At 31.7% G+C, this 57,671-nt stretch carries 56 protein-coding genes, 1 other RNA gene, 4 pseudogenes and 1 riboswitch (1 of these 62 only partly in view); of the genes and pseudogenes, 41 read left to right on the top strand and 20 right to left on the bottom strand.

Annotation, left to right across the window (positions count from 1 at the left end; all coding sequences use genetic code 11):
- The first annotated feature begins 31 nt into the window (after positions 1–31).
- From LHL71_RS03340 to topA, 7 genes are all read left to right on the top strand, one after another.
- Entirely contained in the window at positions 32–916 is an 885-nt protein-coding gene (locus LHL71_RS03340; protein ID WP_227360407.1) for a GDSL-type esterase/lipase family protein, read from the top strand.
- 3 nt (positions 917–919) lie between these two features.
- A complete protein-coding gene (locus LHL71_RS03335; protein ID WP_227360406.1) occupies positions 920–1,519 on the top strand; it encodes a YpmS family protein in 600 nt (199 codons plus the stop codon).
- A gap of 5 nt (positions 1,520–1,524) precedes the next feature.
- The gene (locus LHL71_RS03330) at positions 1,525–1,743 is read left to right on the top strand and encodes a YozE family protein (RefSeq protein ID WP_227360405.1); all 219 of its coding nucleotides are present in this window, start codon (positions 1,525–1,527) and stop codon (positions 1,741–1,743) included.
- Positions 1,744–1,752: 9 nt separating this feature from the next.
- A complete protein-coding gene (ylqF, locus tag LHL71_RS03325) occupies positions 1,753–2,625 on the top strand; it encodes a ribosome biogenesis GTPase YlqF (RefSeq protein ID WP_227360404.1) in 873 nt (290 codons plus the stop codon).
- On the top strand, positions 2,609–3,382 hold the full coding sequence (rnhB, locus tag LHL71_RS03320) for a ribonuclease HII (protein ID WP_347339029.1): 774 nt from the start codon (positions 2,609–2,611) through the stop codon (positions 3,380–3,382). The genes ylqF and rnhB overlap by 17 nt, the downstream gene beginning before the upstream one ends.
- A gap of 39 nt (positions 3,383–3,421) precedes the next feature.
- Entirely contained in the window at positions 3,422–4,300 is an 879-nt protein-coding gene (dprA, locus tag LHL71_RS03315) for a DNA-processing protein DprA (RefSeq protein ID WP_227360403.1), read from the top strand.
- Positions 4,301–4,376: 76 nt separating this feature from the next.
- The gene (gene topA / locus LHL71_RS03310) at positions 4,377–6,473 is read left to right on the top strand and encodes a type I DNA topoisomerase (protein WP_227360402.1); all 2,097 of its coding nucleotides are present in this window, start codon (positions 4,377–4,379) and stop codon (positions 6,471–6,473) included.
- A gap of 40 nt (positions 6,474–6,513) precedes the next feature.
- Here the strand turns inward: topA and yjeM are convergent, their stop codons facing one another.
- A complete protein-coding gene (gene yjeM, locus LHL71_RS03305; protein WP_227360401.1) occupies positions 6,514–8,001 on the bottom strand; it encodes a glutamate/gamma-aminobutyrate family transporter YjeM in 1,488 nt (495 codons plus the stop codon).
- A gap of 20 nt (positions 8,002–8,021) precedes the next feature.
- The gene (locus LHL71_RS03300) at positions 8,022–9,452 is read right to left on the bottom strand and encodes a C69 family dipeptidase (RefSeq protein WP_227360400.1); all 1,431 of its coding nucleotides are present in this window, start codon (positions 9,450–9,452) and stop codon (positions 8,022–8,024) included.
- Positions 9,453–9,656: 204 nt separating this feature from the next.
- Here LHL71_RS03300 and thmT point away from each other — a divergent pair, with 204 nt between their 5' ends.
- Entirely contained in the window at positions 9,657–9,845 is a 189-nt protein-coding gene (gene thmT, locus LHL71_RS03295) for a 2-hydroxymuconate tautomerase (RefSeq protein ID WP_227360399.1), read from the top strand.
- Between the two features lie 128 nt (positions 9,846–9,973).
- Positions 9,974–11,476, top strand: coding sequence for a glycerol kinase GlpK (glpK, locus tag LHL71_RS03290; protein WP_227360398.1), 1,503 nt, complete (start codon positions 9,974–9,976; stop codon positions 11,474–11,476).
- Between the two features lie 31 nt (positions 11,477–11,507).
- Here glpK and LHL71_RS03285 read toward each other — a convergent pair whose 3' ends face one another.
- The gene (locus LHL71_RS03285; RefSeq protein WP_227360397.1) at positions 11,508–12,317 is read right to left on the bottom strand and encodes a Cof-type HAD-IIB family hydrolase; all 810 of its coding nucleotides are present in this window, start codon (positions 12,315–12,317) and stop codon (positions 11,508–11,510) included.
- A gap of 84 nt (positions 12,318–12,401) precedes the next feature.
- On the opposite strand from LHL71_RS03285, the gene LHL71_RS03280 reads away from it, so the two are divergent.
- Complete coding sequence (locus LHL71_RS03280) at positions 12,402–13,760, top strand: RsmF rRNA methyltransferase first C-terminal domain-containing protein (RefSeq protein ID WP_227361588.1); 1,359 nt, start codon at positions 12,402–12,404, stop codon at positions 13,758–13,760.
- 16 nt (positions 13,761–13,776) lie between these two features.
- Here LHL71_RS03280 and fni read toward each other — a convergent pair whose 3' ends face one another.
- The 4 genes from fni to mvk are packed head-to-tail and all read right to left on the bottom strand — an operon-like array spanning position 13,777 to position 17,868.
- The gene (gene fni, locus LHL71_RS03275) at positions 13,777–14,817 is read right to left on the bottom strand and encodes a type 2 isopentenyl-diphosphate Delta-isomerase (RefSeq protein ID WP_227361587.1); all 1,041 of its coding nucleotides are present in this window, start codon (positions 14,815–14,817) and stop codon (positions 13,777–13,779) included.
- A gap of 15 nt (positions 14,818–14,832) precedes the next feature.
- Entirely contained in the window at positions 14,833–15,909 is a 1,077-nt protein-coding gene (locus LHL71_RS03270; RefSeq protein ID WP_227361586.1) for a phosphomevalonate kinase, read from the bottom strand.
- A gap of 28 nt (positions 15,910–15,937) precedes the next feature.
- Positions 15,938–16,912 (bottom strand): diphosphomevalonate decarboxylase, encoded by a 975-nt coding sequence (gene mvaD, locus LHL71_RS03265; protein ID WP_227361585.1) that lies wholly within the window; start codon positions 16,910–16,912, stop codon positions 15,938–15,940.
- Entirely contained in the window at positions 16,909–17,868 is a 960-nt protein-coding gene (gene mvk, locus LHL71_RS03260) for a mevalonate kinase (protein WP_227361584.1), read from the bottom strand. The genes mvaD and mvk overlap by 4 nt, the downstream gene beginning before the upstream one ends.
- 185 nt (positions 17,869–18,053) lie before the next feature.
- On the opposite strand from mvk, the gene LHL71_RS03255 reads away from it, so the two are divergent.
- The 3 genes from LHL71_RS03255 to LHL71_RS03245 are packed head-to-tail and all read left to right on the top strand — an operon-like array spanning position 18,054 to position 22,146.
- A complete protein-coding gene (locus LHL71_RS03255; RefSeq protein ID WP_227361583.1) occupies positions 18,054–20,882 on the top strand; it encodes a helicase C-terminal domain-containing protein in 2,829 nt (942 codons plus the stop codon).
- 15 nt (positions 20,883–20,897) lie between these two features.
- A complete protein-coding gene (locus LHL71_RS03250) occupies positions 20,898–21,401 on the top strand; it encodes a cell wall elongation regulator TseB-like domain-containing protein (protein WP_227361582.1) in 504 nt (167 codons plus the stop codon).
- Between the two features lie 25 nt (positions 21,402–21,426).
- Complete coding sequence (locus LHL71_RS03245; protein ID WP_227361581.1) at positions 21,427–22,146, top strand: DnaD domain-containing protein; 720 nt, start codon at positions 21,427–21,429, stop codon at positions 22,144–22,146.
- Between the two features lie 35 nt (positions 22,147–22,181).
- On the opposite strand, the gene LHL71_RS03240 is transcribed toward LHL71_RS03245, so the two are convergent.
- Positions 22,182–24,620, bottom strand: coding sequence for a PBP1A family penicillin-binding protein (locus LHL71_RS03240; RefSeq protein ID WP_227361580.1), 2,439 nt, complete (start codon positions 24,618–24,620; stop codon positions 22,182–22,184).
- Positions 24,621–25,247 carry a Holliday junction resolvase RecU gene (recU, locus tag LHL71_RS03235; RefSeq protein ID WP_227361579.1) on the bottom strand — a complete coding sequence of 209 codons (627 nt, stop codon included), beginning with the start codon at positions 25,245–25,247 and terminating at the stop codon, positions 24,621–24,623.
- A gap of 144 nt (positions 25,248–25,391) precedes the next feature.
- Here recU and LHL71_RS03230 point away from each other — a divergent pair, with 144 nt between their 5' ends.
- The 4 genes from LHL71_RS03230 (at position 25,392) to LHL71_RS03215 (ending at position 27,991) form a co-directional block, all read left to right on the top strand.
- Entirely contained in the window at positions 25,392–25,964 is a 573-nt protein-coding gene (locus LHL71_RS03230) for an SLOG family protein (RefSeq protein ID WP_227361578.1), read from the top strand.
- 56 nt (positions 25,965–26,020) lie between these two features.
- On the top strand, positions 26,021–26,380 hold the full coding sequence (gene gpsB / locus LHL71_RS03225; RefSeq protein ID WP_227361577.1) for a cell division regulator GpsB: 360 nt from the start codon (positions 26,021–26,023) through the stop codon (positions 26,378–26,380).
- Between the two features lie 19 nt (positions 26,381–26,399).
- Positions 26,400–26,779, top strand: an RNA gene (gene rnpB / locus LHL71_RS03220) — RNase P RNA component class B.
- An 84-nt stretch (positions 26,780–26,863) separates the two neighbouring features.
- On the top strand, positions 26,864–27,991 hold the full coding sequence (locus LHL71_RS03215) for a THUMP domain-containing class I SAM-dependent RNA methyltransferase (RefSeq protein WP_227361576.1): 1,128 nt from the start codon (positions 26,864–26,866) through the stop codon (positions 27,989–27,991).
- On the opposite strand, the gene LHL71_RS03210 is transcribed toward LHL71_RS03215, so the two are convergent.
- Positions 27,992–28,375, bottom strand: a complete 384-nt coding sequence (locus LHL71_RS03210; protein ID WP_227361575.1) for a ribonuclease HI family protein — start codon at positions 28,373–28,375, stop codon at positions 27,992–27,994. It abuts the gene before it with no gap.
- 33 nt (positions 28,376–28,408) lie between these two features.
- Between LHL71_RS03210 and LHL71_RS03205 the strand changes: the two genes are divergently transcribed.
- The 7 genes from LHL71_RS03205 to LHL71_RS03175 all read left to right on the top strand — a co-directional run bounded on the left by LHL71_RS03205 (position 28,409) and on the right by LHL71_RS03175 (position 36,120).
- Positions 28,409–28,807 (top strand): EbsA family protein, encoded by a 399-nt coding sequence (locus tag LHL71_RS03205; RefSeq protein WP_227361574.1) that lies wholly within the window; start codon positions 28,409–28,411, stop codon positions 28,805–28,807.
- A 14-nt stretch (positions 28,808–28,821) separates the two neighbouring features.
- Positions 28,822–30,483 (top strand): formate--tetrahydrofolate ligase, encoded by a 1,662-nt coding sequence (locus LHL71_RS03200; RefSeq protein ID WP_227361573.1) that lies wholly within the window; start codon positions 28,822–28,824, stop codon positions 30,481–30,483.
- A gap of 17 nt (positions 30,484–30,500) precedes the next feature.
- A complete protein-coding gene (lspA, locus tag LHL71_RS03195; protein WP_227361604.1) occupies positions 30,501–30,938 on the top strand; it encodes a signal peptidase II in 438 nt (145 codons plus the stop codon).
- A 21-nt stretch (positions 30,939–30,959) separates the two neighbouring features.
- Positions 30,960–31,862: an RluA family pseudouridine synthase gene (locus LHL71_RS03190; RefSeq protein ID WP_227361572.1), complete on the top strand. Its 903-nt coding sequence runs from the start codon at positions 30,960–30,962 to the stop codon at positions 31,860–31,862.
- A 116-nt stretch (positions 31,863–31,978) separates the two neighbouring features.
- Positions 31,979–32,506 carry a bifunctional pyr operon transcriptional regulator/uracil phosphoribosyltransferase PyrR gene (gene pyrR / locus LHL71_RS03185; RefSeq protein WP_227361571.1) on the top strand — a complete coding sequence of 176 codons (528 nt, stop codon included), beginning with the start codon at positions 31,979–31,981 and terminating at the stop codon, positions 32,504–32,506.
- 28 nt (positions 32,507–32,534) lie between these two features.
- Entirely contained in the window at positions 32,535–33,626 is a 1,092-nt protein-coding gene (locus tag LHL71_RS03180) for a carbamoyl phosphate synthase small subunit (RefSeq protein WP_227361570.1), read from the top strand.
- Positions 33,616–36,120 carry a carbamoyl phosphate synthase preATP-grasp domain-containing protein gene (locus LHL71_RS03175; protein WP_227361569.1) on the top strand — a complete coding sequence of 835 codons (2,505 nt, stop codon included), beginning with the start codon at positions 33,616–33,618 and terminating at the stop codon, positions 36,118–36,120. Before LHL71_RS03180 ends, LHL71_RS03175 begins: the two co-directional genes overlap by 11 nt.
- A gap of 15 nt (positions 36,121–36,135) precedes the next feature.
- Here the strand turns inward: LHL71_RS03175 and LHL71_RS03170 are convergent, their stop codons facing one another.
- Positions 36,136–37,857 (bottom strand): NFACT RNA binding domain-containing protein, encoded by a 1,722-nt coding sequence (locus tag LHL71_RS03170; protein WP_227361568.1) that lies wholly within the window; start codon positions 37,855–37,857, stop codon positions 36,136–36,138.
- A 130-nt stretch (positions 37,858–37,987) separates the two neighbouring features.
- Between LHL71_RS03170 and LHL71_RS03165 the strand changes: the two genes are divergently transcribed.
- From LHL71_RS03165 to LHL71_RS03120, 10 genes are all read left to right on the top strand, one after another.
- Positions 37,988–38,401 carry a MarR family winged helix-turn-helix transcriptional regulator gene (locus LHL71_RS03165; protein ID WP_227361567.1) on the top strand — a complete coding sequence of 138 codons (414 nt, stop codon included), beginning with the start codon at positions 37,988–37,990 and terminating at the stop codon, positions 38,399–38,401.
- 24 nt (positions 38,402–38,425) lie between these two features.
- Positions 38,426–39,289 (top strand): DegV family protein, encoded by an 864-nt coding sequence (locus LHL71_RS03160; protein ID WP_227361566.1) that lies wholly within the window; start codon positions 38,426–38,428, stop codon positions 39,287–39,289.
- Positions 39,290–39,401: 112 nt separating this feature from the next.
- The gene (locus LHL71_RS03155; protein ID WP_227361565.1) at positions 39,402–40,100 is read left to right on the top strand and encodes a DUF1541 domain-containing protein; all 699 of its coding nucleotides are present in this window, start codon (positions 39,402–39,404) and stop codon (positions 40,098–40,100) included.
- Positions 40,101–40,147: 47 nt separating this feature from the next.
- The gene (locus tag LHL71_RS03150; protein WP_227361564.1) at positions 40,148–41,683 is read left to right on the top strand and encodes a multicopper oxidase family protein; all 1,536 of its coding nucleotides are present in this window, start codon (positions 40,148–40,150) and stop codon (positions 41,681–41,683) included.
- 103 nt (positions 41,684–41,786) lie between these two features.
- A riboswitch (THF riboswitch) is annotated at positions 41,787–41,888 on the top strand.
- A 33-nt stretch (positions 41,889–41,921) separates the two neighbouring features.
- Complete coding sequence (locus LHL71_RS03145; protein ID WP_227361563.1) at positions 41,922–42,443, top strand: folate family ECF transporter S component; 522 nt, start codon at positions 41,922–41,924, stop codon at positions 42,441–42,443.
- 116 nt (positions 42,444–42,559) lie between these two features.
- Positions 42,560–42,754: a general stress protein B gene (locus LHL71_RS03140; RefSeq protein WP_227361549.1), complete on the top strand. Its 195-nt coding sequence runs from the start codon at positions 42,560–42,562 to the stop codon at positions 42,752–42,754.
- Between the two features lie 294 nt (positions 42,755–43,048).
- Positions 43,049–44,998 (top strand): acyltransferase family protein, encoded by a 1,950-nt coding sequence (locus LHL71_RS03135; protein ID WP_227361550.1) that lies wholly within the window; start codon positions 43,049–43,051, stop codon positions 44,996–44,998.
- Positions 44,999–45,532: 534 nt separating this feature from the next.
- Positions 45,533–46,201 (top strand): LysM peptidoglycan-binding domain-containing protein, encoded by a 669-nt coding sequence (locus LHL71_RS03130; protein WP_227361603.1) that lies wholly within the window; start codon positions 45,533–45,535, stop codon positions 46,199–46,201.
- A 331-nt stretch (positions 46,202–46,532) separates the two neighbouring features.
- Positions 46,533–47,114, top strand: coding sequence for an ATP-binding cassette domain-containing protein (locus LHL71_RS03125; protein WP_227361562.1), 582 nt, complete (start codon positions 46,533–46,535; stop codon positions 47,112–47,114).
- 52 nt (positions 47,115–47,166) lie between these two features.
- Positions 47,167–47,916 carry an ATP-binding cassette domain-containing protein gene (locus LHL71_RS03120; RefSeq protein ID WP_227361561.1) on the top strand — a complete coding sequence of 250 codons (750 nt, stop codon included), beginning with the start codon at positions 47,167–47,169 and terminating at the stop codon, positions 47,914–47,916.
- An 18-nt stretch (positions 47,917–47,934) separates the two neighbouring features.
- Here the strand turns inward: LHL71_RS03120 and LHL71_RS03115 are convergent, their stop codons facing one another.
- The gene (locus LHL71_RS03115) at positions 47,935–48,540 is read right to left on the bottom strand and encodes a TetR/AcrR family transcriptional regulator (RefSeq protein ID WP_227361552.1); all 606 of its coding nucleotides are present in this window, start codon (positions 48,538–48,540) and stop codon (positions 47,935–47,937) included.
- Between the two features lie 164 nt (positions 48,541–48,704).
- On the opposite strand from LHL71_RS03115, the gene LHL71_RS03110 reads away from it, so the two are divergent.
- Together LHL71_RS03110 and LHL71_RS06450 are read left to right on the top strand one after the other, a co-directional pair.
- Complete coding sequence (locus LHL71_RS03110) at positions 48,705–49,217, top strand: FAD-dependent oxidoreductase (protein ID WP_227361560.1); 513 nt, start codon at positions 48,705–48,707, stop codon at positions 49,215–49,217.
- Between the two features lie 512 nt (positions 49,218–49,729).
- Positions 49,730–49,852: a hypothetical protein gene (locus LHL71_RS06450; protein WP_283812386.1), complete on the top strand. Its 123-nt coding sequence runs from the start codon at positions 49,730–49,732 to the stop codon at positions 49,850–49,852.
- A gap of 410 nt (positions 49,853–50,262) precedes the next feature.
- On the opposite strand, the gene LHL71_RS06445 is transcribed toward LHL71_RS06450, so the two are convergent.
- Together LHL71_RS06445 and LHL71_RS06440 are read right to left on the bottom strand one after the other, a co-directional pair.
- Positions 50,263–50,376 carry a MerR family transcriptional regulator gene (locus tag LHL71_RS06445; protein WP_347339037.1) on the bottom strand — a complete coding sequence of 38 codons (114 nt, stop codon included), beginning with the start codon at positions 50,374–50,376 and terminating at the stop codon, positions 50,263–50,265.
- Between the two features lie 5 nt (positions 50,377–50,381).
- Positions 50,382–50,522 carry a MerR family DNA-binding transcriptional regulator gene (locus LHL71_RS06440; protein ID WP_283812385.1) on the bottom strand — a complete coding sequence of 47 codons (141 nt, stop codon included), beginning with the start codon at positions 50,520–50,522 and terminating at the stop codon, positions 50,382–50,384.
- Positions 50,523–50,614: 92 nt separating this feature from the next.
- Here LHL71_RS06440 and LHL71_RS03100 point away from each other — a divergent pair.
- From LHL71_RS03100 to LHL71_RS03090, 3 genes and pseudogenes are all read left to right on the top strand, one after another.
- Positions 50,615–51,351, top strand: a pseudogene (locus LHL71_RS03100) (SDR family oxidoreductase).
- Positions 51,352–51,671: 320 nt separating this feature from the next.
- Positions 51,672–51,812 carry a hypothetical protein gene (locus LHL71_RS03095; protein WP_227361559.1) on the top strand — a complete coding sequence of 47 codons (141 nt, stop codon included), beginning with the start codon at positions 51,672–51,674 and terminating at the stop codon, positions 51,810–51,812.
- A gap of 794 nt (positions 51,813–52,606) precedes the next feature.
- Complete coding sequence (locus tag LHL71_RS03090) at positions 52,607–53,068, top strand: B3/B4 domain-containing protein (RefSeq protein ID WP_227361558.1); 462 nt, start codon at positions 52,607–52,609, stop codon at positions 53,066–53,068.
- Between the two features lie 109 nt (positions 53,069–53,177).
- On the opposite strand, the gene LHL71_RS03085 is transcribed toward LHL71_RS03090, so the two are convergent.
- Positions 53,178–53,438, bottom strand: coding sequence for a hypothetical protein (locus LHL71_RS03085; protein ID WP_227361557.1), 261 nt, complete (start codon positions 53,436–53,438; stop codon positions 53,178–53,180).
- A gap of 309 nt (positions 53,439–53,747) precedes the next feature.
- On the opposite strand from LHL71_RS03085, the gene LHL71_RS03080 reads away from it, so the two are divergent.
- Positions 53,748–53,933: a hypothetical protein gene (locus LHL71_RS03080; protein ID WP_227361556.1), complete on the top strand. Its 186-nt coding sequence runs from the start codon at positions 53,748–53,750 to the stop codon at positions 53,931–53,933.
- 116 nt (positions 53,934–54,049) lie between these two features.
- On the opposite strand, the pseudogene LHL71_RS03075 reads toward LHL71_RS03080, so the two are convergent.
- From LHL71_RS03075 to LHL71_RS03060, 4 genes and pseudogenes are all read right to left on the bottom strand, one after another.
- Positions 54,050–54,752 (bottom strand): annotated as a pseudogene (locus tag LHL71_RS03075) (B3/B4 domain-containing protein).
- Positions 54,753–54,795: 43 nt separating this feature from the next.
- Entirely contained in the window at positions 54,796–54,984 is a 189-nt protein-coding gene (locus LHL71_RS06475) for a GNAT family N-acetyltransferase (protein WP_430689983.1), read from the bottom strand.
- 301 nt (positions 54,985–55,285) lie between these two features.
- Positions 55,286–55,666, bottom strand: coding sequence for a MarR family winged helix-turn-helix transcriptional regulator (locus tag LHL71_RS03065; RefSeq protein WP_227361554.1), 381 nt, complete (start codon positions 55,664–55,666; stop codon positions 55,286–55,288).
- Between the two features lie 161 nt (positions 55,667–55,827).
- A pseudogene (locus LHL71_RS03060) lies at positions 55,828–56,558 on the bottom strand (SDR family oxidoreductase).
- A gap of 108 nt (positions 56,559–56,666) precedes the next feature.
- Here LHL71_RS03060 and LHL71_RS03055 point away from each other — a divergent pair.
- A pseudogene (locus LHL71_RS03055) lies at positions 56,667–57,121 on the top strand (MerR family transcriptional regulator).
- Here the strand turns inward: LHL71_RS03055 and LHL71_RS03050 are convergent.
- On the bottom strand, positions 57,118–57,671 hold the end of the coding sequence (locus LHL71_RS03050) for an FAD-dependent oxidoreductase (RefSeq protein WP_227361553.1). The gene runs 790 nt beyond the window's last position; 554 of the gene's 1,344 nt are visible here — the last part of the coding sequence; the start codon falls outside the window, past its right edge; it ends in the stop codon at positions 57,118–57,120. The pseudogene LHL71_RS03055 and the gene LHL71_RS03050 overlap by 4 nt on opposite strands.

The following is a 57,671-nucleotide window of genomic DNA, read 5'->3' as shown; positions in this document are numbered from 1 at the left end:
TTTATATATTTAGTTAAGAAGGAAATAAACAATGAAAAAGCAAATTTCACGTAAATTAAAATTAACCACCTATTTTTTAATTACTTTCATTATAATTATTGTTATTGGTATTGGTGTAGGAATTTTTCATTATCACCAACAAAACTCTAAACAGCCTATTTATTTAACAGCTGTTGGGGATTCTTTAACTCAGGGAATTGGTGATAATGATAATATGGGAGGATATCCTTATATCACTCAGCAACTATTCGAAAAGCGTGGAAGACAAATCAGTGTTCATAACTTTGGAGTAGCTGGTGATACTACCAATCAAATAAGTAATCGAGTTATTAAAAATAAAAATTTAGAAACTAGTTTAAAAAATTCTAATGTTATTTCCGTAACTACTGGGGGAAATGATTTACTAAAATTATTAAAGAAAAATTTGACCCAAAATGACGAGACTTTGTTAAACAATAACTTAGATTACAGTGAAAAAACTTATGAAAATGAATTGAACCTATTAATTAAGCGTATTAGAAAATATAACAATAAGGCGACTATTTATATTTTCGGTATCTATAATCCAGTGTACGTATATTTTCCTAGTGCTGAGTTTATTCAACAATCCATAACTAGTTGGAATTCTGGCACCCAGAAAGTTATTAAACAACATAAAAATGTTTACTATATTCCGATTGATAAACAATTAACTAAAGGACAGTATCAGTCAAAAAAAGATCAAAAAAAATTATTGGTAAATGCTAATAAGGATGTCACAATGGATAATTTGGAAGATACGCTGAATAATTCAAGTAAAGAGCTTAATGAATACTTATCCAATGATGACCATTTTCATCCTAATAAAAAAGGCTACCAATTTATGGCAAAGCAGTTATATAATTCAATTAATAGAAATAATTACTGGGAGAAATAGTGTATGGAAAAAATTCATAAAAATCCATGGAAATGGGCTTTTTTTGGTTTGCTAATATTAATTATAGGTGGAATGTTAATTGCCTTTTTGATGTTAAAGAGTGATAGTGAAGTTAATAATGATTTTACAGTTTCGAAAGGTAAAACCGTCAATACTCAGTTAGTGTTAGATAAAGGACAAATTAATAATTTAGCTAATTATTTTTTATCAAGTGTGAAAAAAGATGATGAAACTAATACTAAATTTGAGCTTGGTGATAAAGAGGCTAAAATTTTAGGTAATTTAACCCTACTCAATACCAACGTCAAATATTCTCTATTGTTTAAGCCGGAAGTTACTGATGATGGTAACATTAAACTTAAGGCTACCAATATGTCGATTGGTAAATTACCGTTACCAATTAGCATAGTCATGTTGTATATTAAACAAAAGCATCAAACTACTGATTGGGTAAAGATTGATCCTACTAATAAAACCATCTATTTAAATATTAGAGGGATGAATGGAGCTAATGGAATTAATTATGATGCTAAAAAAATTGATATGAATGATGATGGTGAATTTGTATTTGATATATTAATTCCAAAAATGAAAGAGGAATAGAATTAATGAGAAATAGCTTTTATCAGTTTTTGATGACTAAAAGAAATCCAGATAGTACAGAATCTATTGCTGAATTTGCAAATAATGCATTTTTAGATCAATCATTTCCAAAACAAAGTGTTAACTTTGATGAAATATCAAAGTATTTAGAAGAAAATGCTGGTTATCTACCATCAATGGACATTTTTGATGATGTATGGAATCAGTATCAAGAAAGTATATAGGGAGTAATTATGGGAGTAAATATTCAATGGTTTCCTGGTCATATGGCCAAAGCAATTAGACAGTTTGAAGAAAATATTTCATTAGTAGATATCGTGTTTGAAATTGTGGATGCACGAGTACCATTATCTTCAATGAATCCAGAAGTAGCTAGAATTAGTAAGAATCAGCCTCATTTATATATTATGACTAAGCGAGATTTAGCTGATGAAAATATGACTAAGAAATGGCTAGATTACTTTAAAAGTATAAATCAACCAGCAATTGCTATTGATACTAAATCTAAGTTTTCATCTAATGATATCGTTAAAGTTATTGAACCAATTTTAAGAGAAAAATTGGAACGAGAACAAGCTAAAGGAATGAAAAAACGCCCAATAAGGGCAATAACGGTTGGAGTTCCTAATGTTGGTAAATCAACGGTGTTAAATCGTTTAGTTAAACGTCGGGCAGCCCAAGTTGGTAATCGACCAGGAGTAACCAAAGGCCAACAGTGGTTAAAAGCGGGCTCACAATTAGAATTATTGGATACTCCAGGAATCTTATGGCCTAAGTTTGAAACTCAATTGCAAGCTGATAAATTGGCTTTAACTGGAGCCATTAAGGAAGGAATTTATCATAATGATGATGTAGCTTTATATGCTATAGATTTCTTTAGAAAATACCATAAAAAGCAATTAATGAATCGTTATCATTTAAATGATGTAGATTTAGGATTGTCTAATCCAGATTTATTATTAAAAATCACTAAAAATCTTGGGATGAAAGATGATTTTGAAAAAGCTTCAGTTCGAGTAATTCAAGATGTTAGAAATAATAAAATTACAAGATTTACACTTGATGATGTTGAAGAGGTTAGCTTAAATAATGAAAAAAACAATTAAAGAACTAAAAGAACAATTATCTGAGGTAACCCAATTTGATGACCCTATTTTATTAGATGCATTAAGTGATAAGCGTAAGGGAGTAATTGAATTAACTATTAAGACACAAAATCGAATAAAAAAAGAAATGATTAAAAAAGTTGATTTTCAGTGTCGGTTTAAATATGAACGTGAACTTCGAAATAAAAATATCAATATAGTGGCAGGCATTGATGAGGTTGGTCGCGGCCCATTGGCAGGCCCAGTGGTGGCCTGTGCTGTAATTTTGCCAGAAGATTTTGATTTGTTGGAAGTTAATGACTCTAAAAAACTATCCAAATCGACTAGAGAATCATTAGTTCCGTTAATTAAAGAAAAAGCTGTAGCAATTGGTGTAGGAATTGCGGATAATCAAGTAATTGACGAGTATAATATATATGAAGCAACTAAGTTAGCTATGCGTGATGCCCTTGATGATTTAGATATTAAGCCCGAACATTTATTAATTGATGCGATGGAAATAGATACTTCGATACCACAGACTAAATTAATTAAGGGTGATGCTAAAAGTAACAGTATTGCTGCAGCAAGTATTATGGCGAAACATTATCGAGATGAGATGATGAAAGATTTTAGTCTTACTTATCCAGAATATGAATTTGAAGTTAACGTGGGCTATGGTACTAAAAAACACTTAGAAGCACTAAATCAATTTGGTCCAACACCAATTCATCGAAAAAGTTTTAGTCCAGTTTCAAAATTAATCAATAAAAGTTAAATATTTTACGTAAATACTCTTAAAAGGATGTTTAAACAAATGCTTTTAAGAGATTTTTTATTAAGAATACATTTATGTAATGGAATTGGTATGAAGACCGAAAGTAAAATATATAAACATTATCAACAAATTGACTCAATGGAAATTCCTAATATCGATGATGTTATTAGGATAGGTGAGGTTAAACCAAGCTTTCAAGACATGTTTAGACTTTCATACAAAACTTTAATGAGAAGTTCTAGCCTAGTTGAACAAATTGTGGATAATGAAAAATGGATCTGTATTAGTGATCAAATTTATCCTATTCAACTAAAAGAATCATTCGAACCGCCGCTAATTATATTTTATCGAGGTAACCTTTCTTTACTTAATCAGAAATTGTTAGCCATAGTTGGTAGTAGAACTCCAACTGAGTATAGCTTTAATTGTTTAAAAAGCTTGATTACGCAATCGTTTTCACATAAAATAACAATTGTATCTGGGTTAGCTAAGGGAGTTGATACACTAGCCCATCAATGTGCCATTGCCAATGATATTAATACCATTGCGGTCATTGGAACCGGATTAAATATCGCTTATCCTCGAGAAAATGTATTTTTGCAAAATGAAATTGCTAAAAATCATTTATTACTTAGTGAATATCCGAATAATACTCCAGGATATCGAAATCAATTTCCTGAGCGTAATCGAATAATTGCTGGGCTAGTTGAGTCTATACTAGTTACAGAGGCTAAAAAACGTTCTGGAAGTTTAATTACTGCTAATCTAGCATTACAAAATAATCGAAATGTATTAGCGATTCCCGGAAGAATTGATAGTCTATTATCAGAAGGAACTAATGAATTGATCTTAGCGGGAGCTAAACCAATTTTGAATGAATCAGATCTATTTGAGGAATTATCATTTGACACTTTTTAATGGATGAATTACTATTACATAGTTTATTGGTATAATATAGAAGAAAAAATAGCATTTAAGAAAGGAGATTTATTTTATGGTGACAAAAACAAAAGCTAAACGTAAATCACCTAGGAAAAATTTAGTAATTGTTGAATCTCCTGCCAAAGCAAAAACCATTGAAAAGTATTTAGGAAGATCATATAAGGTTATTGCTAGTAAAGGGCATGTAAGAGACTTACCTAAAAGTAAAATGGGAGTAGATATCGATAATGATTATGAACCACATTATATTTCTATCCGAGGTAAGGGCGACACGATTAAAGAATTAAGATCAGAAGCCAAAAAGGCTAAGAAAGTTTATTTAGCAGCCGATCCGGATAGAGAAGGAGAGTCCATTGCGTGGCATCTTTCTCACTTACTGGAATTAAATCCTGAGGATGATAATCGAGTAGTATTTAATGAAATTACTAAAGATGCCGTAAAAGAATCATTTAATCATCCCCGAAAAATTGATATGGATTTAGTGGATGCTCAGCAAGCTAGAAGAATTTTAGATAGATTAGTAGGATACTCTATTTCACCATTATTATGGCAAAAGGTTAAAAAGGGTCTAAGTGCCGGACGTGTGCAATCAATTGCCTTATGGCTAATCATTTCCAGAGAAAATGAAATTAATGCCTTTGTTCCAGAAGAATATTGGACAATTGAATCAGAGTTTAAAAAGGGCCGAAGCAAGTTTAAGGGAAGCTTTTACGGGTATGACAATAAAAAACGCAGCCTTAAAGATAATGATGCAGTTCAAGAAGTTTTAAAACGAATTGATAAATCCGAAGACTTTGAGATTACTAACGTTAATCGAAAAGAGCGTAAGCGAAACCCCCAAGCACCTTTTACTACTAGTACTATGCAACAAGAAGCTAGTCGTAAGCTAAATTATCGAACTAGAAAGACTATGATGGCAGCTCAGCAGCTATATGAAGGAATTAACTTAGGTAAAGAAGGTAGCCAGGGTTTAATTACTTATATGCGTACTGACTCCACTCGTATTTCAAGCATTGCCAAGCATGAGGCATCTCAGTATATTCATGATGAATTTGGTAGTGAGTTTGCTGCAACTAAGCCAATTAAAGGTAAATTACCTGAAGGTGCTCAGGATGCTCACGAAGCGATTCGTCCAACTTCAGTTTATCGTACTCCTGAAAAAGTCAAAGAATATTTAACTAAGGAACAATTTAGATTGTATCAATTGATTTGGTCACGATTTGTAGCCAGTCAAATGACTCCTGCGGTTATGGATACTATGACAGTTACTATTGAACAAAATGGAGTAATTTTTAAATCTAATGGTTCTAAATTAAAATTTGATGGGTTCTTAAAAGTATATAGTGATACTAAAGAAAAGGATAACTTATTACCAGAATTAGTAGAAGGCGATATGGTAAAAATGGTTTCTACTAATCCAGATCAACACTTTACTCAACCACCAGCTAGATATAGTGAAGCAACGCTAATAAAGACGTTGGAAGAAAATGGAGTGGGTAGACCATCGACTTATTCTCCAACTATTGATACTATTCAACGGAGATACTATGTTAAATTAGTTGGTAAAAGGTTTGAACCAACTGAACTAGGTGAAATAGTTAACCAAATTATTGTCAATTACTTCCCTGACATTGTAAACGTTGACTTTACCTCTAATTTAGAAAATGAATTAGATGAAATTGAAGAGGGTAAAGAAAATTGGATTAAAGTAGTTGATGAATTTTATAAACCATTCTCAGCTGAGGTAGAATCTGCTACTGAGAATATGGAGAAAGTTCAAATTAAGGATGAACCAGCTGGCTTTAATTGTGATATTTGTGGGGCCCCAATGGTATTTAAGATGGGTAAATATGGCAAATTCTATGCATGTTCACGTTTCCCAGATTGTCGCAATACTAAAGCTATTGTTAAAGAAATTGGTGTAACTTGTCCAAAATGTCATGAAGGTCAGGTTATTGAACGTAAGTCTAAAAAAAATCGTCTATTTTACGGTTGTTCACGTTTCCCAGAATGCGATTTTGTCTCTTGGGATAAACCAATTAACCGAGATTGTCCTAAGTGTCATCATTTCTTAGTAGAAAAGAAAATTAAGGGCGGAACTCAAGTTATTTGTCCTAACGAAGATTACGAAGAAAATCCACAAAAATAATAAAAAAAGCTATATAACATTTGTTATATAGCTTTTTTTATTATTTAGATGTTAATCGTTTTTTAGAAAATTTGTAGAATGCTAAACCAATACCACCAAAGAAAATTGGTCCAATAATAGTCCAAAATGCAGTTACATAATCATGGTCTAAAATTGGTTGGATAGCAGTAAATAAGATTCCTAAGCAAATTATAATCATCATAATGGTTACTATTACATTAGTAACAGTTTTATTTTTAAAGGCTACGAATGGACGGTCAAGATCTTTTCGAGCTTTAAAGAATGGAAAGGCTCCAATTAAAAAGATGTATGGGACAGTTGTTGAAATATTTCCCATATCTGTAAGAATTAAGTAAAATTGGTTGGCACCAGATCCGCCAAATGAAATTAAGAGAACAATAATTCCAACGATGGCTGCTTGAATCCACATTGCATAAGCGGGCATACCAGCTTCATTTAATTTGGTCATCTTTTTAGGCCAAAATTCTTTTGGAGTTCCGATAATGAATGATTTTAATGGCGAATAAGTAAGAATGAAGAATGATCCAAGATATCCTAAAAACATACTTAGCCCAGTAAATCTTGCTAAAGAAGTTCCGATTAATGCAGAAGTAGCATGAGATAATCCTAAACTTTTTCCGAATACCAATCCTAAGTTGTCCATTAGAACATAGGTAATGTTTCCTAGATTAACATTATTTTTACCTAGAATATTTGTCCAGTTAGTGCTAATTCCCCAAAGAAAAATGCAAAGGGAATAGAAGATAGTGATGGTTAGTGTAGCTGTAATAATTCCACGTGGAAAGGTCTTTTCAGGTTTGTCTAATGAATCAACAATACCTCCCATTGATTCCATACCTGCATAGGCAAAGATTGCGTAAACAACAAAGGACATAATAGCAATTGGTGAGCTAAATAATGGATTGGGAGATTGTGTAAAACTTTGTAATCCATTAACAGGTTGTTGAAGTTCGCCATGATTGGCAATTAAAATAATAATTGAAGCGGACAAGAAAATTCCTGTTAAAATCATTACAAAAGTACCACCAATTGATGATATTTTAGTAATTGATTTTACACCTTTTGATGAAAAATAAGTAATTACGATAATCCAAAGGAATGCTAAAATTCCCACGACTTGCATGGAATTAAATCCCATAAAGTTCCAAGATTGAGTAGTATCATGACCAAAGATCATTGTTGATAATGGAATCCATACTTTTGAAGATGTTGAAACCATCCAAATAATCCAAGATGATAACCAAATAAATGTACCAACAAAAGCGTATTTTTCACCAATAGAGTTTGATAGCCAAGAATAAATACCACCATGAGAATCTTTTAAGGAAGCACCATATTCAGCGAACATTAAACCAGATGGTAAAAAGAAAATAATTGCTGCAAAGATATACCAAGGAATACTTGCATAACCCATTTGATCAAAAGCTACGGTAGTATTACCAAAACCGTAAATTGTTGTGAATATCATTAAAATTAAGCTAATTAATGATATTTTTGTCTTATTCATTTTGCATTAACACTCCTAATTTATAAATTAGTTTCCTGTTTATAATTAAGTAGTGAAAAATCAGTAGAATTCGTAATTAAGTCACTAGTTAATTTTTTGAACGTTTGGATTCCAATTTTTGAATTTTTTAAGTTAACTTTAGTTAAATATCCAGTTAGTTCAGATCCAGATAAATCTTTAGCGATCATATCGGTCTTTTTAATGTTATTTTGAAATTTAATATTAAGCTCAGTTTGTGCTTCGCTTAATTTTCCACCCAATTCAAGGTAATGAGGGTCTACTAAAACACCAACTAATTTATATATCCAGTAGGCTTGATCTGGTTGATATTGAGCCGTACTATTTTTATATTCATCAGGAGTATCAATTGCCCCTGAATAAAATGGAATATATGAACTTTGAGCAGCTACTCCCATGGCGATCCATTGAATTTCTGATAGGCCGATTGGTAGATCTGGACGAGTTTGTAAGATGTGAGATTCTTGAGTTTTGGCTAAACTTACTGGTCTAAAACGATGCTTATCCTTTTCTGAACCTTCACCAATAGGATCAAAATCTGTTCCTTGATAGTGTGAACTTAAAAATTTTTGAGCATCAATAATACTTAACTTCTTATCGGGCTTATTAAAAAATGGCATATCTTTACTAGTAGGAGTGAATTCCTTAGAAGGTGAAAACATTTTAATTCCATACCATACTCGTGGATAATTATAGTGTTCATCTAATAAGCTATCGGTACCAAAGATATTTCTAAAGTTAAAAGTACCATCTAATGAAGGATTTAAATGATTTTCGTTAACAAAATCTCTAATATTATGAGACCACATATAGTTATTATTATCAGAGAAATCAATTTCTTGAATTGAAATCTGATTAGAAACTACAGCGTATGAATCGTCAGGGACTTTAACAGCTACCCAATTATGTCCACCACCAGTTTCCATATACCATGCTTCCTCATGATCAGAAAATAAAATTCCGTTTGATTCGCAGGTTCCGTATTTTTCAATAATACTACCAAGTCTTTGGACACCTTGACGAGCAGTTTCAACGTAAGGTAAAACGACGGTTATCATCGCCTCTTCACCAATTCCATCTTCAACTAACGGATCAAATCCTAAGATTAAGTCGTTGGTATATGTACTTTCGGTAGCACTCATTCCAACTCCATATTCATTAAAACCGTCTTCTTCGAATAATCCAAATTTAGTAGTCCATTCCGGAGTGGCTGAATATTTTGCCCGGTGCTTAGGAAGGGGCATTGTAAAATTATTATCATTAGATTTAAAAACCTGATTAGTGGTAAAATCTTCTCTAGGATGAATTGTATAATTTTTAGGCCATGATGTCTTAGCATCTTCGTTCCTACCTATAATAATAGATCCATCAATAGTTGCCTTTTTACCAATTAAAATACTTGTACAAGCTGAGTATTGCTGTTTAACTGACAAAACTAGTTACCTCCGTTTTATTGATTAATTTATTTTACCATGTTTCTTTTTTGAATAGTTCAAAATTTACAAAAAAATTCATAAAAATTCAATTTTATACGGTTTTTATGAATAAATATGCATTTTTATGCATAAAAAATTAACAATTTGTTGATTAACCTAAAATCGTGTATAATTTTATTATTAAATTTAAGGAGAACAAGAATGCCAATTATAAATATTGATTTAATTGCTGGTAGAAGCGAAGCCCAATTAAAGAAATTAGTTGAAGATGTTACTGATGTTGTATCTAAGGACACTAACGCTCCTAAAGAACATGTACATGTCATTTTAAATGAAATGCAACCAAACCGTTATAGTGTTGGTGGAGTTTTAAAAAGTGACGAAAAATAAAAAGACTAAGCAGATGCTTAGTCTTTTTATTTAAATTTTATTTAGAATATTGTTGTTGTCTATAATTATAAGGTATACTGTTAGTTATGATAAAAAATCCTTATGTTATGCAGAACGGAGACAATGTAATGGATGATCAACAATATATAATGTCAATTGACGAGGGAACCACTAGTGCTCGTGCAATTCTTTTTAACTCAGAAGGAGAAATTGTTGGTAAATCTCAAAAAGAGATTCATCAATACTTTCCTAAGCCTGGCTGGGTTGAACACGATGCTAATGAGATATGGAATGCTGTTCAATCAGTAATCTCAGAAACCTTAATTAATTCTGATATTCCGCCCTATAAGGTAAGGGGAATTGGAGTTACTAATCAACGAGAAACCACAGTAATTTGGGATAAGAATACTGGAGAACCGATTTATCATGCAATTGTTTGGCAGTCTAAGCAAACTAGTGAAATTGCTGATGAACTAAAAAATCAGGGAATTGGTCAGTTAATCCATGAAAAAACTGGATTAATAATAGATTCATACTTTTCTGCAACAAAGATTATGTGGTTATTAGATAATGTTCCAGGTGCTAGGAAAAAAGCAGAAAATGGTGAACTATTATTTGGGACTATTGATTCATGGATTTTATGGAAACTAACTGATGGTCATGTTCATGCAACTGATTATACTAACGCTAGTCGTACCATGTTATTTAATATTTATGATTTAAAATGGGATCAAGAAATTTTAGATTTATTAAATATACCAAGCCAAATTTTACCAGAAATTAAATCTTCATCAGAAATTTATGGATATACTTCTGGATATACTTTTTCTGGGGTTCAAGTACCAATTGCTGGAATTGCTGGTGATCAACAAGCTTCATTATTTGGGCAGATGGCTATTGAAAAAGGTATGATTAAAAATACATATGGCACAGGCGCTTTTATTGTAATGAATGTTGGTAAAACACCAACTCTATCTCACAAAGGATTGTTAACTACGGTAGCTTATGGAATTAATGGCGAAGTTAACTATGCTCTCGAGGGTAGTATCTTTGTTGCGGGGTCTGCTATTCAGTGGTTACGAGATGAAATGGAAATGGTAGAATCTTCTAGTGATTCTGAGGCCTTAGCAACTGAGGCTAGGGATAGTGATGGAGTTTATGTAGTCCCTGCGTTTACTGGATTAGGGGCACCTTATTGGGAGCAAGAAACTAGAGGGGCTGTCTTTGGACTAACTAGGGGAACTAACAAAAAACAATTTGTCAGAGCTACTCTAGAGTCATTAGCTTATCAGACCAGAGATGTAATTGATACTATGGCAGAAGATACAAAAATTGATTTGAAGAGTCTATCAGTTGATGGTGGAGCTGCCAAAAATAATTATTTAATGCAATTTCAAGCAGACATTTTAGATACACCTATTGAAAGGGCATCTATTTCAGAAACTACTGCTCTTGGAGTTGCTTATCTAGCTGGTTTAGCAGTTGGTTATTGGAAAGATATAGAAGAAATTAAATCAACTATTAAAACTAAAGATGAATTTATTCCCAAGATGAGTTTTCAAGAAAGAGATGCATTGTATAGTGGATGGAAAGATGCAGTAGAAGCAACCATTCACTTTCATCATAAATAAAAAAGACAGCTTATAAAGCTGTCTTTTTTATTTAAAGAAAACGTTGAATATATTTAGCTACACCGTCTTCATCATTGGTAAATTCAGTAACATCATTAGCGATTTTTTTAATTTCTGGAATAGCATTCTTCATAGCTACGCCTTTACCAGCAAATTCAATCATTGATGTGTCGTTGCTTTCATCTCCAAAAGCAACGATATCTTTTTGCATGATACCGTAAAAATCAGCTAAAATCTTTACTCCGGTCGATTTTTTGATTCCTTTGGTGGCTAATTCAATAATTGGATATTTGCCACCCCATGGAGAAATTTCAACTAAATCTCCGTAATTTTGATTTATATAATTGATTACATTATTTTTTTGAAGTGGATTGACAGATAAAGAAATACAGATAGGATTATAAGTAAGATTTTTTTGATTTAAAATTTGGTTAGTTTCTAAAATGGTCGGAAAGAACCCAGTTTCAAACTTAGCGCCTTGATTAATCAAAAAAGTTTTTCGATTTTCAGCAGCAATTACGGAGATGCCTAAGGATTTACTTTTGGATACTAAATCGAAGACGATTTCTCGGTCAATTGTATGCTGATATTCTAATTGCCATTTTTTGTCTGGTAAAATTCCTAAATTACCATTAAAATTAATCATTGGAGTCTTTAAACCTAATTCTTTGTAGAAGTTAATAGAAATACGATTTGGACGTCCGGTGACAATACTGACTATATGGCCTTGGCGAGTGGCTTCTTTAATAGTTTTTTTAGTTAAGCTACTAATTGTCGCATTATTAGTTAAAGTAGTCCCATCTAGGTCCAATGTAATTAGTTTTTTATTAATAGTAATCACCTCGAAAATCTTTATAATTATCCTGTAATCATAACGAATAAAGCCAAATTCGTCAATTATAAAAGGCAAGTAAGGAGTATGTAAATGAAGTTACCAATTGATTTTAAAAATAAGTATCGTGAATTGATGGGAGAAGTTGAATCAGAAAAATTCTTTGACAGTTTTGATAATGAAATTACACATGGATTTAGAATTAATCCTTTAAAAGAAAAAGTTATTGACGAAAATTTAAGTAAACCAATTAAATATACAGAATTTGGTTATTATGGAAAAATTAATGGAAAAAGTGTTAACCATCAAAGTGGGGCGATATATAGTCAAGAACCCAGTGCCATGTTTGTTGGTGAAGTTGCTAAACCTCAATTAAATGAAAAAGTTTTAGATTTATGTGCAGCTCCAGGTGGTAAATCAACTCATTTAATTAGTTATATGCATAATACCGGATTATTGGTATCAAATGAAATTGACTATAAACGTTCTAAAGTTCTTACTGAAAATGTTGAACGTTTTGGTGCTACTAATACGGTTGTAACTAATAGTGATCCTAAAACATTGGCTAAAAAACTACCCAATTTTTTTGATCGAATTTTAGTAGACGCTCCGTGTTCTGGAGAAGGCATGTTTCGTAAAAATCCTGATGCAATGGACTATTGGAATTTAGATTATCCAGTGGAATGTGCTAAACGCCAACGTGAAATTTTAATTGAAGCTAATAAAATGTTAAGACCAGGTGGTGAATTAATTTATTCTACCTGTACCTTTGCTCCAGAAGAAGATGAACAAATTATTGCATGGTTAGTTGATAATTTTGATTATTCAATCGACGTAATTAATAAAACTGATAACATGAATGATGGGAGACCAGAGTGGGCTGATAACAATCCTGATTTACAAAATTGTGTAAGACTATTTCCACATAATTTTAACGGGGAAGGCCATTTTATCGCAAAGCTTACAAAGCCTAATTCAGAAATTGAAAGTAAAAAACTAAAGCCATTTAAATTAACTCAATTAAGTAAAGAACAAACTGAGTTGTTAAATGAGTTTATTAATTTAACTTTTAAAACTAGTCCAAAATTTACCAATCTAGTGTGTTTTGGTGATGAATTATTTGTTTTGCCTAATGAAGTTCCAGATCTATCTAAAATAAAAATTAGCAGGTTGGGATTACACCTTGGTACTTTTAAGAAAAAACGGTTTGAACCATCATATGCATTATCTTTAGCAGTTAAACCTGATCAAATTAGTAAGGTGTTACCTATTAGCGAGGAAGAGTGGCAGAAATATGTCCATGGTGAAACGCTTTCTGTTGATCCATCACTTGAAAAAGGTTGGTACTTATTAACTTGTCAGGGACAAGGGATTGGTTTTAGCAAAGTAGTTAATTCGGTAGCTAAAAACTTTTTCCCAAAAGGACTAAGATTTGCAATAAAAAAAGACTAATTAATATTAGTCTTTTTTATTTTATATAATTTTGCAAATTTTGTTGTTTAAGATAATTAATTAGTTTATCAGAAAAGATTTTTTCTGATTTTTTTAGATCTGAAACGTTGATTGAATCTGTTAATAGCATAATTGCTTTAAGACCATAGATCCAATCGTTAACTGTTTCGATAATTTGTGAATCGTCTTTTTTAAATAGTTGATTCAAAAAGAAACCTGCTATGCCAACTGCTTGGCTACCAAGAGATAAACATTTTGCAACGTCTAGTGGAGATTTGATTCCTCCGGAGGCAATAACAGTTAAATCATTTTGATAGGGTAATGTGTTACATAATGATTCAATTGTGCTTAATCCCCAGTCAGCCAAATAATCCATATCTTTATTGGGACGTCGAAAGTTTTCAATTTGAGCAAAATTAGTTCCACCAGTACCGCTGATGTTAATAAATTGAACACCGACTGATTTAAGTCGTTTAATGGTTGACTGACTCATTCCTATGCCGACTTCTTTGACAATGATTGGAATAGGGATGTTATTAACTAATTTTTCTATATTTTTTAAAAATTGAAATTCGCGACTTCCTTCAGGCATGATTAATTCTTGTAGCGTATTGATATGTAGTTCTAAGGCATCAGCATTGATCATATCAATTACTCTTTTAGCATCATCTAAGGAATGTTCTGCCCCCAGATTAGCAAAAATGATACCATCAGGGTTCATCTGTCTTACAATTTTAAAAGTATCAATCACATTTGGATCTTTTAGCGCCACGCTTTGAGAACCAACCGCCATAGCTAAATTAGTTTGAGCGGCGATTTTAGCAATACGTTGATTGAGCTCCTTGGTCCTTTGACTACCGCCGGTCATTGCTTCAATATAAAAGGGCCTTTCTAAGTCAATTGTTCCAATTTTAGTTGAAATATCAATATCATTAATAGATAAATCGGTTAATCCTTGATGAATGAATTTAAGATCATTGAAGGAATCTTGATTTTGATAAAATTTTTGTGCTAAAGAAACATGTTCATCTTTTCGATGAGAATGAGGTGTAATCATATTAAATCTCCCAAGTTAAAAATCAGTAACATGATGTATGTTTAAAGGTAATTCAATGATGTCATTTTCTTTCCACTGGTCAATCATTTTATGGATATCATTATTCTTATTGGAAATAACAATACCACAATCTCCGCCACCAGCTCCTGACGTTTTAGCTGCTGCACCAAAATGAATAGCAATATCACATAATTTTGTTAGTAAAGGAGTTTCGATAGGAACCTCTGTAAAATTAGAAAGTTGGCTTAAAATTTTCCGATTGTTTAAAATCTCTTGTTGAATTAAGCTAACATTATTACTCTTAAAACCGGTGATCATTGAATTAATGCACTGGTCGCTTTTACTAAGAAATTCTTGATAATTTAGTTGCTCTTTATTTTTTTTGACCTCAACCTTATCTACTAAATGAGATGTTGAAGCTGGTGATCCAGTCCACCCAATGGTTAATTTAAGATCATCCGGAATAGGAAGTTGATTAATTTGTAATTTGGGCCAGTTTTGATTGATCAGTTCAATGAGCGATAATTCTACTCGTGCAGTTTTAAGCCATTCATGATCGAAAGTACAATAAGAAATAAATCCACCATAAACACTAGCGGCAATATCGCCTAATGAGCCATTACCTTGTATATCTAGGTGAGCAATAGCGGCTAGTTTAAATAATTTATCTTTATCTAGTGGTAGGTCATAGAATTTACATAAACCCTTAATAGTAGCTACTGTCACGGCAGCAGACGACCCCAATCCGTATTTTTTACCTTTAGGACTGTCAAGCTCACTATTTATTTCTAAATGGTATATTTTCATACTACGATTTAAACTTTGAGCGTATTCTTCGGTTAGTTTAATAGCAGAAATAATATAATTAAAAGTATTATCGCGAGTGTCTAAGACCATTTCAGAACCGTGACGCTTCCAAATTACTGAGTCTTCTTTGTACTGCTTAGAAATTATGCTTCCAAAATTACTACTTTCAGTAATATTGACATTAACGAATTTATTTAGGGCTACAATAATTGACGGGTGACCAGGTTCCACTACGGCATACTCACCGGCAATAAATAATTTTCCTGGAGCTTGTACAGAAATCAAACTTTCAGATCCTTTCTAGAATAATTAATTATTCAATAAATTCAATACCATTTCCAGGCTTTGCTAATATGACATTCTCATTACCTAGTATATTATTAAAGTATTTAACGAGATAGTCAGAATCCTTACTCTTACAAATAACTTTTACATTTGGTCCAGCGTCAATAGTGTAATAACATTCAATACCGTTGCTTCTTAAAGACTTAACTTCATTCATAATATTCAGTGTATCACCGTTAAAATATAAGAAGTCCGGATTAGCGCTTAATGTTAGAGCATGCATACGCATTGCGTTTAATTCACTAATAGTACCTAACTTGGTAAAATCTTTTTTATAAATAGCATTTTTTAATTCTACTAAATCATTATTGGCCACTTTAATCCAAGTAGGATAGTAGGGAGAAGTATCTACTGATATTTTCATACCAGTTCGACTTGAAATCTTCTTTTGTGATTTGTTAGTAGCTAAGGCAATTACATTAATATCAATTTCTTCATCATAGATTGGTTTAGCAAATGAATCCTCATCATTATGACCACCTTGCCATTCAACAAATCCGCCATAAATTGATCGGCAGGCTGAACCAGATCCACGACGAGCTAATCGAGATAAATCACGTTTATTAAGATCTAGTCCAGCAGCTTTACTAGCGGCACCTGCCAAAGCAGCAAACGCAGATGCTGATGAAGCAAGTCCAGCGGCAGTAGGGACATGGTTGGTAGAAATAACTTTAGCTGAAGTATCTATGTGAGCCATTTTACGAATAATATTTAAAAAATTAGAAACCTTGCTAAGTTCAGTTTGATTGGCATTTTGTGAATTGATTAGTAACTGGTCGTTTGATAAACTCTCGTCAAATATTACCGATGTTTGGGTATAAAAAGCATCTAGAGTTAATGATAAACTACTATTTTGGGGAATAATAAGTTCGTCGTTTTTTTTACCCCAATACTTAATTAGAGCAATATTAGTATGTGCTTTAGCGGTTATCAGATTGTTCATGATTCATCTCCGTTGGGATTATTATAGTTTTTAAGGGACTGAATCCAGGTCTTAGTGGCTCCATTTTTTTTAAGTTGCAAGGCGATAGTTTCAGCATCAGATTTATTTTTTGCTAAGGTAATAACACATCCACCTAGGCCACTACCAGTAAGTTTGGACCCCAATCCGTTATACTCGTTTGCGATTTTACATAGTTCATTTATTTTTGGGGTACTAACTCCCAATTTTGATAATTTAACCTGAGAAAGGTTCATTAATTTACCGAGGGTAATTCCGTCACTTTTACTAAGAGCTCTTCTTGCTTGATTAGTTATATCACCTAATTCATCGATAATGGAATTAGCTTCGTTACTTTCAAGGAGCTTTTGTTTTACTAAATTAACAGCTTCTTTAGTCTTTCCTTTAATACCACTATCAGCAATTACTAAATAATAATTAATTAGATCAAAAGATAAGGGTAAATCGATAGTATCTTTTATAAACCAAATAGGTGTATTGGAACTGGAAGCTGCAACGTCGATGCCACTTGGATTACCATGAGTGACAGACTCCTCAACGTTAGCAATTTCTAATAGTAGCTTACGATTAATTTTCTTTTCGAATAAATTGAAAAAGGCTTTAGTAATTGAAACGGCTGTGGCAGCCGAAGATCCCATCCCTCGTTCAACTGGAATTTCACTCTTAATGTCCAGATTAAAACTTAGTTGAGGCTTACCAAAGTATTCTAAAATTTTATTGATTAATACCTTAATTCCTAATAAATTATTATTCATTTCAGAAACATTTCCATTAAAATACTGGCTACTTATTGTTTTTCCGATTTTAGTTAGAGTAATAGTAGCTTGCATTTTTACGGAGTATATTGGTAAAACAATAGATGGTTTCCCATATACTGCACTATGTTCACCAAATAAAATTATTTTGGCATAGCTAATGCCGATCGCTTTATTTTTCAATTATATCTCTCACTTTCAAACAAAAATTATTTTATCATAATTGATAAAGTTAAAAAATTTTAATTTAATCTTTTTAGAGTTTTATAAGGAATACGAAAAAAATCTAATAAAGTGGAAGATACATGCTTTTATGTAGTATTATTAAGGATAGCGTTAGACGAATAAAATAAAGATTTGGTGATTTTATGAACTCACAAACAACATTTTCTGTTGTAGACATTGAAACAACAGGAACCGACCCTAAAAATGACAATCGAATAATTCAGTTTAGTTGCTACTTGGTTAAAAATAATAAAATTATTGATAACTATAGTACTTACATAAACCCAGGACAATTAATTTCAAGTCAAATTTCTCAATTAACTGGAATAACTGATGAACAATTAAAATCAGCTCCGAATTTTGAACAGGTAGCCGAAAAAATCTATCAATTACTTAAAGATACTGTATTTGTGGCTCACAATATAAATTTTGATTTTAACTTTATAAATGAAGAATTTATAAAAATTGGCTACCCAGAATTAGAAATTGATGGTATTGATACGGTTACGTTAAGCCAAATTTTACTTCCTACCTTAACGAGCTACCGATTACAAGATTTAAGTGATTATTTTAATATTTTGCATGTTCACCCACATTTGGCTGATAGTGACGCATTAGCTACAGCTCACTTATTAATCATATTGATTGAACAGGTAAATAATTTGCCGCAGATTACCTTAGATCAAATTATTAGCGTTCATCCGGTATTACCTAAAGAAACATTCAAGGTGTTTTTATCAGTAAATAGAAACCGCCAGCAAGCTAAAATTACCAAAGATTTACCAGAATATTTAATAGTTAGCAACGGTTTAGTGATTAGAAAGAAAAGATTATTACCTGATAGCAAGTTGGAGACTACAAAAATTAAGTATCCAAAAACTAGAAAGGCTAAGTTGAATGTATTACCTAGTAGACTAGATTCACGTAAATCTCAAAATGAGATGATGAATTTAATTTATAATAATTATAGTTATGTAAGTGAAGAACATAAAATAAAAAACTTACTAATTGAGGCTCCAACAGGGATTGGAAAAAGCTTAGGCTACACTTTTCCCTTTAGCTACTTAATTCAACCTAACAAACCAATTGTGATTAGTACAGCAACAACTAATTTACAAGAGCAATTGCAAAATAAAACCATTCCTTTATTAAATGAAAAATCAAATTTTAAAGTCACTAGTAGTATTTTAAAAGGTTCTCGCCACTATATTGACATTGCTAAGTTTAAAAATTGGTTGCCTATTGAGGATCGAACCACTTACACTGATTTCGTTAAGGCTCAAATCTTAGTTTGGCTAACTATGACGAAAACGGGTGATTTAGATGAAATAAATATCAATTTTGATCAATCGCCACTTGTAAAAAAAATTCAACATACTGGCAAAGTTGCTGCTGAATTTGAAGCTGATGACTTTTTTAAATTTAATCTGGAAAATGCAAAACGTTCAAATTTTGTAATAGTTAACCATGCATATTTATTAAATAACCGCGATAAATTTGTTAACCTATCAGAAAAACCATATTTGGTTATTGATGAAACTAGTGAATTTGCCAATGCAGTTATTAAAAATAATGAAGAAAGCTTTTCAATTTCAGAAATCAATACTTTAATTAATCGAATACTATCTAGCATTTATCAACCAATTGATAGTAGTATTTATTACTTAAAAGACTATAATTTAACGATTAGTTCACTAACTAAAATAATTATTAAGCAAATGGATATTTTGAAAAGCAGCCTTTCAGACCTGGTTAATGAAATTAATAAATGGTTTATCTTGAAAAAACATTTATATCGCCAGGGTGATTACTATCAACTTTTGATTAATAACAAAGATATTGTCCTTTTTAAAAAGCAACATGAAAAAATTTTTAATGATATCATCGAAGTAAATGTGATTGTTAAAAAACTAACTGATAATTTTTATAGTCAAATTAATCAAAATATGAGTGGTTTAACTAATAATGATTTAGTTAATGTAGATTCATTTTTAAATTATTTAAATGAGCTATCTGATTTAAATACGCAATTAATTAATGTATTGGATAGTAGTGATGAAATTATTGATCAACATGTGTTCTGGTTATCCATTAGATTGAATAAAGATATTAATAGTTTAAAGATAAACTATGGGTTAACATTAGATAATGATTTTTTACAGTCAGAATTATATAAATTTTTTGAACCAGTAACCTTTACGGGTGCAACTATATTGTCATCTAAAAAATCAAAATTTATATTTAAAAATTTAGGCATCAAGGGTGAAAATACTAAAGTTAAACGATTAGAAAACGATCTTGCTACTTTAGATAATTCTAAGTTGTATCTAATTGATGATAATCAATTTAACAGTGTAAAAACTGATGAATATTATAGTTATGTAGCTAATAGTATTGAAAAAATGTTTTTAGCTGCCGATCATCGCAAAACTTTAGTATTATTTAATTCCCTTAAAGCAATTGAGGAAGTTTATAATCGTTTAGAGGCAAATGATTCAATTAATAATGTAATTTTAGCTCAAGGTATTCATGGAGGAACTGCTAAGATAACTAAACAATTTATAAACCAAGAAAATGCAATTTTATTAGGAACCGGAAGATTTTGGAATGGAATTGATTTTCCTGGTGATCAATTAGAAATGATTATAATAGCACAACTTCCATTTGAGTCACCTAAAGATCCCTATAATCATGCAATCTATTCAATTGCTAAAAATGCGGGACATGATCCTTTTTATACAATTTCAGTACCTAAGGCAACTTTGAAGTTGCGTCAAGGTATTGGTAGATTAATTAGAACTAAAAATGATTATGGAGTGATTGGAATATTAGATTCTCGTTTGCTAGACCATAATTATGGAAAAACTATTATCTCTAATTTGAAAAAACAGGTACCAATTGTTCAAACTTCATTGGATGAAAGTCTAATAGATATAAAATCTTTTTTTGCCAAACATGGAGATAGATCTTAGAAAGAGGATGAGAGTATGCAAAGAAAGCAACATGTTAAGCAACAACGAACATTTGCGATTACAATGGGAGTCTTATTGATTTTAGTAATAGCGATATTTTCAACAATTGTTATTTTGTGGCAATCTAGAAAACCAATGCAAACTGCCAGAAAACAAACAATTCAAATTGCTAAAGAAGCCGGTATTAAAGATGTTGATAAGTTCTATTCATCTAATTTAAATGAAACTTATTATACAGTGAGTGGTAAAGATAAAACTGGTAAAAAGAAATATGTAATTGTTCCTAAGAACGGTGGAACAGCAGTTACTTTACGTTATAGCCAAGGAATAACTGCATCTAGTGCACGAACAGTAGTTAAAAATTATAAAAGCCCTAAGAAGATTTTAAATGTTGGTTTAACCATTGAAAAAGAGCACCCATATTGGAATGTTTCATATGTAAACAATCAAAATAAACTTTGTTTTGCGAATGTAACTTTTAAATCCGGAAAAATACAAAAGGTTATTGAAAATATTTAATTAGATTTACATTAGAGGAATAAAAATGAAAAAATTTAGTCAATTAATATTAGAAAATGGGTCCACGACAGTAAATAATTTATTGTTAACTTACTATAAAAAGATTGGCTTAAAAAGTGAAGAATTATTAGTATATATATTAATCAAAAAAACTGATAGTTTTATTGTTCCGATGCCTAATATTAAAATACTAGCGATTCAAACAGGCTTTTCGGAAAAACATTTATATGCAATATTTCATAATTTAATTACTAATAAAATGGTTAAAATTGTTAGTAAACAAGTTAATAATAAGAAATACGATGCGTATGATTTTTCTAATATGTATAACAAATTAGAAGATTATGTTAATAGCTTAGGTGACGATAATAGTGACCAAAACAAAGCTATATCTAACTCAGAAAAAAATGATAAGCGTAATGTTCGACAAGAAATTTTTTCTAATATTGAAAAGGAATTTGGTCGTACATTATCTCCTATAGAATTGGAAACTATTAGTCAGTGGTTTGATATTGATAACTATGATCCAGATATTATTATGCTAGCTTTAAAAGAAGCGGTTTTAAATCAAGTTAGAAATTTAAAGTATATGGATCGAATCTTAGGGAACTGGGAAAAACAAAATCTTAAAACAGTTCAGCAGATAGAAGATTATTCTAATAAAAGAAATAATCATAAATTAAGTAATGATGAAAATGGATATTCCGGACCGGATATTCCAATTATCGATTTAAATAAGATTTAAAAAGAGCTTGACCATTAAATGGCCAAGCTCTTTTTTTATTCAGTAGTTTTATTAGTAGAGTTGTTATTAGATTTATTGGAATTATTAGTGGTATTAGTTGATGATTTGTTACTACTTGAGTTAGAAGAATTTGAGTTAGAAGAATTTGAGTTAGAAGAATTTGAATTGGTAGTATTTGAATTTTCATTACTACTATTAGTATCTTCAGTGTTATCAGAATTATTAGTATTAGTGTCATTATTTTTACTATCATTATTAGTATTATCTTCTGAAGTATTATCACCATTGCTAGTAGTGTTATCATCTGGAGTTTGTTCGGTATTAGATGAGGTACCACCTTCTGATGATTTATTACTATCAGAAGTGGTTGTTTGTGTTTGGTTGTCCTCTTCTTTTTTTGCTTCATTGGTTACAGAATTATTAGCTTGGTTGGTGTTGTTAGTAGTAGCTTGATTGTTAGTAACTTGATTTGATGTTTGATTGTTTGTTACATCTCCACCAGATCCAGGATATCCAGAAACATAATATTCAGTTTTACCGTTGACCCTAGTAGCTACGACGTCATTTGGTTGAGACCAATCGGTATTAGGGACGTTGGTTGAAACATCTGTCATTACTGATTTATAGATTTCTTGAGCAATTTTAGTTTGCTCCTGTGTTATATAGTGACCAGTTTTATATTGTTGGTCATAACCAGTCCATACAGATAGTGAATAGTTTTGAGTGTAACCTGTAAACCAAGAATCCATAGCAGCTTCTGAAGGTACCTTATCTAGGTAGTCCGAAGGATATTGGGTAGATCCAGTTTTACCAGCTTGATATAAGCCAGTTATCTTAGCTGCTGTACCAGAACCGTTTGAATCAGTAATTACACCCTTTAGCATATTAGTGATCATGAAGGCTGTAGCAGATGACATAACTTTATGTCCTTTACTGCTAAATTCCTTAGTTTGACCATCGGTTGATTCAATTTTGTTAATTAGATATGGTTTGTAGTAGGTACCACCATTAGCAAAAGCGGCGTAAGCAGCTGCTTCTTGTTCGGTGGAAATATAAGCTCCAATCCCGTTTTGTAATTCTAGAGGTTTGTCAAAACTCATACCTAATTTTTTAAGAAAACTAGTAGCTCGATCCATACCAACATTTTGTAAGGTTCTAATTGCCGGAATGTTTCTTGATTCTACTAATGCTTTACGCATTGTAATGGTTCCTTCATATTGATTGTCAAAATCCATTAATTGTTTATCTGATCCTGGGTAGGTAAATGGGGTATCTTGCATAGCTTGGTAAGTTGGATATTTTAAATATTCAATTGCTGGTGCATAATCCATCAATGGCTTGATACTTGAACCACTGGAACGATCAGTTTGTACAGCTCGATTTAATCCGAAAGATACTTTGTTTAATCGATTCCCTTGCATGGCAACTACCTTACCGGTATTAACGTCAACTAAAGTAGCTCCTAATTGGAATTCATTACTTGGATATAAAATACTAGGATCATTATTAGCTACATTGTAAAGTTTCTTTTGAGCGCTAAGATCTAGGTTAGTGTAAACTTTTAGACCACTGTTGGTCTTATATCCACGCTTATTTAATTCAGCAATTGATTCCTTTAAGTAAGCATCAACATATTTATCAGTTGCTTGGGAAGTTTGAGTAGAGCTATGCTTAGTTGCTAAATCAGTAGTAACATTGACTTTTTTGGCTTCATTAGCTTGCTCACTAGTAATTACCTTATTATCTACCATAGCGTTTAATACTTCGTTTCGTCTATTGGTAGCATATTGTGGATAAGTGTAAGGGTCATATGAAGTAGGTGATTGTGGCATACCAGCTAATAGGGCAGTTTGTGATAAATTCAATTCTGATAAAGGTTTATTGTAATAGTATTCGGCGGCAGTTTGCATACCATAAATACCATTACCCATATATACTTTATTAATGTAAAATTCTAAAATTTGATCTTTAGAATATTTTTTATCTACTTGAACTGATAACCAAGCTTCTTGAGCTTTTCGCTTTAAAGTACGATCTTTAGCGTCGGTTGAAAATACCGATAGTTTAACTAATTGTTGAGTTAAAGTACTTCCACCTTGCATTCCGGATGAATTTTTAACATTAGCAAATGCGGCTCCTAATATTCTAACTGGGTCTACTCCATGATGCTTATAAAATCTGCGATCTTCAATAGAGACAATTGCAGACTTTAATGATTGAGGAATATCTTTATTAGAAACATAATCTCGATTTTGTGCTCCTAATCTCGAAATTAGTTTTCCTTTAGAATCATAGAATTTAGTGGAATTATCACTAGAAAGAGCAGTCTTTGATATATTGGGTGAAGTAGCTGCATAAAATGCAAATAACGAAACTCCTCCTAATATTCCAATGGTAAATAGGGCTAAAATAACTTGGAAGATACGTTTAATTGGTCGTGATTTTTTTGCAATTTTGTGTTTTGGTTTTGCCATTTATTTCTCCTTTTTTAACTGGTTAATTAGTATATCTACTCCATCCAAATATGGAATTATTGGGTTTATCTGGTAATCAATTTGTATGGCTTTTTTAAATAAGTCATTTTTTGGAATAGACTTTCTTTCATTAATAATATTCTGTTTATCCCAGTAGTCAATCAATATTGATGCATCTAAAACAAAAATTGTATTATCTAATGTAAACTTAATAATTGCAAAACAGATTCCACCTTGTGCTAAACATTTTCGCATATGTTCAATTTGGTGTTCATGAAAATTACTTAGTGGAAAAGACGTCTTATTTTTAGTTTCTTTTGCATCGAAATCGATATATTTACCATTATATACTCCATTATAATCGGTAGTTGAAGCTTGTTGAAAGTAGGCCTCCTTTATTTTTGCTGCACTTCTTTTGGGATAATCAACGGATACTATTCTTATCGGAGTGGGTTTCTTATGAATAACCGCAATATTATTTTGCAAATAGTATTGATTGCTATCATTAATTTCTGATTCTAAACTCATTCCTCGTTTAGCATAGTTGATTGAGTTATGATTATGAATTTTTGGGGGATTAGAATCATTTTGAATAAATGATTTTCCATTGGGATATTTAATTGTCATGATAACTTCCTTTATATTTTCATAATTCATAAATTAATTATACTTTAAAATCCATATATAATTTACATGAGATAATATTATAAAGGTATATTATAAAACAATTAATTAAAATTTCCAAAATTACTTTATTGTAGGAGATTATTGATGAATAGATTATGGATAACAGGATATAGAAGTTACGAACTAGGAATATTTAACGATAAAGATATTAAAGCCGATGTTATTAAGTGGGCGCTAAAACAGGAATTATCATTGGCAATTGAAAATGGTACTAACTGGATTATTAGTGGTGGTCAATTAGGAATTGAACAATGGAGCTTAGAAGTTGCTAATGAATTAAGGCAGGAATACACTGGTGAGTTTAAAACTGCTTTAATGACCCCATTTAGCAATTTTGGAAATCAATGGAATGAAATTAATCAGGAAAAATTGAGAAATCTTAAAAATAAAGTCGATTTTTTCGGTGAGGTGAGTCAAAGACCGTATGAAAATCCACAACAATTAAGAAATTATCAAGATTTTATGCTTTCTCACACAGATCAATCAATTTTAGTATATGATTTAGAACATACAGGAAAGTCTCAGTACGATTACGATGCGATACAAAATTTTTCTAAAGCACATTCATATATATATAAACTAATTAATTTTGATGATTTGCAGGAATTTGCAATAGAATATCAGGAAAGTTTAAATAATGGTTTGAACTTTGAATAAATTGTGTTAGTATATTATATAGTTTGTTGCAAATTAATGACGAGGTGTAATGGATAATGGAAAATGTTAACTATACTCCACAAGACATCCTTCAAAAAGAATTCCGCCAAAAGATGCGCGGATATGATCCAAATGATGTCGATGGTTTCTTGGATAATGTTATTAAGGACTATGAAACCTTAGGTAAAGAAGTACAAAGTTTGAGTGAAGAAAATGAACGTCTTCGAATGCAAGTTGATGATTTGACCAAACAAGTGTCAGTTGGCCGCAGCCAACCAATTTCATCAACAAGTAGACAATCTGTACAACCAATGTCTAGTGCAACAAATATGGATATTTTAAAAAGATTATCTAATTTAGAGCGACGTGTGTTTGGTTCACAAGATATGAATTCAAACGATTCTCATCGTCTTTAAAATAATTTAATATGGTGTAAATTTTGAGTAATTGCGGCTGGTTTAATATCAGCTGAGGAAAGTCCATGCTCGCACAAGCTGTGATGCTTGTAGTGTTCGTGCTCGGTGAAAAAATAAGCCGGGGTATCCATTATAATGGATAACGGCGGATTGAAGAGCTAAGGTGTAAACTATGCTTAACGATCCTTAAGGTGCCACAGTGACGATACGATTAGGGAAACCTTTTCGGTGGAACGCGGTAAACCCCTCGAGCGGGAAACCCAAACTTATGGTAGGGGAGCTTCACACACGGAAAATGAACCAAGTGTGGGGGAGAGATAGCAATATCTCTGAGATAGATGATTACTACTTACTTAATTTTTCCTGGGATTAAGTAAGCACAAAACATGGCTTACAGGAATTTACACTATACAGGATGGTGGGAGCTTGCTCCCACTTTTTTATTATCTAAAATTATAATTTAAATTTAAGCAGGGTGAAAATATGAAATTTAATCTAATAGCTACATGTGCAGCTGGTATTGAATCATTAGTTGGTAAAGAACTTAGAAAATTAGATTACGATGTAAGTGTTGAAAATGGTCGTGCAAGATTTAGTGGTACGGTTAACGATATTATTAGAACTAATCTATGGTTAAGAACTGCTGACCGAATTAAAATTGTTGTTGGCGAATTTGATGCAATTACTTTTGATGAATTATTTGAAAAAACTAAGGCTTTAGATTGGGATAAATTATTGCCTATGGATGCTAATTTTCCTGTGGAAGGTAAATCACATAACTCTAAGTTACATAGTGTTCCTGATGCCCAAGCAATAGTAAAAAAGGCGATTGTTAATAAACTAAGTGATACTTACCATCGGCATACTCGATTGCCTGAAACTGGTGCTAAATTTCCGTTAGAAGTAGCAATTAATAAAGATCATGTAATGATTACTTTAGATACTAGTGGATCTAGTTTGTTTAAACGAGGATATCGTGTAGCTAAAGGACCTGCTCCATTAAAAGAAAATTTAGCCGCTGCGCTAGTTATGCTAACAAATTGGTATCCAGATATGCCATTACTAGATCCATTTACAGGTTCTGGAACAATTGCAATTGAAGCTGCTATGATTGGTAGAAATATTGCTCCTGGATTTAATCGAGAATTTATCTGTGAACAATGGCCTTGGATTGATAATGATATGGTTCAAAGCGAACGAGATGCAGCTGATTCATTGGCGGATTATGATATTGAACTTGATATTTTGGCAACTGATATTGATGGATCAATGATTGACATTGCTAAGCAAAATGCCCAAGAAATTGGTTTAAGTGAAGATATCAAATTTAAGCAATTAGCAGTAGCGGACTTTAAAACTGATAAAATAAATGGTGTAGTTATTGGTAATCCTCCATATGGACAACGATTAAGCGATCAAGTTAAGGTCCAAAAACTATATAAAGAAATGGGTAAGGTATTTAACCCTCTAACTAGTTGGTCAAAATATTTCTTAACTAGTGATTTAGAATTCGAAAAATTTTATGGTGATAAAGCAACTAAAAAACGTAAGTTATATAATGGAGCTATTAGAACTGATTATTTCCAATACTGGGGTAAAAAAATTAGATAACTATTTTAATCCCTGAATTGCTAAATTATGGGCCCCTTGATTTAGTTTTTCTGGAATCCAATTAGTAATTACAGTATTAAAAGACCGGTTTAATTTAATTAATTCATCAACTTGTGGTTGATAATGTTTAGCATATTGTTTATTAAGACTGTCTTTAATGATTTTACTATCAGTAAAAAACATAATAATTTCATTATTAGTATCAAAATTATTGATCAAAGTCTTAAATCCTAATATGGCTGCTTCAAACTCTGCTAAGTGATTATCTAAGGTGTTTAATTTAAATTTAAATTGATATTGTTGTTTATTTTTAATAATTATGATACCGGCGGAACTTGTTTTGAAGTTTTTATTTACGGCAGCATCAGTATACAGTTTAATCATTTAATTCATTCTTTCTAAAAGGAGTTTTATATTATGATAACTCAAAAAAGACGTTTTTTATATCAACCTGGAACGTTGACTAGTATAATTTGTTGGAGCTGGACGTTGGTAATCTTTTTTATTGGAATAATTACCTGGTTAGAAATTACTCATTTTCAGTGGATAACTTTATTTTTCTTTCTATTTTTCTTGCTAATTTCTTGGATTGAAATTCATTATAGAAATATAGAAATATTTAATGATCAATTTATAGTTAGTCGGGTAATTAACCCGCACTGGTTAACTATAAATTTACATGATATTCAAAAAATAATTGTAAGTAAATATCGCTTAGGGATTATTGTAAATAATAAAATTTATAATTTTATTTTGCCATCTAATTCGGTCATTGAAATTAGTAATTTAATTGAAGAAGCTAAAAATAGAGTTTAGATTGGAGCGAGATTATGAAAACAGATATTGAAATTTCTCAATCAGCTGATTTATGGAATATTAAAGATGTTGCCCAAAAAATTAATATTCCTGAAAATCAATTAGAACAATATGGTAATTATAAAGCTAAGGTCAGTATTCCAACTAATAATCAAAAAACTAAAAGAAAATTAATACTGGTAACCTCTATTAATCCAACTAGTGCTGGAGAAGGAAAAACAACGGTTACTATTGGATTAGGGGATGGATTCACCAAGTTAGGTGAAAGGGTCTGCTTGGCTTTACGAGAACCATCTTTAGGACCAGTTATGGGAATTAAAGGGGGAGCAACTGGTGGAGGTAAATCTCAGGTAGTACCAATGGAGGATATTAATTTACACTTTACCGGTGATTTTCATGCATTAACTGAAGCTAACAACACTTTAGCGGCATTAATTGATAATCATATCCAACATGGAAATGAATTAAATATTGACCCTCGTCAAATTATTTGGAAACGCGTTTTAGATGTTAACGATCGAGAATTACGACAAGTAGTGGTCGGATTAGGCGGTAAGACTTCTGGAGTACCTCGTCAGGATGGATTTGATATAACAGTTGCTAGTGAATTAATGGCAATTTTATGTTTATCAACTGATATTGATGACTTAAAATATAGAATTAGTAACATTTTGATCGGCTATACTTATGACAATCAACCAGTTCGAGTGGCTGATTTAAAAGTTCAAGGAGCTATCACTTTATTACTAAAAGATGCTATTAAGCCTAACCTAGTCCAAACTCTTGAACATACTCCTGCATTTATTCATGGAGGACCATTTGCTAATATTGCCCACGGATGTAATAGTATTTTGGCTACCAAGGCTAGCTTAGATAGCGCAGATTATACAATTACCGAAGCAGGATTTGGCTCTGATTTAGGGGCAGAAAAATTTATGGACATTGTTACTCCTAAATTAAATAAACAGCCTGATACAGTAGTTGTAGTTGCCACTATCCGAGCCTTGAAGCTGAATGGTGGAATGGATAAAAATGAATTAGATACTGAAAATGTTGATTTAATGTTAAAAGGGGTCAAAAATTTAGATCGACATGTATTAGGAATGCAACAGTATGGCAAACCCGTAATCGTTGCAATTAATCGATTCCCTTCAGACACAGATAAGGAAGTTCAAGCTTTACAAAATTACATTAAAGACCAATTACACGTCTCAAGTTCTTTAGTAACTGCTTGGGCAGATGGTGGAGCTGGAGCTACTGATTTAGCAAGTAAGTTGATTGATCTTTGTAATGAGGAACATCAATTCTATCCTATCTATGATGTTAACGAATCAGTTGAAGATAAAATATTAGCTGTTACGAAAAAAATCTACGGTGGAAATAAAGTTGATATTGATAAAAAAGCAATGAAGGTACTTGATAAATTAGCTAAAATGGATGCTAACAATTTACCAATTTGTATTGCTAAGACCCAATATTCTTTTAGTGATGACCCACAAAAATTAAATGCTCCTAGCGATTTTACTATCCATGTTAAAGATATCGTTCCTAAGCTAGGTGCAGGATTTATTGTAGTAATGACTGGTAACATTTTAACGATGCCTGGTCTTCCTACTCATCCGGCTGCCTTGAATATGGATATTGATAACAATGGTAAAATTACAGGTTTATTTTAGTTAGGAAATTAAAGATGATAATTATATATTTAATCATTTCTTGTTTATTGATAACAATTGACCAGATAATTAAATTCGCCATTGTTAATAATTTTCAATTAGGCCAAGTTAAAACGATTATTCCAGGAATTTTTTCTTTAACTAGACTAAATAATACTGGAGCGGCTTGGAGTATTATGTCTGGATCGCAATGGGTATTTATAATAAGTGCAATTATCGCATCGATTATCTTAGTATATTTTTTATTTAGATATCGTTCTAATAAGGCATACGCTGCTAGTATTACGTTAATGCTGGCTGGAGCAATCGGAAATTTAATTGATCGAATTAGTGTGGGATATGTGACTGATATGTTTCAACTAGATTTTATTAATTTTCCAATATTTAATTTTGCGGACTTATGTTTAACTATTGGGGTAATTGTTTTGCTGGTTATATTTATAAAAGAAGAATAATTTTGTAGGAGAACTATATTTTTGGAAACTAAAAAAATTGTGGTTGATCAAGCTGGAGAACGTTTAGATAAATTTATATCAATCGTTAATGAAGAGATTAGTCGATCACAAGCTAAAACTTTAATTGAAAATCAAAATATCTTGGTTAACGGCAAAACGGTCAAACCAAAGTACGAGATTAAAGTAGATGATGTTATCGAAATTAATCTTCCTGAACCCGAAATACTTGAATTGGTTGGAGAAGATATTCCTTTGGATATTGTTTATGAAGATGATGATGTAATTGTAGTAAATAAGGAACAAGGAATGGTTGTACATCCGGCTGCAGGTCATAAAAACCATACTTTAGTTAATGCATTAATGTTTCATTCCCCATTATCTAAAATAAATGGTGAATTACGTCCTGGAATTGTACATCGAATTGATAAGGATACTTCAGGATTGCTGATGGTTGCAAAAAATGATAATGCCCATAAGGATTTATCAGAACAATTAAAAAATAAAACCAATATCAGAAGATACTATGCTTTAGTTCATGGAGTTATTAAAGAAAATTCAGGTACGGTTAATGCTCCTCTAGGTCGTTCACCTAAAGATCGTAAAAAGCAAGCTGTAGTTGCTGGTGGTAGAAATGCAGTCACACATTTTAAAGTAGTGGAACGCTTTGAAAAGTACACTTTAATTGAATGCCAATTAGAAACGGGCCGAACCCATCAAATTAGGGTACACATGAAGTACATTAATCATCCAGTTGTTGGGGATCCACTTTATGGACCTAATAAAACAATTAAAGGAAATGGACAATTCTTGCATGCTAGGGAATTAGGATTTACTCATCCTACTAGTAAGCAATTGATGGACTTTACGGTTCCGTTACCTAAAATATTTAAAGATACATTAGCTTCAATAAGGAATAATAGCTAGCTTGACAAAACTAACTTGTTTTTTTATTCTGATATTAAATTAAGTAAATTATAATTTTAAAACCGGGAATCTTTCCCGGTTTTAAAATACCGATATTTATTAAGGAGTTCACTAAAATGGATAAAACTATATTAGATCAAATGGCTATGCAACGTGCCTTAACCAGAATTACATATGAAATAGTTGAAAAAAACAAGGGCGTTGACAACTTGGTATTAGTCGGAATAAAGACCCGTGGTGTATTTTTAGCTAAGAGGATTGCTAATAGATTAAAGCAGCTTGAAAATATAGATATTCCAGTAGGCGAGTTAGATGTAACCAATTATCGTGATGATATTAGCCATGAAGGTTCTAATCGTGATAAATTTAATAACGACATTAGTTTTTCTATTGAAGGTAAACGAGTAATCTTAGTAGATGATGTATTATATACTGGTAGAACGGTTCGTTCTGCTTTAAGTGCTTTAATGGAAATTCAACGACCTAAGAGTATAAATTTGGCTGTATTGATTGATCGTGGTAATCGAGAATTGCCAATTAGAGCTGATTTTGTTGGTAAAAATATCCCAACATCAAAACATGAAAGAATTAAAGTGTCTGTATCTGAAATTGATAATAAAGATACAGTCGAATTGATTAAATAGACACTAAAGCATTTAATGAGGGATGTAGATGACAACAACAAGGTATTTAATATTAGAAGATGGAACCTCATATGAAGGCAAAGCGTTTGGTTCACTAGCGACAACTAGCGGGGAAATTGTCGTGAACTCTACTATGAATGGCTATCAAGAAATAATTACTAATCAGGTATATCACAATCAGATCATTGTCTTTACGCAATCTTCAATTGGTAACACTGGATTAGACCAAAATTCATATGAGTCAGTCCAGCCCACTGCTAAAGGTGTGGTTGTTAGAGAGTATGAAAATTTAGCCACCGATCATTTTAAAAGAATTTCACTTGATAAATATTTAAAACAACATAATATCCCGGGAATTTATGACATTGATACTCGCCAATTAAGACACCATTTACAAAAAGTGGGAAATATGAAGGCAAGTATTGTGGATGTTGATGATGAGCATGCATTTGACCAATTGACGGCTACAGTTTTAACTAATCAACAAGTAGCTCAAGTTTCAACTCCCAAGCCTTATGCCAATCCTAATGATGGCGATAATGTTGTAGTAATAGATTTTGGACTAAAATTTGGAGTGCTTAGGGAGCTATCAAAAAGAAAATGCAACGTTACAGTAGTTCCTTATGATACTAGCAGTGAACGAATTTTGGATTTGGATCCTGATGGAATTGTTTTATCAACCGGTCCTGGAAATCCTAATGACATTAAGCCTGGGGTTTTAGAAATGATTCGAAATGTTCAATCTGAGGTTCCACTAATTGCATTTGGATTGGGACATGAATTGTTCGCCATTGCTAATGGTGCTAAATTAAACCCATTATTTATTGAGCATCATGGTAGTAATCATCCTATTCGGGAAATTATAACTAATGAATTACTGTTTGCGGATCAAGAGCAAGGCTATCAAATTGATTTTAAATCTGTTGACCACTCAAAACTTTTTATTACTTATTTAGACCTAATTAACGGTTCGATCCAAGGATTAAGACATCGAGATTATCCAGCAGTGTCATTTCAGTTTTCACCGGATGGTTCCCCCGGACCTAAGGATCGCGATGATATATTTGATGACTTTATAGAAACTATGGCAACCAGGAGAAGACAAGCTTATGGATTCTAACATTAATAAAGTATTATTATTAGGAAGTGGACCAACTCAGTTAGGAATTGAAAATGAATTAGATGCGAGCGCTTTTGAAAAATTAATGGCTTTAAAGAAAATGGGAATTAAGGTAATTTTTATTAACGACAATCCTTTTTCAGTAGTGAGTGAGGAAATTCAACCGGCTAATGTTTACTATCAAGAAATTAATTTTGAAAACGTAAAACGCTTAATTGAAAAAGAGAAACCCAATGCAATTTTGCCTACTGTTAGTGGACTTAATGGATTACAAGTAACTTGGCAATTAATAGATAGTGGAGTTTTAGAAAGAAACCATGTTCAAATCTTGGGAATTTCTAAAGATAACATTGCTAAAATTATTAATGATAATAATTTAAATGATTTGCTATCGGAAATTAATGAACCAATCATTTCATCAAAGATAGTTAATGACTACGAAGAAGCTTTTGATTTTGTTAGAGGAATTGGTTTTCCAGTAATTGTTAAGCCAATTTCACCTAATCGAGATACTAGTCGAAAATTGTGTTCAAATGGCGAGGAACTGCAAGCGGCTTTGGAGTACAGTTTTAGTCGTACTTATGTCAATCAATGTTTAATCGAACAAAGTATTGTGGGATTAAAAGAGATTGAAATGGTAGGGGTTAGAGATGTAGTAGGGAATAAAATTTTAGTTTCGGGATTAGAAGACATGGACCCCATCGGAATTCATTCAGCAGACTCTATAATTTTTGCACCTACCCAGACGTTAGTAAGTCAAGAGTATCAGCGATTAAGATCAGCAACCTTTAAAATTATGGATGCTCTTAATTTAAACGGAACCTGTCATGTTCAATTTGCGCAGAGCCGAACGGATGATAAGTATTACGTAACTAAGGTAAGTCCGTTTTTTACAAGAAATACTATGCTAGCATCAAAAGCTACCGGTTATCCAATCTCTTATATTTCTGGATTCTTAGAATTAGGGATTCTGTTGACTGAAATTAAATTGCCGGAAAGATTTGGGAATTCTTTAGCGATCATGGAACCTACCTTGGACCATACGGTTGTTAAAATTCCTTTATGGCCATTTGAAGATGTTCCCGATGCTGATAGACATCTAAACACTACGATTAAGTCGGTTGGTTCAGTAATTGGTATTGGAAGAAGTGTCGAAGAGGCGATTATTAAAGCTATGCATAGTTCTCAATATTCTCCACGAGATATTTTACCAACTGCTCAAAAAATGGATGAAGATAGTCTAATTAGGCAATTGATTCACCCTCTAGAAAATCGGATGTTGATTTTAATTGAAGCTCTTAGAAGAGGCTTTTCAATTGATGAATTATCAGAATTAACTAAAATTGACCAATTTTATTTTTATAAAATCAATCAATTGTTAAAAATTCAAGAATATGTAAAGAACCATCCATTATGTAGTGAAGCCGTTAAGATTGGCCATAAATATGGTTTTGGTGACGGTATGTTGGCTGAATTATGGAATACAGATATTATGAGTATTCGTAAAATTAACCAGGACAATGGTTTCCGGGTTACTTATAAGGAAGTGGAACCGAGTGCTGGCGAGTTCATTGAAAAGACGAATATTTTCTATAGTAGTTATGAATTAGAAAATGAAAGTAGCCCTTTTAATAGTAAGTCAGCTTTAGTTATAGGTAGAGGCGGCAATCAATTAGGACCTAATACCGCTTCAGATTACTATACTACCCAAGTATTAATTGAATTACATAAGTTGGGATTTAAAACTATTATTATGAATACCAATCCTAATGCAGTCTCATTAGTGCCTCACTTAAGTAATAAACAGTATATTGAACCAATTCAATTGGGAAATATATTGAATATTGTCGAAATAGAAAAGCCAGAATATGTTTTTCTTCCTGGTAATCGTCATTATTTAACTAAACAGTTACGCAAATTTAAAAATTTAAAAGTGATTATTTTACCACCAGATCAGGAAAAAACTAGTTTTAATAAAAATAAAGCTAATACGGCAGTTGATCTATTTATTGATGGAAATAATATATTACCAATTACTACTACGACGTTAGATACAGCTAATAATAAGAATAGTTTAAAATATATTACTAATTATTATCAGCCAATGAAGCAACATACTAAGTACGGTAATTATTTAATAGATAAAAGTATTAGCATGTTGAAAAATAGTGACTATCAAGGATTAATCCAAGTTTTATTTGATTATGACTCGCTAACCGACCAATTTGAATTTATTGGTTTTAGACCAATTAGAATTACGGAAACAGCATTCTTATCAAAAATTACTGGAGTTAATTGGGTAAGAGTATTGGTAAAGAAAAATGTTGGAAATGTTGACTTTAATAGATTAGAAAAAATGGTTAAGCCGGATCATTATTTAAGAGTTGCCAATATGATTTCACAGTTTCCTTTCAATCAATTGAGAGCTAATCAACACGCTGGATCAACGCAACAAGAAGTAGGAGCTAGATTAGAATTTAAAAATATTAACTAAAAAAGACAACCACTATTAGTGATTGTCTTTTTTAGTTAATGAGTTAACGATTTCTTCATCAGGATCAACAATAACGGTATTTTGTCCTTCATAAATAACAAAACCAGGCTTGGATCCATTGGGTTTTCTAATCTGTTTAACTTTTACGTAGTCCACTGGAACTTTACTAGAGTCACGAGCTTTTGAGAAATAGGCAGCTAATGAAGCGGCTTGAATGATGGTTTCTTCACTTGGATCAAAGTCTTTAATGATAACATGTGATCCGGGAATGTTTTTGGTATGCAACCAAGTATCTCGCTTATCAGCAGTATGCAAAGTTAGCTGGTCATTTTGTAAATTATTTTTACCAACTAATATAATAGTGCCATCGCTAGCATAAAATGTTTCGGGCTTATTAATTTTTTGCTTAGCCACTTTATGTTTTTTCTTGTGTTGCTCATGATTTTTTAAATAGCCTTGCTGTTCTAGTTCATAACGAATTTCTATTAAATCTTTTGGATCAGCAATTTCGATTTGTGATTGGATATTTTCGAAGTAATTAATTTCTTTTTTAGTAATATCAATTTGTTCATTTAAATAAGTAATTGCATTTTTCAGTTTTTGATAATGCTTAAAATACTTTTGGGCATTTTCAGAAGGTGATAATTGATTTGATAAATCAATTTTAATTGGTGCATTATTATCATAGAAATTTTCTAGTTCAACGGAGGTCATACCTCTATTAACTTTATATAGATAAGTAGTTAAAATTTCTCCTTTAACACGATATCCATCAGCTTTATCAGTTTCCTTAAGTTCTTTAGTTAATTTTTTGAGCTTATTACGATTCTTTTTAAGCTGATTTTTAATTACATGTATTAAAGTAGCTCCTTGTTCTCTCACTCGTTCACGTTGGGAGTTATCTTTAAAATAAGCGTCTAAGAGATTACTTAAACTATCAAAATATTTATTTTTAACATCGATTTGATAGGGAAAAGCAGAAAAATCTAATTTATTGTTAGATTTTTCACTCAATGTAGGTTTAGGATTATTAAATTTTTCAAAAAAACTAATGAAGTTTTCTTTATAGTTATTATTTTGGTGTAAAGTATCAGCTAAAGCCAAGGCGGTTTCATTACCTAATCCTTGAATATGATGTTTTAATTCTTGAGATAAAACATCTACATTGGGAAAATCGTGGATTAACTGTGAGATTATTTCAAAATTTTCCATGCTAAATGGATTAACTAAATCTTGCTTAGGAGGATTAATATAAGTAGCTCCCGGTAAGATCATACGGTAACGATTAACATCTGAACCAACGTGTTTAATTGCATCAAGAATTTTATTTTCTTTAGGGTCAATTAAGATGATGTTACTGTGTCTAGCCATAATTTCGACGATTAACCTTAAATTCTGTAAGTCACCAAGTTCATTTCTAGATGTAAAATCAAAATACAATACGCGATCATTATCTAATTGGGAAACTTGATTTAAGATAGCTCCACTAAGATATTTTCTAATAACCATTGTAAAATTATTTGGTACTCTGGGATTACTATAAGGAATATCGGTTATTTGAACTCTTGCATAAGTCGGATTAGCTGATAGTAAAAGCTGATGATTGTGTCCGTGTGCTCGAATTGTTAAAATTAATTCATTGGCATAGGGTTGATTGATTTTACTAACTCTTCCGGTACTTAACATGTTTTGAAGTTCATTTTTGATTGAATGCGTAAATGAGCCGTCAAATGACATAATTATACCTCGCTCTCAAATTGATAGTACCTACTAGTATAACGCAAATTTTGGTTAATTACTAAATTTCTTAAATTAATTTGTAAGTCACAAATAATTAAGGTATACTGAATTTTTGGAGGTATTGGCTATGGATGAAATTTTGCTTTCTTTAAATGATGTTTCTAAAAAACATCAATTGCGTATATTACATAATACCAAGGCCAATGGCTTAACAATTGCTGAGTGGAATTTATTAAACCAGATTATTAATGGTAATAACACACAAGATAAAATTTCGATGCAAACTGGTTTAGATATATCAACACTATCTAGGCAGTTGAAACGCTTAGTTGAAAAGTCGATGATAATAAAAAAGGCAATTGGTCACGATAAGCGCCAATTAGTTTATACGGCAACTAATAAAGGTCAGCAATCATTTGAAAATATTGAACTGTTAAATAAGGACCTGGATGGAAAAATTTTTAATCAATGGTCTGATGAAGAAAAACAAGTTATTCAGAAATTGATATTGAGACTAAATAATAGTTTAAGTCAGATTTAAAATTTAGAAGATAGGTGAAATTTAATGAAAATTGCAGTTGTAACTGATAGTACTGCGTATTTGGACGAATCAGAAGTTGAAAAATATGGTATAAAAGTTGTACCTATTCCAGTAATAATAGATGGCAAAAGTTATAATGAAGGCATTGATATTACTAATGAAGAATTCTATGATAAATTGAGAAATTCCCAGTCATTTCCTAGTACCTCACAACCACCAATTGGTCAAATGATTGAATTTTATAATGAATTAGCTGATGAGGGATATGATGCAGTAATCAGTATACATTTAGCTAGTACGATTTCAGGATTCTATAATGCATTAGTTCAAATTGCACCAAGTATAGATCGTATTAAAGTAGTTCCATACGATTCACAAATAACTGTAAAATTAATGGGATATTTGGCCATTGTTGCTAGCAAGTTAGCTAGTCAAGGCGCAGATATTGAAGAGATTATTAAGCAACTTGATGATTTAAAATCAACAATCGATGAATTGTTTATTGTTGATGATTTACAGAATTTAGTTAGAGGTGGACGCTTATCTAATGCTTCTGCATTTATTGGTGGGATTTTAAAAATCAAGCCATTACTAACCTTTGATGATAATAGTCACGAAATAGTGGCTTTTGAAAAAATTCGTTCTCGGAAGAAAGCTTTACTAAGAGTAGAAGAATTATTTGCTCAAGCAGTGGCTAACTCTCCATATCCATTAAGAGCTTTAGTACTTGATGCTAATGATCCGGTTGCTGGGGATGCTTGGACTAAAAGTATTAAAGAAAAATATCCAACCATGACTGTAGAACATAGTTATTTTGGTCCAGTGATTGGTACTCACTTAGGTGAAAAAGCCCTGGCACTAGGTTGGTTAAGAGATTTTGAAAAATAGGCTTCCTATAAAATAGGTAAGCCTATTTTTTTATGCAAACTAATTTTGTAAAAAAACTACCTACTTTTGATATGATGATTTATGTACCATAATAAATTTAGGGGGAGATTTTTTGAAAAAATTACTTTGTTTAGGTTTATTAGTACTTGGGGGAATAACAACATTTACAGAAGTTATTGATAATACATATGCTGATATGAATAATATAATGATGGCCACTCCTATGGCCAATCAAGTATCACTCAATAAATTAGAGCATGCTAATGATCCTGATTATAAGGTTGGTCAAAAGGTAACAGTTTTAGTGAATCATATGGGAATGACAATGAAAGGCGCAACTGCGACGATAGCAGGCGCCTATCATACCCATGTGTATTCCGTAGACTTTTATAATTCAGTGAGCCATAAATATATTAAAAATCATAAATGGGTAATTCAACGTGAACTTAAAGGAATGAAGGATTCTTCTACTCCGCTAAAAGCTGGAGATCAGGTAGTGTTAGAAGCTAACCATATGCCTGGAATGAAGGGAGCTACTGCCAAAATAAACCAAGTTAAAGATACGAATGTGTATATGGTTAACATCCCGGCGTATAAAGGACAAGCTCCTATGAGTGATCATCGCTGGTTTATTCAAGAAGAATTAAAGCCAGTTAAAAATATCAGTTCAACTAATCAATTAACAGTAAAGCCTGGAATGACTTATTGGGAAATTTCACAAAAATACGGTACATCAATTAAGCAATTAGAAAAATTGAATAAATGGGCACCAACCCAAATTCCGGTTAATGCTGATTTAATATATCGATAAGGTAAAAATTTAAGCTGATAAGCTACTAATTTTTTGGGGAGAAAATTATGTCAAAAATTTATGATTCGTATTTTTATAATATAAAAGATATTGATAGGACTGATGGAGCATATAAGGAATTAGAAGTTAACCAAGAGGTTCCAGCTCAAAAATTAAAAATTCCAGAACTATTAAAACCAGATAATCAAACTGAGACCGATACCTTTTATACCGTAGAGGCAAGAACTGGTGAAACCCAATTCTTGCCTGACAAAAAAACTAAAACATTTGGTTATAATGCTAATTATTTAGGAAAGACAATTGTTTTTGAAAATGGTAAAAATATTCATATTAATTTAAAAAATAGTTTACCGATATTGACTACTTTTCATTGGCATGGGTTAAATGTTTCTGGGCCAATTATAGATGGGGGTTGTCATGCACCAGTTTATCCCGGTGAAACCAATCATATTGATTTTACAGTTGATCAACCCGCAGCAACACTATGGTTACATGCACATCCTTGCCCTGCTACTGCTCAAGAAGTTTGGAAAGGCCTAGCAACCATGGTATTAATTAAAGATAAAATTACGGATCAATTGCCCATACCTAAGGAGTATGGAATTGATGATATTCCACTAATTTTGCAGGATCGTAATTTTCACGAAGATAACCAATTTAATTATCGAAAAGATTATGATCCTGATGGTACCCTGGGAACGGTTCCGCTAATAAACGGAACAATAAACCCATATTTTGAAGTTAAAACGCAAAAAGTACGTTTTAGAATTTTAAATGGATCTAATCGACGAGAATGGCGACTACATTTTAGTGACGATTTAACTTTTGCACAAATTGGTTCAGATGGTGGATTATTAGAAGAACCGGTTTATATGAAGAAGTTAATGATCACTTGCGCAGAACGTGATGAAGTTGTAGTTGATTTTGGTAACTACCAACCTGGTGATCAAGTAATTTTATATTCTGATAAAACTCCAATTTTAACATTGAAAATTCATAACTTTAAAAAGGATAGCGATAATCTTCCAGATCACTTAGTTGATATTGTTGACCATCCAGTTACTGAAAATACAAAAATTCACGAAGTTTTAATGTCAGGCATGGATGAAACGGTAGCCATAAATGGCAAGAAATTTAATATGCAGAGAATTGATGATCGCCAGCAAGTAGGTAATACAGAATATTGGGATATAACTAATAATAATGAAGTGGATGGTGGAATGATTCATCCTTATCATATGCATGGAACCCTTTTTAAAGTAGTTTCAAGAAATGGAAAAGCCCCTTATCCTAATGAATTGGGTCTAAAGGATACGATATCAGTAAATCCCAATGAGACGGTTAGAATTAAGGTAACTTGTCCAAAAACTGGGGTATATATGAACCATTGCCATATACTTGAACATGAAGATGGGGGTATGATGGCCCAATTTGAAGTCTTTGATCCCAATCATCCTAAAGAATATCGATTAATGGATATGAATACATTAATGCAGGCTTTTGCAAAAGAATTAAAAATTCCTGAATCAGAAGTCTGGCTTGGTGGGATGGATTCATATGAAAAGACTAATACAGAGATGTAAAAATATATAAAATAAAAGGTTAGAATTTTCCATGATTCTAGCCTTTTATTTTATAAAAATCTGTATAGTGTTAGTAAACATGATACAATAGGTGAGTAAAAATTATGGAGTAGGAAAATATGCGTTAAGTGTTAAGGGAACGGAATGTGAACTTTAAACGAAAGGTCGTTAGGCGACCTGCGATATATTTTCCGCATTCGCCATTATTGGGAAGCTCCTTTTTAAGGAGATGGTTTTTATGATCGGTTTCAAAAAAAATCAATTAAAAACTCAGGATATAGTTATTTTAGGGATTTTAATGGGAATGGAGTTAATTCTAAATCAGATAAATTTAGGAAATCAGTTAATTCAATTTAACTTAGTCTTTTTAGTAACCGCGGTAATTAGTTATTGCTACGGTATGGTTTGGTCAGTATCAATTGCTGCAGTGCTGGATATAGTCGGTACCTTGATTCAAGGAGTACCGTATTTTCCAGGATTTACTATATCAGCAATTGTAGGAGCATTAATATATAGCTTGTTTTTCTATAATCATAGAATTACTTGGATTAGAGTTATTTTAGCTCAGGTATTAATTTCATTATTTGTTAATGCCTTCCTAAATACTTGGTGGGTAAATATTTTGTACTATACACCATTTACTGCATTATTTCCAATGAGACTAGTTAAACAGTTAATAACTACCCCCATTCAAATAATTTTAATTTATTTATTATTAAATTCTAGCCTACTCAAGCGGCTAAAGAACCCAACCAAGTGAGCAAGATACAACACTAATAAAAAGAATCCTGCTAGTATATATTCAACATCAAATAAAGGGGAACCTAATTTGATGTATGTGTATCTTACATTTAAATTAATTTGGAGGTGTTTCTTATGGCTAAAGAAAGTAAAGCAACACGACAATACAATGGTAGTTTAGGTGGTAAGAAGACTGTGGCAACCCACGGACACGAATTTTATAAAGAAATTGGTGCAAAAGGTGGCCGTCAAACAGCCGCAACACATTCAAAAGCTTTCTATCACGATATCGCAGAAAAAGGTAACGCAGCAAAGAAAGCACGTAAATAAAACTGAATATAATAAAAAAGGTCATCTGTTGGAAATCAACAGATGACCTTTTTTGTGTGTAAGTTTTTGTGTGTAGGTTAAGAATATAAAGTTGTAGGTTAGGGATGTAAAATTGATCGGATAAAGTGAATAAATAAAATGGCAAAAAGTCTGATAATTTAAGCTTAAATATAACCAAAACTACAGAAATTTGGTATGATTTAATTGTACGATAATTAGTGATAAATTAGTTAACCAAAACATAGTGCTTAGACTAATGGGAAAAAGAATAATATAGGTAATGGGGTGTTTTAAGTGAATCAAGAGTTATCACGAACAAATCAAAAAAAGCAGCAAAAGCAGGGGGCTAAGCGACGATACATAACCGGGATTGATGGATTAAGAAGTCTCGCAGTAATCGGTGTAATTGTATTTCATTTGGCACCATCGTCACTAAAGGGAGGATTTTTGGGGGTTCCCATTTTCTTAGTATTGGCGGGATATTTGGTAACCTACTTTATGATATTAGATTGGGATAAAGATCGGTCATTACATATTGGGTCGTTTATCAAACGAAGAATTAGTCGACTATATCCAACATTAATTACTGTATTAGTGGGAACAACTGCATATATTACGTTGTTTGAACGTCAATTGCTAACTAATATTAGAGGAACTATTTTAACTAATCTCACTTTTGTATATAACTGGTTTGAAATCAATCATGGTCAATCGTATTTTGATCGAGCCATGGGTGAATCACCATTTACGCATTTATGGACATTGTCATTGGAAGGACAATTTTATATTATTTGGCCCTTCGTAATGTTAATTTTGTTAAAACTATTTAAAAATCGAGTAATTCCAGGAATAATTTTATTTGCTGGCTCCGTAATTTCAGCTGTTGAGATGGCTTTGATCTATGATCCAGGTAATGTTAACCGAGTATATTATGGAACTGATACCCGTTTCTTCGCTTTGTTATTGGGAGCATCATTAGCTTTCTTATGGCCAATGAATCATTTATCAAATAATGTAAGTAAATCTAATCGTAGATGGTTAGATGGGATTGGCTTGTTTGCTATTGTAGCCATGGTAATTGCTTACTTTACTTTATCAGGCTCTGATACTTCAGTTTACCAATGGGGGATGTATGTATTTTCAGCAGTGGCAACATTATTAGTTGCTATGATAGTTCATCCAGCTAGTCATTGGAACGCTTGGCTTACTAATAAGTTATTTACTTACATTGGTAAAAGAAGTTATGGAATTTATGTATATCAATTTCCAGTAATGATTTTTTATGAAAATAAAGTCAAAAGCATTGGAGATCACCCAGTGATTAATGCAATTATTCAAATTGCAATTATCTTATTAATTAGTGAAATCAGTTACCGTTATATTGAAAAACCACTCCGTAACTTTAAATGGTCACAACTTAAAGAAAATAATGGTAAGAGTTATTTAAGTGTAAAAAATATCGCTAGATTAACTGGAGTATTTGCATTAGTAGCTTTAACTACAGTTGGATTAGTTCAACAACCTCAAAAAACTACTGGTTCATCTTTACAAAAGGTAATTAATAGCCGCAGTAAAAAGGCTAATAAAGCTAATGCTAAAGCCATCAAGTTACAGAAGCAACAAGCCAAAGCAGCAGCTGAATATTCACATAATCAAGCCTTAGAAAAACGTGAAATGCAACATTTGAGTAAAACTCAACGTGAAAATATGAAGACTTATCAATTGAGTGCGCGAGATATTGTGACATTAAAACAAACACCGCTTACTTCGGTAGGTGATTCAGTTATGATTGATGTTTCAACTAGCATTCAAGATGTATTTCCGGCCGCAACTGTTAATGGTAAAGTTGGTAGACAGGCTGCAGAAGTAATGCCAGTTCTAAATTCGTTAGAATCTAATGGTCAATTAAGTAAGAATGTCTTACTTAACATCGGAACTAATGGAACAGTTACCAAAGACCAAGTTGAAGAAATCTTAGACTTTTTAGGTAAGGATCGGGATGTTTACTGGACAACTGCTTATGTACCAAATCGTAGTTGGCAACAACAAGTTAACTCTACTCTATATGCAGAAGCTAAGAAGCACAGTAATCTCCACATCATCGATTGGTATGGAACTGCTAAAAATCATCCAACTAGCTGGTTTACAACTGATGGAATTCATCCAAATAATGTTGGGGTAACCCATTTTGCAGGATTAGTTGCTAAGTCAATTGCTAAGGATAAAGAGACCAATGCTAATTAGATTAAAATAAAAAAAGGTATCAGCAATTTTAGCTGGTACCTTTTTTATTAGGTAATAATAATCATCATTTAGTTATAAAAAAATAATTAATTTATTATTACAATATTACATAATGTAATTAAAAATATAATTTTATGAATCCGTTTTATGGTTGATAAATTGGTAATTAGATAGATTTTTTTAATAGAATAAGTAAAACATTTTAAATTAGCCGATGTAAATATGATGAAATTTTTGTAATATACAGCTATTGCTTTTCAATAAATTGTTGATTTAACGGCACTATTTAACGATAATTATGAATTTTAAATTCCAACTAAAAAATATTTAAACCTTGATTTAATAAAGATTGTTACATTTTTTTATAAAACTTATTGTAACTATAATGTCATAGATATGATACATACAAGAAAGTAAATCTATGATAAATTTAATAGCGTCAAAAAGATGACAAGAAAATTATTGGTTTCAAATAGAAAGGAAGAAATTCTTATTTTAAGTCTAAAGAAAATTATCGTTACTAGTTCAGCATTAATGGGTACTATCCTAACAGGAGTAACTCTAGCTAGTGCAAACACTACTTACACTGTTCAATCAGGAGATACTCTTTCAAAAATCGCAGAAAACTATGATACTACGGTTAACTCAATTGCTAACCTAAACAACATTAAAAATGTTAATTTGATTTATGTTGGGGACCAATTAGAAATTGCTGACTCAGCAACTCAAGCTACATCAACTAACACTGCAGCTATTGCTCCTGCAACTAGCTCAGCAACTCAAACTACTTCAGCAAATACTGCTGCAAGTTCATCAGCTGCAACTACTTCAGCAAACACTACTGCAACTAGTTCAGCAAATACTAGTTCATCATCAAATACTAGTTCATCAGCAAACACTGCTGCAACTAGCTCATCAAATACTAGTTCATCAAACAAAACTAGTTCAAGTTCATCAAACTATGGTTCAAGCTCACATGCTGACATCTTAAGTCAAATGGAACAAAGAACTGGAGTTTCAGCTTCAACTTGGAACTACATTATTAACCGTGAATCAAACTGGCAACCATACGTAAGAAACAGTAGCTCAGGTGCATATGGATTATTCCAAAACATGCACATTAGTGGTGGTTCTGTTCAAGACCAAATCGATGCTGCCGTAAGTCTTTACAACCAACAAGGTATGGCTGCTTGGGCACTATAATTAAATAAAGAAAAAGTCATTTAGAGATAAGTGGCTTTTTTTATACATAAAAGTTTTATTGAAAAACTAGTAATAAATGCTATAATTGAAATAAATAAATCGGAGGTGGCTGCAAACATGAGAATCTAATCCAACTAATCATCATTTTTAAAACAATATTTTATAGTAATTCCGTATTGGGGGATGCTATTTAATAGTAATTTAGAAATGGTCTTTAAATTGGATTGGGTTAATTATGGATGTAGACCATTAATTTGACCTAATGACTTAAATATTAGGTCTTTTTTTATATAAAAATTTAAAGGCCGTTTCGTAAAAGGAGACGGTAAATATGGCATATCAATTAAGAGAGTTACAGGCAAATTATGCTGGTAGACAAATTTATGATATTGATAAAATAATCATACCAGAAGGTAAAGTAATTGGTTTGATTGGAGTAAATGGTGCTGGTAAGACTACGCTAATTAAAGAACTTAAGAACAGAGAAAAGCAAATTCGACCTAAGGCAGTGGTGGAACTATTACCACAGCTAAAACCTGATGAAGATATTAGTGGAGGTCAGCAAGTACAAGAGTATATAAATAATGCATTTAGACGACCATCTAACATATTATTGTTAGACGAACCAACCGCCAACTTAGATCTTAATCATCTAAATAAATTAAAATATCAGTTAAAATACTATCCGGGAACAGTAATCATCATTTCTCATGATCGGGACTTTTTAGATGGGGTAGTTGATGAAATATGGGAATTACAGGATGGCGAGCTGCAGACATTTACAGGCAATTATACTGAATTTGTTGATTATAAGACGAATCAACGCGATCAACAAGCAAAAGATTACCAAACCTATAGGAATAAGCAAAAACAGCTACAAAGGGCTTTAAATAAGAAAAAAACAGCAAGCTAGCCGAGCTACTAAGGTACCTAAAAAATATCAAGGTACTAATGAAGCTAAAAATATGAAGCAACATTATAAAGATCAGCAAGGAAAACTTAGCAAGGATACAGCTGCACTTAAAAGTAGATTGCAGCGAACGACGGGTGTCGATAAACCTAAAGAAAGTAAGCCTATTAAATTTAACTTACCCGGAATGGATAATTTAAAGCAATCCACCCTACTAACTGTTAATAATTTAACTGTCAAAAGGGATGAGAATATTTTAATTGATGAGGTTAACTTAAAAATAAAAGCGGGCCAAAATATTGCGGTAATCGGTGAAAATGGGACCGGCAAAACTACTTTACTAGATATGATTTATCACGCCTACAAGCAAAATAATGATGCTAAAATCATTGCCTCACCTAAATTAAAACTAGGCTATTTTCATCAGCAACTTACGCAACTAGATACTACTAAATCTATTTTAGATACAGTAAATGAACTATCGATTCAAGATAATTCCATTAACCAGACCGTTTTGGCAAATTTAGGTTTTGATAGAGCGGACTTTCATAAATTGGTTCAAGTATTAAGTGGAGGGGAACGGGTTAAATTGGCCTTGGCTAGGTTAATGGTTAGTGATATAAATGTTTTAATGTTAGATGAACCTACTAATTATTTAGATATCGTTACCGTAACCGAATTAGAAAAGATGCTAATAGACTATCCAGGAACCGTAATATTGGTAAGTCATGACCAACAATTAGTTGATCATGTTAGTGATTTTGTTTATGAGATTCAAGCTAAACAATTTAATCAAGTAAAATAAAAAAGCCCTAGGGCTTTTTTATTTTTCGTTAGAAAATGCCAAAATGGATGGTAGAGTAACCTCTCTAACGATTTTTTCAATTACTGGTATGGTAACATCACTGTCTAAAGTCCATGAATTATATCTTAGTAAATCAAAATAAGCTAGTTTAACAGTCTCGCTGGGGAGCCCTTTAATTTCATGCTTGCTAATGGCTAATTGTAAAATATAATCCATAATTTTTAAATTAGCGGTTCTCGAATACGCAATGATCTTTTTTAATTGAATATTTTGGGATGAATTAGCAATTCCAAACAAGATTTTAAAATGGTGATTAGCTCCGCGGGTAGATTGCTTAATAAATTCTTTGCCAACGAACATTAAATTTTTTTCCAATGATCCTAAATCGAACTCTAGACTAGTTAATACGTTATTAGAAATTTTGATTTCGTATAAAATAGTTTCTAAAACTAGATCAAATAATTGGTCCCAATATCGATAGAGTACAGATCTACTGGTATGAGCCTGCTTAGCAATTTTGGAAAAATTAATGTGGTTATAGCCATCTTTTTCTAATAAATAATAGGTTGCTTCATATATTTGAATTTGTAACGTGTCGCCACGTCTTCTGGTATCTTTTTGCATGATTTTATCACTCCTGATAGTTATGGTTAGATACGAACTAATTAAAAGTGTACCGTAAAATAGGTAGAAAACAAAAGTGTATCTTAATTATAATATTAATCATCATATTAAATACAATATGTATCTTATTAGTTGGATCAGATTATAATTAAGGAGATTTAAATATGAAAGTTATTGTAATTGGTGGCTCACACGGTGGTTATGAATCGGTTGAAACAATCTATGAAACTATGCCTAAGAATACTGTGGTTAATTGGTATGATCAAGGTGACCTAGATTTAGTAGTTAATTGGAGTAAAGAACGAGTTGATGATGCTAAAGATGTTAGGCATATGACTAATGAAGCTTTAAATAAAAATCATATCAATTTGTTTAGCTTGAGTAAGGTAATTAATATCGATGCTTCAAAACATTGTATTATTGCTAAAAATTTAGTTACCGATGAAGAAATAGTTGATTATTATGATAAATTAATTATCGCAACTGGATCTGATGCTAATAAATTAAGAATTCCTGGAACCAATCTTGATAGAGTAATGACCATGCGCGGGAAGGTTGGAATTAATAAGGTTAAACAACAATTGCATAATGCGCAAATTAAGAATGTAATTATTGTTGGTGGAGGATATATTGGAATAATGGCAGCCAATATGTTTAGCCAAGCTGGCAACAGGTAACTCTAATTAATGGTAGTCAGCAAATATTAGATAATTATCTAGATGATGATTTTATTGAGATACTAATGAATGATTTAAAAATCATCAAGTTGATTTAGAATTATCGCAACAAGTTATCAGAATTAATGGTGATACCACCGTGGCATCAGTAGAGACTAATAAAGGTGAGTATTTGGCAGACATGGTTCTATTAGCAGTTGGCAACAAGGCCTAACACTGAGTGGCTAGATTGGAATTGTTACACTAAATTCTAAGATAGTTAATTGAGGGTTGATGAATATATGCATACGGATCTTGAAGATGTTTTTTGCTTGTTGGGGATGCAACCGAAGTTAGATTTACGCCGACTAATGAAATGAAAAATATCGCTTTAGCTAGCAATGCTCAAAGACAAGCTAAAACTGCAGTAGCTAACTTGAAATTCTAACTTACAGCCATTTTATGGAGTACAAGGCACTAGTGGGTTGGTATTATTTGATAAAGTTTTTGCCACTACAGGAGTTAACTCTAAAATGATTGAATCAGCTGAGTTACCTATAAGTAGTGTTTTAGTAACTTATGATAATCTAATGGATAATGTTCCCGATAGTTTTAGAACTCAAATTCGATTTAAGCTATTTTATAGCAATGGTTGATCACACTATTAAAGGAGCTCAGATTTTGGCTGATAAGGACTTTAATGAAATAATTAACACTATTTTCAGGTGCCATCCAAATGAGAATGGACTATTGAGCAGTTAGCATATGCTGATTTTTATTTTCAACCTCAGTTAACTAACGAATGGAATATTATGAATATTGCGGCACAGAAAGCGTTAAAAAAGACATCGAATGATTAATCGATGTCTTTTTTATGATTAACTTGCTGGGATGCTAAAATATTGTTTGCGCCATTTAGGATTAACTTGATGTGTTCCAGGGATGTAGAAAATGCTCTCGGTCCCCGCCTCATTAGCGTGTTGATAATACCATTTTTTTCCATCTAAGAAAAGCCAGCTGTGTTTCTAATTCGTGAATTTTGTTTTCTAAATTTTTTCTTGTTGGATCATAAATCATAGCGTTGAGGTAACGTATTATCGCCCTCCATACACCAATTCATAAATTTAGCGATTTCTTTAATGGGGATTCCTGACTTTTTTAAGCAATTAATGACTTCAATATATCCTAAATCATTATCATTAAATTGGCGACGACCACCAGCATCTCTTTAATAAAAGGCATTAAGCCAGCTTTATCGTAGTATCTAATGGTATCTTGAGAAACATTGTATTTCTGAGAAATATCACTCATAGTATAATTTGCCAAATTAGTATCCTCTTCATTAATAATATTTGACCTGGAGTTAACTCCAGGTGATATGGTAAGATAACATATAAATGAAAGAAGGAAAATATATTATGAATAAACCGTTAATAGTAATTACTGGAGCTAGTTCAGGGTTTGGATCAGAAATGCTAAACTATTTAATCAAGCAGACTTCCCTATGTTATTGCTGGGTCGTAGAATTGAAAAGATTAAAAGCCTACCTCTTAATTTTGATAATGTAATGGTAGATAAAGTTGATGTTACGGATTATGATGCTTTTTGCAGCTAGTATTAAAAAAGCTTGAAGCCTAAATTTTGGACCAGTTGACCTGCTAGTTAATAATGCTGGGGTAATGTTATTAGGTAATGGTACGGGAACCAGTCCCTCCTAAGGAATGGCAAACTATGTTAGATACAAATGTTTAGGGAGTACTTAATGGAACTCAATTGTTCTAGATGATATGATAAACGCCATCATGGTACGATTATCAATATGTCTTCATTAGCTGGTAAAAAAACATTTGTTAATCATGCTGCCTATGTTGCATCTAAATTTGGCGTACATGGTTTAAGTGAAACAATTCGAGAAGAAGTTTCTAATGAAAATGTACGTATCTCAATGGTTGCTCCAGGTGCCGCTGAAACTGAGTTATTAACTCACGTTACCGATGATCATGCTTTAAGTGATTATCAAGACTGGAAAGAAACTATGGGTGGAATTACACTAGATCCCAAACACGTTGCTGAGACCGTTAAATTTATTTATGATATGCCACAAGAAGTTAATATTCGAGAAGTCGATATTGCAGCGACTAGGCAAGATTCATAAAATAATAAAAAGCTCATTATATTATGAGCTTTTTTTGTTACCCTAATTTGTTGCATATGCAACAAAATGAAAGTATAATTAGAATATGAAAAAAATAATAAGACAAATTGGTAGCATTTATAGAAGCTTAGAGTTTATTAGTAATAAAGAGTTTAAAGAAATGGTCTTTAGGCAATAATTTATATGCCTATTTAGTTTATATTGCGGAAAATCCTGGCACAATCTCAAAGGAGTTAGCAATTGATTTAAAAGTTGATAAGACTACGTATCAAGATCAATTAAGAAATTAGAAATAATAACTTAATTGGAGCGACGCCTAAGTGAAACTAATAAAAAAAGAATGGCATTTATTTGCTACTGAATTAGGATTGAAGAATTACCAAGTAATTTTATCAGAATATGAATATTCATCTAAAAAAAATTTTATCGGGATTAAAGTGATGATGATATTAAAAAGTTAAATGTTATTTTAGACAAAAGTGGAAGTAATGCTAGTTTAGAATGGAATTTTGTTAGAGATGGAAATAAACGAGAATACCTTTAGGATTAAACACAGTGACCTTAAATGATGTCAATGTATTACGGGACATTAGCTGTTTAACGTTTAAAAACGACTTTTGGGCCATATAATACTGAAGCTAATATTAGTAAATACTTAGTTTCAGCCTACTCAATTGATAAGTTATCAACTGAGATAGAGGGTTTGAATACTTATTTTTATCTGGGTATTTAGATGAGATGATGGTTGGCTATATAAAAATAAACGTTAATCAGGCACAAACTGAGAAAATTGGGATGCAAATCCTGGAAATTTGAAAAAATTTACGTAGTAGCAGAATATAAATCATATGGGAATTGGTTCTAATTAATGATGCAAGCTATTAATTTAGCAAAAAGCCTTAATAAAAGTTTATTGGTTAGGGTTTGGAAGATAACCCTTAATGTTTGAGTTTTTACCAAAAAAAGTGGGTTTTATAAGTATGGAGAGCATACTTTTACGATTGGTGATGACCATCAGATTGACTACATTATGAAATGAATTTATACAGATTTTAAATTACCTTAGGAGAAATAATATGCAAAATATAATTATTGATGATAAATTTATAGGGATATTTTTCGCAGATGCTCAAATTAATATATTAATAGTGAATGATATAGACAATCACGACCAAAACGAAGATTATGTAAAATGTTAAAATGATGCCCAAATAGCTGCTAACAGTATATAACACAGGGATGTATTTAGTGGAAAATGAATTATTCAAATTGGCGTAAAATATATCAAAGTTTTAAGAAAAAGAAAGGCGCTCAGTTCATCTATCGAAGCTTTATTAAACGGGTATCTCAGCGAAAAGAAATTGGACATATTAATCCGTTAGTTGATGTCTATAATAGTATTTCATTAAGATATGGCGTACCAATTGGAGGAGAAGATATTGATACTATTCAGGGACCGTTGCATCTTGGTATTGCTAATGGTAATGAAGCTTTTTTCCCATTAGGTGATAGCCAAAATGAACCTGCTTTAAACGGTGAAGTGATTTATTATGATGATGCCGGAGCAGTTTGTAGGTGTTTAAATTGGCGTGACGGTCAACGTACAATGCTTAAAAATGATACAACAAATGCTATATTCTTTATTGAATCTATTAATAAAGACCAGTTAAAGCAAAGTAATGAAGCTATTGTTTCATTACGTGAAAATGATATATAAATTTTTTGGAGTTACTGGTGAAATTATAAATTAACTAAAAATAATTCTCAAGTAACAATTAATTTGTAAATAAAAAGGATGTAAGATTAGTAATCTTACATCCTTTTTATTAAATATAATTTAATGATATTACTGAACTAGATTGATATACAACATCTGAATTATCTAATGAGAACCAATCAGCCCTAGCGACTAAGCCTTGTATCCCAATTCTTTCATCTGATGTTGATAATTGTTCATCATTAATAGTACCATTAAAAATTTGAGTTGGATAAAATGGATCAGATGTACCATTTTTCCATGCTCTAATTTTAGTGTCGTTGTTGACTATAAGGGTGTCGTTATTAGATAGTTTAATTTTTACTGGCAATTTAAATATACCTTCCTTTCATAATGTAATCACATTAATCATAATATATACATAATAAATTAACTATAATTATGACTTAATAATGAAATTGATTATTAATTATTTTCAATATACGTGTAATAAAATACACAATATAAATTGACCTAACACTTAATTAAGTGTTAGGTCAATTTATTATTGTGTATTTTATTACACGTATATTGAAAATAATTAATAATCAATTTCATTATTAAGTCATAATTATAGTTAATTTATTATGTATATATTATGATTAATGTGATTACATTATGAAAGGAAGGTATATTTAAATTGCCAGTAAAAATTAAACTATCTAATAACGACACCCTTATAGTCAACAACGACACTAAAATTAGAGCATGGAAAAATGGTACATCTGATCCATTTTATCCAACTCAAATTTTTAATGGTACTATTAATGATGAACAATTATCAACATCAGATGAAAGAATTGGGATACAAGGCTTAGTTCGCTAGGGCTGATTGGTTCTCATTAGATAATTCAGATGTTGTATATCAATCTAGTTCAGTAATATCATTAAATTATATTTAATAAAAAGGATGTAAGATTACTAATCTTACATCCTTTTTATTTACAAATTAATTGTTACTTGAGAATTATTTTTAGTTAATTTATAAATTTCACCAGTAACTCCAAAAAATTTATATATCATTTCACGTAATGAAACAATAGCTTCATTACTTTGCTTTAACTGGTCTTTATTAATAGATTCAATAAAGAATATAGCATTTGTTGTATCATTTTAAGCATTGTACGTTGACCGTCACGCCAATTTAAACACCTACAAACTGCTCCGGCATCATCATAATAAATCACTTCACCGTTTAAAGCAGGTCATTTGGCTATCACCTAATGGGAAAAAAGCTTCATTACCATTAGCAATACCAAGATGCAACGGTCCCTGAATAGTATCAATATCTTCTCCTCCAATTGGTACGCCATATCTTAATGAAATACTATTATAGACATCAACTAACGGATTAATATGTCCAATTTCTTTTCGCTGAGATACCCGTTTTAATAAAGCTTCGATAGATGAACGAGCGCCTTCTTTTTCTTAAAACTTTGATATATTTTACGCAATTTTGAATAATTTCATTTTCACTAAATACATCCCTGGTTATATACTGTTTAGCAGCTATTTGGGCATCATTTAACATTTTTACATAATCTTCGTTTTGGTCGTGATTGTCTATATCATTCACTATTAATATATTAATTTGAGCATCTGGAAAAATATCCCAAAATTTATCATCAATAATTATATTTTGCATATTATATTCTCCTAAGGTAATTTAAAATCTTATAAATTCATTTTCATAATGTAGTCAATCTGATGGTCATCACCAATCGTAAAAGTATGCTCTCCATACTTATAAAACCCACTTTTTGGTAAAAACTCAAAGCATTAAGGTTATCTTTCCAAACTCCTAACCAAATAAACTTTTTATTAAGGCTTTTTGCTAAATTAATAGCTTGCATCATTAATTTAGAACCAATTCCCATATGATTATATTCTGCTACTACGTAAATTTTTTCAATTTCCAGGGATTTGCATCCCATTTTCTCAGTTTGTGCCTGATTAACGTTTATTTTTTATATAGCCAACCATCATCTCATCTAAATAACCCAGATAAAAATAAGTATTCAAACCTCTAATCTCAGTTGATAACTTATCAATTGAGTAGGCTGAAACTAAGTATTTACTAATATTAGCTTCAGTATTATATGGCCCAAAGTCGTTTTAAACGTTAAACAGCTAATGTCCCGTAATACATTGACATCATTTAAGGTCACTGGTTTAATCCTAAAGGTATTCTCGTTTATTTCCATCTCTAACAAAATTCCATTCTAAACTAGCATTACTTTCCACTTTGTCTAAAATAACATTTAACTTTTTAATATCATCATCACTTAATCCCGATAAAATTTTTTTAGATGAATATTCATATTCTGATAAAATTACTTGGTAATTCTTCAATCCTAATTCAGTAGCAAATAAATGCCATTCTTTTTTATTAGTTTCACTTAGGCGTCGCTCAATTAAGTTATTATTTTCTAATTTCTTAATTGATCTTGATACCGTAGTCTTATCAACTTTTAAATCAATTGCTAACTCCTTTGAGATTGTGCCAGGATTTTCCGCAATATAAACTAAATAGGCATATAAATTATTGCCTAAAGACATTTCTTTAAACTCTTTATTACTAATAAACTCTAAGCTTCTATAAATGCTACCAATTTGTCTTATTATTTTTTTCATATTCTAATTATACTTTCATTTTGTTGCATATGCAACAAAATTAGGGTAACAAAAAAAGCTCATAATATAATGAGCTTTTTATTATTTTATGAATCTTGCCTAGTCGCTGCAATATCGACTTCTCGAATATTAACTTCTTGTGGCATATCATAAATAAATTTAACGGTCTCAGCAACGTGTTTGGGATCTAGTGTAATTCCACCCATAGTTTCTTTCCAGTCTTGATAATCACTTAAAGCATGATCATCGGTAACGTGAGTTAATAACTCAGTTTCAGCGGCACCTGGAGCAACCATTGAGATACGTACATTTTCATTAGAAACTTCTTCTCGAATTGTTTCACTTAAACCATGTACGCCAAATTTAGATGCAACATAGGCAGCATGATTAACAAATGTTTTTTTACCAGCTAATGAAGACATATTGATAATCGTACCATGATGGCGTTTTATCATATCATCTAGAACAATTTGAGTTCCATTAAGTACTCCCATAACATTTGTATCTAACATAGTTTGCCATTCCTTAGGAGACTGTTCCCGTACATTACCTAATAACATTACCCCAGCATTATTAACTAGCAGGTCAACTGGTCCAAATTTAGCTTCAGCTTTTTTAATACTAGCTGCAAAAGCATCATAATCAGTAACATCAACTTTATCTACCATTACATTATCAAAATTAAGAGGTAGGCTTTTAATCTTTTCAATTCTACGACCCAGCAATAACATAGGGAAGTCTGCTTGATTAAATAGTTTAGCAATTCTGATCCAAACCCTGAACTAGCTCCAGTAATTACTATTAACGGTTTATTCATAATATATTTTCCTTCTTTCATTTATATGTTATTCTTACCATATCACCTGGAGTTAACTCCAGGTCAAATATTATTAATGAAGAGGATACTAATTTGGCAAATTATACTATGAGTGATATTTCTCAGAAATACAATGTTTCTCAAGATACCATTAGATACTACGATAAAGCTGGCTTAATGCCTTTTATTAAAAGAGATGCTGGTGGTCGTCGCCAATTTAATGATAATGATTTAGGATATATTGAAGTCATTAATTGCTTAAAAAAGTCAGGAATCCCCATTAAAGAAATCGCTAAATTTATGAATTGGTGTATGGAGGGCGATAATACGTTACCTCAACGCTATGATTTTATGATCCAACAAGAAAAAATTTTAGAAAACAAAATTCACGAATTAGAAACACAGCTGGCTTTCTTAGATGGAAAAAATGGTATTATCAACACGCTAATGAGGCGGGGACCGAGAGCATTTTCTACATCCCTGGAACACATCAAGTTAATCCTAAATGGCGCAAACAATATTTAGCATCCCAGCAAGTTAATCATAAAAAAGACATCGATTAATCATTCGATGTCTTTTTTAACGCTTTCTGTGCCGCAATATTCATAATATTCCATTCGTTAGTTAACTGAGGTTGAAAATAAAAATCAGCATATGCTAACTGCTCAATAGTCATTCTCATTTGGATGGCAACTGAAATAGTGTTAATTATTTCATTAAAGTCCTTATCAGCCAAAATCTGAGCTCCTTTAATAGTGTGATCAACATTGCTATAAAATAGCTTAAATCGAATTTGAGTTCTAAAACTATCGGGAACATTATCCATTAGATTATCATAAGTTACTAAAACACTACTTATAGGTAACTCAGCTGATTCAATCATTTTAGAGTTAACTCCTGTAGTGGCAAAAACTTTATCAAATAATACCAACCCACTAGTGCCTTGTACTCCATAAAATGGCTGTAAGTTAGAATTCAAGTTAGCTACTGCAGTTTTAGCTTGTCTTTGAGCATTGCTAGCTAAAGCGATATTTTTCATTTCATTAGTCGGCGTAAATCTAACTTCGGTTGCATCCCCAACAGCAAAAACATCTTCAAGATCCGTATGCATAT

Origin of the sequence: Lentilactobacillus laojiaonis (assembly GCF_020616595.1) — a bacterium.
GTDB classification, from domain to species: domain Bacteria; phylum Bacillota; class Bacilli; order Lactobacillales; family Lactobacillaceae; genus Lentilactobacillus; species Lentilactobacillus laojiaonis.
Note: the sequence above shows the minus strand (reverse complement) of the source record. Positions and strands in the feature narration are given on the sequence as shown.

What these genes read in the sequence shown, in the direction of transcription:
- LHL71_RS03340 (WP_227360407.1), top strand. Translation starts at nt 32, where the DNA reads ATGAAAAAGCAAATTTCACGTAAATTAAAATTAACCACCTATTTTTTA.
- LHL71_RS03335 (WP_227360406.1), top strand. Translation starts at nt 920, where the DNA reads ATGGAAAAAATTCATAAAAATCCATGGAAATGGGCTTTTTTTGGTTTG.
- LHL71_RS03330 (WP_227360405.1), top strand. Translation starts at nt 1,525, where the DNA reads ATGAGAAATAGCTTTTATCAGTTTTTGATGACTAAAAGAAATCCAGAT.
- ylqF (WP_227360404.1), top strand. Translation starts at nt 1,753, where the DNA reads ATGGGAGTAAATATTCAATGGTTTCCTGGTCATATGGCCAAAGCAATT.
- rnhB (WP_347339029.1), top strand. Translation starts at nt 2,609, where the DNA reads ATGAAAAAAACAATTAAAGAACTAAAAGAACAATTATCTGAGGTAACC.
- dprA (WP_227360403.1), top strand. Translation starts at nt 3,422, where the DNA reads ATGCTTTTAAGAGATTTTTTATTAAGAATACATTTATGTAATGGAATT.
- topA (WP_227360402.1), top strand. Translation starts at nt 4,377, where the DNA reads ATGGTGACAAAAACAAAAGCTAAACGTAAATCACCTAGGAAAAATTTA.
- yjeM (WP_227360401.1), bottom strand. Translation starts at nt 8,001, where the DNA reads ATGAATAAGACAAAAATATCATTAATTAGCTTAATTTTAATGATATTC.
- thmT (WP_227360399.1), top strand. Translation starts at nt 9,657, where the DNA reads ATGCCAATTATAAATATTGATTTAATTGCTGGTAGAAGCGAAGCCCAA.
- glpK (WP_227360398.1), top strand. Translation starts at nt 9,974, where the DNA reads ATGGATGATCAACAATATATAATGTCAATTGACGAGGGAACCACTAGT.
- LHL71_RS03280 (WP_227361588.1), top strand. Translation starts at nt 12,402, where the DNA reads ATGAAGTTACCAATTGATTTTAAAAATAAGTATCGTGAATTGATGGGA.
- fni (WP_227361587.1), bottom strand. Translation starts at nt 14,817, where the DNA reads ATGATTACACCTCATTCTCATCGAAAAGATGAACATGTTTCTTTAGCA.
- mvaD (WP_227361585.1), bottom strand. Translation starts at nt 16,912, where the DNA reads ATGAACAATCTGATAACCGCTAAAGCACATACTAATATTGCTCTAATT.
- LHL71_RS03255 (WP_227361583.1), top strand. Translation starts at nt 18,054, where the DNA reads ATGAACTCACAAACAACATTTTCTGTTGTAGACATTGAAACAACAGGA.
- LHL71_RS03250 (WP_227361582.1), top strand. Translation starts at nt 20,898, where the DNA reads ATGCAAAGAAAGCAACATGTTAAGCAACAACGAACATTTGCGATTACA.
- LHL71_RS03245 (WP_227361581.1), top strand. Translation starts at nt 21,427, where the DNA reads ATGAAAAAATTTAGTCAATTAATATTAGAAAATGGGTCCACGACAGTA.
- LHL71_RS03240 (WP_227361580.1), bottom strand. Translation starts at nt 24,620, where the DNA reads ATGGCAAAACCAAAACACAAAATTGCAAAAAAATCACGACCAATTAAA.
- recU (WP_227361579.1), bottom strand. Translation starts at nt 25,247, where the DNA reads ATGACAATTAAATATCCCAATGGAAAATCATTTATTCAAAATGATTCT.
- LHL71_RS03230 (WP_227361578.1), top strand. Translation starts at nt 25,392, where the DNA reads ATGAATAGATTATGGATAACAGGATATAGAAGTTACGAACTAGGAATA.
- gpsB (WP_227361577.1), top strand. Translation starts at nt 26,021, where the DNA reads ATGGAAAATGTTAACTATACTCCACAAGACATCCTTCAAAAAGAATTC.
- LHL71_RS03215 (WP_227361576.1), top strand. Translation starts at nt 26,864, where the DNA reads ATGAAATTTAATCTAATAGCTACATGTGCAGCTGGTATTGAATCATTA.
- LHL71_RS03210 (WP_227361575.1), bottom strand. Translation starts at nt 28,375, where the DNA reads ATGATTAAACTGTATACTGATGCTGCCGTAAATAAAAACTTCAAAACA.
- LHL71_RS03205 (WP_227361574.1), top strand. Translation starts at nt 28,409, where the DNA reads ATGATAACTCAAAAAAGACGTTTTTTATATCAACCTGGAACGTTGACT.
- LHL71_RS03200 (WP_227361573.1), top strand. Translation starts at nt 28,822, where the DNA reads ATGAAAACAGATATTGAAATTTCTCAATCAGCTGATTTATGGAATATT.
- pyrR (WP_227361571.1), top strand. Translation starts at nt 31,979, where the DNA reads ATGGATAAAACTATATTAGATCAAATGGCTATGCAACGTGCCTTAACC.
- LHL71_RS03180 (WP_227361570.1), top strand. Translation starts at nt 32,535, where the DNA reads ATGACAACAACAAGGTATTTAATATTAGAAGATGGAACCTCATATGAA.
- LHL71_RS03175 (WP_227361569.1), top strand. Translation starts at nt 33,616, where the DNA reads ATGGATTCTAACATTAATAAAGTATTATTATTAGGAAGTGGACCAACT.
- LHL71_RS03170 (WP_227361568.1), bottom strand. Translation starts at nt 37,857, where the DNA reads ATGTCATTTGACGGCTCATTTACGCATTCAATCAAAAATGAACTTCAA.
- LHL71_RS03165 (WP_227361567.1), top strand. Translation starts at nt 37,988, where the DNA reads ATGGATGAAATTTTGCTTTCTTTAAATGATGTTTCTAAAAAACATCAA.
- LHL71_RS03160 (WP_227361566.1), top strand. Translation starts at nt 38,426, where the DNA reads ATGAAAATTGCAGTTGTAACTGATAGTACTGCGTATTTGGACGAATCA.
- LHL71_RS03150 (WP_227361564.1), top strand. Translation starts at nt 40,148, where the DNA reads ATGTCAAAAATTTATGATTCGTATTTTTATAATATAAAAGATATTGAT.
- LHL71_RS03145 (WP_227361563.1), top strand. Translation starts at nt 41,922, where the DNA reads ATGATCGGTTTCAAAAAAAATCAATTAAAAACTCAGGATATAGTTATT.
- LHL71_RS03140 (WP_227361549.1), top strand. Translation starts at nt 42,560, where the DNA reads ATGGCTAAAGAAAGTAAAGCAACACGACAATACAATGGTAGTTTAGGT.
- LHL71_RS03130 (WP_227361603.1), top strand. Translation starts at nt 45,533, where the DNA reads ATGGGTACTATCCTAACAGGAGTAACTCTAGCTAGTGCAAACACTACT.
- LHL71_RS03125 (WP_227361562.1), top strand. Translation starts at nt 46,533, where the DNA reads ATGGCATATCAATTAAGAGAGTTACAGGCAAATTATGCTGGTAGACAA.
- LHL71_RS03120 (WP_227361561.1), top strand. Translation starts at nt 47,167, where the DNA reads ATGAAGCAACATTATAAAGATCAGCAAGGAAAACTTAGCAAGGATACA.
- LHL71_RS03115 (WP_227361552.1), bottom strand. Translation starts at nt 48,540, where the DNA reads ATGCAAAAAGATACCAGAAGACGTGGCGACACGTTACAAATTCAAATA.
- LHL71_RS03110 (WP_227361560.1), top strand. Translation starts at nt 48,705, where the DNA reads ATGAAAGTTATTGTAATTGGTGGCTCACACGGTGGTTATGAATCGGTT.
- LHL71_RS06450 (WP_283812386.1), top strand. Translation starts at nt 49,730, where the DNA reads ATGATTGAATCAGCTGAGTTACCTATAAGTAGTGTTTTAGTAACTTAT.
- LHL71_RS03090 (WP_227361558.1), top strand. Translation starts at nt 52,607, where the DNA reads ATGAATTATTCAAATTGGCGTAAAATATATCAAAGTTTTAAGAAAAAG.
- LHL71_RS06475 (WP_430689983.1), bottom strand. Translation starts at nt 54,984, where the DNA reads ATGGGAATTGGTTCTAAATTAATGATGCAAGCTATTAATTTAGCAAAA.
- LHL71_RS03065 (WP_227361554.1), bottom strand. Translation starts at nt 55,666, where the DNA reads ATGTCTTTAGGCAATAATTTATATGCCTATTTAGTTTATATTGCGGAA.